Here is a 57671-nt window from a genome sequence, read left to right on the forward strand (position 1 = left end):
ACAGACGGCTTTCTGATTTTAAAGTTTATGTTTGACGACCATAGCGAGTTGGTCCCACGCCTTCCCATCCCGAACAGGACCGTGAAACGACTTAGCGCCGATGATAGTGTGGATTACCCATGTGAAAGTAGGTCATCGTCAAACGCCCCATTCTAAAGCCCTGATGCAAACGCATCAGGGCTTTATTCATTCTTAAAGATAGCTTTAAATATAATACACATTCATATAAACAAGCGTCCTGTAAACTTTACAGGACGCTTGTTGGTTTATCGAATGCTTCCAAGCAATTTTAAACAGGATGTTATTACAGATTAAAACGGATTCAGATATTCAAATTAAGCTGCTGATAATAAATCTACCATGGCTTCTTCGCCTAAGGTATTCACTGCAATAATAAAAGTATTTAGATATTTCAAACGGTATTCAGGCTCTAAGGACATGATAGATTCTAAACATTCTGCTTTATTTTTGGTTGTGAAATTGGCGATTAAAATTTCGATACGTTGTTCGATTAATCCAGCCTTTTGAGAAGCATGCAGTTTCATGATGTTAGTCCTTAGAATCAAATTGTTTGGAAGTTATTTGATATAGAGCAAACTTCATGCCAATTTTATCGATAGCATCACATAATAAATTTTTGATAAAAAAGCGTCCTGTAAATATTTACAGGACGCTTTCAATGACAATATATTGATTAATTTTGCAAAATGGCTACTGCTGGCAATTCTTTACCTTCTAAAAATTCTAAGAATGCACCGCCGCCAGTTGAAATATAACTGATTTGGTCGGTGACGCCAAATTTGGCAATCGCTGCCAAAGTGTCACCGCCACCTGCGATAGAAAAAGCATCGCTTTGAGCAATGGCTTGTGCCAAAGATTGGCTGCCTGAGGCAAATTGGTCAAATTCAAAGACGCCAACTGGACCATTCCAAACCACAGTACCCGCTTGAGCAATGATGTTTGCCAAAACTTTTTGTGAGTTGGGACCAATATCCAAAATCATGTCGTCGTCTTCTACGTCATTGATGTCCTTAGTGATGGCTTCGGCATCGGTGCTGAAAGATTTTGCTACAATCACATCGCTAGGCAATGGTACTGAACCGCCTTTGGCTTCAATCGCTGCGATAATTTTTTTTGCTTCTTCTATCAAATCGGTTTCTACTAAAGATTTACCAATATTGTGACCTTGAGCCAATAAGAAAGTATTGGCAATGCCGCCACCGACGATCAATTGGTCTACTTTTTGGCTTAAGCTTTCCAAAATAGTCAATTTGGTGGATACTTTGCTGCCACCGACAATCGCTACCACAGGTGCTTTCGGGCTTTCAATGGCTTGGCTTAATGCATCCAATTCTGCCGATAACAACAAGCCTGCACAAGCAATCGGTGCAAATTGAGAAACGGCATGAGTAGAGGCTTGGGCGCGGTGAGCAGCACCAAAAGCATCGAACACAAACACATCACACAAAGCCGCATACGCTTTGCCCAATTCTGGGTCGTTGGCTTTTTCACCGACATTGACACGGACGTTTTGCAGCATGATGACTTGACCTGATTTTGGTTCAGGTTTAGCATCGCGCCAGTTTTCAGCAATTTGAATGTCTTGATTGAGTAATTTGCTTAGGCGTTTGGCAATAGGCAAAACATTGTCTTCGGGCTTCAAAATACCTTCTTTTGGGCGACCCAAATGCACCATTAAAATCACACCTGCACCACGCTCTAAGCAGTATTCAATGCTTGGTAAAGATGCACGAATGCGAGTGTCATCAGTGATGACACCATCGTTCAATGGGACATTCATGTCCACACGAATCAAAACAGTTTTATTGGTTACATCAATATTCTTTAAGCTAGCGTAATTCATGGACTTTGTAGTTTATGGTTGTGTATAAAGGCGGAATTATCCTATATCAAACAGGGTTTAGCCAAGTTGTTACATCAAATCCAGCCCATTAATTCATTTGAAATCATAGAGCAAAGTGTCTCTATCCATGCCGATTCGGTATTCAAACAGGGTACGTAAGTATATTCAGTGCCGCCAGCAGCTTCAAACTGTGCTTTACCTGCAATGGCAATTTCTTCCAAAGTTTCTAAACAATCGGCGCTGAAACCTGGACAAAAAACGGCAATTTTTTTAACGCCTTGCTTGGGTAAAGTATCAAGCAAATTTTGCGTGGATGGTTCTACCCATTTGGCACGTCCAAAACGACTTTGAAATGCTGTTATACAATGTTCATTGTCTAAGCCCAGATGCTGAGCGAGCAATTGAGATGTTTGTAAACACTCTGCTTGATAAGGGTCGCCTGCATCAATGTGATTTTGTGGCACGCCATGGTAACTGAATACAATGCGGTCATAAGTGTGCAATTGAGGCAAATGTTGGCGCAAATGTTGCGACATCGCACTGATATAACCTGCATGTTCACCATAGCTGCGTAGCGTGCGTATCGATGGCATATTGCGCTGTTTCATCAAGTCTGCATACAGTTTGTCTAAAGCTGCACCTGTGGCGGAGCCTGAGTATTGCGGATACAAAGGCAAGATGAAAATTCGTCCTATGCCTTGTTGTTTAAAATGCTCGATTTGTGTGGCAATGCTGGGTTGACCATATGTCATGGCATAGTCAACGGTGACATCTAATTTTTTGGCTTGAAAATAAGTTTGTATAGCGGCAGTTTGTGCTTGCAAAATCACAGCCAACGGAGAGCCTTGTTCTGTCCACACTTTTTGATAGTTTTCTGCACTGGCTTTCGGGCGTCTGGTTAAAATAGCACCACGCAAAATAGGTTGCCACACAGCAGCAGGCAATTCAACCACGCGTGTATCAGATAAAAATTCTTTTAAAAATGGTTTGACGGACGCAGCTTCAGGACGCTCAGGTGTGCCCAAATTCATCAGCAAAACCCCTACTTTTTGAGTGAGGGTACGCTGAGGTTCTTTTTTGAATAAAGCCATATTCACTCCAACGTTCGTTTGGCTAAAATTTGGCGGCTGCCACCCAGTTCTGGAGCAGACACAATACCAGCACGCTCCAATTCTTCCATCAAATTGGCGGCGCGATTGTAGCCGATGCGCAAATGGCGTTGTAAAGATGAAATCGAGGTTTTACGAGTATTCAAAATGAATTCAACTGCTTGATCAAACAGTTCATCGTGTTTCTCCGCGCCGCCTGCGCTGCCGCTGCCTGCTTCCAGTGCCAAGCCTGCTTCACCGCTGAGCAAGCCTTCTACATATTGGGCAGGGGCTTGTGATTTCAGGAAATTGACCACTTGATGCACATCTTCATCACGCACAAAACCGGCATGCAAGCGGGTTGGCTCGGCAGTGCCCGGTGGCAAGAACAACATGTCGCCTTTGCCAAGCAAATTTTCTGCACCGCCTTGATCTAAAATGGTGCGAGAATCAATTTTGCTAGACACTTGAAAGGCAATGCGTGTTGGAATATTGGCTTTGATTAAACCTGTAATCACATCGACCGATGGACGTTGGGTCGCCAAAATCAAATGAATGCCTGCAGCACGGGCTTTTTGTGCCAAACGGGCAATTTGTTGCTCAACTTTTTTGCCTTCCACCATCATTAAGTCTGCCAATTCATCGATGATGACGACAATATGCGGCAGCGCTTCCAAAGGTTCAGGCTCATCAGGTGTGAGGCTAAATGGGTTAAACAACGGTTTTTGATTGGCAATAGCGGCCTGAATTTTCTCGTTATAGCTGCTCAATTGACGCACACCGATATGAGCCAGCAAACGATAACGGCGTTCCATCTCTGCCACACACCAATTTAAAGCATTGCTTGCATGTTTCATATCGGTGACCACAGGTGCCAATAGATGTGGAATGTCTTCATAAACCGACAACTCCAACATTTTTGGGTCCACCATAATAAAACGCACTTCGGCAGGTGTGGCTTTGTAGAGCATGGACAAAATCATCGTATTGATTGCCACAGATTTGCCTGAGCCAGTTGTCCCTGCGACCAAAACATGCGGCATTTTCGCCAAATCAGCGACCACAGGCACACCTGCAATGTCTTTGCCCATGGCCAAAGTCAGTTTGGATGGCGCTTGGTCAAAAACCGCAGCATTGAGCAACTCTCGAAATGAAACATCTTGGCGGAAGCTGTTGGGCAATTCTATGCCCATGGTTTTTTTACCCGCGATGGTTTCGACCACACGCACGCTTTGTAAGGCTAAAGCGCGCGCCAAATCTTTGGCCAAATTGACGATTTGGCTGCCTTTGATACCTGAGGCAGGTTCAATTTCATAACGGGTAATGACGGGTCCTGTGGTGGCGCTCACCACTTGTACACTCACGCCAAATTCTGCCAATTTGGTTTCAATCAATTGTGCTGTGGCTTGTAATTGTTCAGGATTGAGCGCAGCTGTGGGAGTAGAAGCGGCCTGTAACAGATCCAATGAGGGCAAATCGGTACGCAAATGGGCTGCTTGTTGTTTGCCCTTGGTATTATTGTTTTCAAACAAAGAAGTTTGTACGGGAATGGCTGTTTTAGGGCTGTTTTGAGCATGAGCCTCATTTGTTGAAGTCGATTCTGAGGCTGTTTTATTGGTTGTGGAGGTATTTTTTTTGCGATTGCTGTTAGCACCTGTTGGTGCCTCCACAGGAATGGCGGTGATGTCTTCTACCGCTTCGACTGTTTGGCGCATGGTTTTGGGTTGAGGCAATTCACGGATAAGTTTGCTAGGGCGTTTGACCAAATGAAACCACAACCATTGGCTATTGGTTTTGATTTTGTCACCCATTTCTTGCCATGTCATTTGCAACATCAATGACAAACCAAGCAACATTAATAAGACACTAATGGCGATACCACTAGAACGACCAATACCATAGTCTAGCATTGGCGTGATGGTTTGCCCCCATAGGCCGCCTGTACCAATCGGTAATGAGCTGTTCCAAGTGATAGGCAATAGCCAATGTTCTAATAAGCTGCTACCTGCAATCATGATGCTGGTACCCAGAATACTTAAACCTAAATGATGGTGGTCATCGATTTTTTTGGCGACCAATAACGGTTTAAAGGCGCGAAACAATAAAATACATGCTTCAATAATCACCCACCAAATGGACAAGCCAAACAAATAATAGGCAATATCGGCAATATAAGCACCGACCACGCCGCCAATATTTTGAATGTTATCGCTATCGGCACTGCGAGTGAAAGCAGGGTCGCTCATATCAAAGCTGAACAAAGCCGCACCCAAAAATAAGGTTGCCAACAAAGCTACCAACCAAATGGCATCATTAAAGGCTGTGAAAATTTGAAAGCCCAAATCTTTTTGTTGCGCCAATTGTTTGTTACTGACCACGCCACGCTTGGGCGGGTTGAGTGAGGATTTACGTGAGGTGGTTTTTTTTCTCATACACAACATCTATATTTTTTAAAATCAAGCCAAATAAACCGCGCCCAAACAGCGAGGTCCTTTTGCTCCTGTGACGGTAGCGGCATTGCTTGGTAAACCTAGAAGACGACGAGCCGCCAACCAAGCAAATGCTGCAGCTTCCATCCATTGTGGATGTAAATTCAAAGCTTCGGTACTATGCCATGAAGCTTGGGGTAATAATGCTCGTAAGCGTTGCATTAGCAAAGGATTGTAAACACCACCGCCGCAGACATATACTTCATGCGGATTGAATAGTGCAATGTCTTGACTCAAGCTGACCGCTGTCAGTTCAAGCAAAGTGCGCAAAACATTTACAGGACGCTCATTGCCGCTTAAATAAGTTTCTAACCATGCCAAATCGAATAAATCACGTCCTGTTGATTTGGGATAAGGCGTGTGAAAATAAGGATGCGCTAACCAAGTTTGTAACAATTCAGGCAAAACCTCACCTTGTTGGGCATGGTTGCTGTTGTCATCGTAAGCGATGCCAAAATGGCGTTGCACCCAAGCATCCATTAACATGTTTCCCGGACCTGTATCAAAACCCAGTGGTGCTTGTTCAGGACGCAACACGCTGATGTTGGCAATGCCACCGATATTGGCCAATACACGCGTGTGTGGCGTGTTGCCAAACAAAGCAGCATGAAAAGCGGGCACCAATGGAGCTCCTTGACCGCCTGCGGCCAAATCACGGCTGCGAAAATCACCGACCACATCAATGCCTGTCAATTCAGCGAGCAAAGACCAATCGGCAATTTGCAAACTGTAAGCTTGTTCAGGCACATGGCGTATGGTTTGACCGTGACAACCAATAGCGGCAATGTCACCCGCGTTTAAATGTTCTGCTTGTAATAATTGAGCGACCGCTTGTGCATACAATTTGCTTAATTGTTGCGCCAAAATGGCGGTTTGATGCAATTCGTTAGCGCCTTGTTGTTGCAAAGCCAAAACTTGGGTTTTGATAGATTCAGGATAAGGCACATAACTGTGTGCCAACGCACCTTGCCATGTTGCGCCTTGCATGCCAATTAAAACCGCATCAACGCCATCCAAGCTGGTGCCAGACATCAAACCAATATAATAAGTCATGGATTCTTCTTTACAAGCTCAATCAAAAATATGTTACAAAAGCCTGTTTATCATACTACAAAATGCTCTGATTGCGCCGATTGATGCGGTGTTGCTGCCATATTGCCTGACTTGTATCAGGCTTTTTTCGCCGTCAACTATTGAAATGCCAAACTGATGTTGGGCAAGGGGAGAAAATCAAGAATTTTTGAAGATTAAGCGTCCTGAAAACTTTGCTAAAAGCCAAAATTTCAGGTAGGATAAGCCTCCTTTTTATGCACCCATAGCTCAGTTGGAAGAGCGTCAGTTTCCGAAGCTGGAGGCCACAGGTTCGATCCCTGTTGGGTGCGCCAATGAATGTTCAAGCATTGCTTTGAAGCGATGCCAATTTTGGCATTTGATTTGCCACAAATGATGGAAAACTAAAAAAGACAAGCGCTAATCCTTTGACAAGGTCGGCGCTTTTTTTGTGAGAGCAACATTTTCAGGCGATGACCAAATTGGCTGGCAAATGGTCCAAAGTATGGGTTTTGTGCCATTTTAATTGATGCAAACCTTGCAGTACTATGTGGTGATTTTGTTGTGTGTCTGAATTAGGGTACTCTTTTAGTCGGTGCAAACCACGCGTTTCCAAGCGTTGTGAAGCGGCTAAAAAGACCATGCGAGCATCCAAAAGCAAAACCGCACTTTCACGCGCGCTGACCCATTCAGATGCGTTGCGTCCACCCAAATAACCACCTTGCTCTTGCCACAAGGCATCCAATTGTTGCTGTGATGTGTTCACTTGAGCTGTGGTGCGAAACACATTGCGTTCAATCGGTAAAATATGTTTTTGTACTTCAGCAATCACTTCCTGTCCTGAAACGCTGATAGCATGTTCTGGTCGCAAACCTGTTTTACCCAATCCTTCAATATTGTCATGGTGCTCAGGCGTGTGGGTTTGGGCCTAAGTGGCGGCATGTTTGCCTGCTTTTTTGGCCGAAACCAAACACCATGCAATGGCAGGACCTGCGCCACTCATGGCGGCGCCTGTCATTTTGGAGCGTTCCGTGACATCGCCAACGGCATACAAACCGGGTATGCCTGTTTGAGCGTGCTCATCCACGACAATACCACCGACTGACCTTACCAAGCCTTCGTAACGCAATTCAATGGGAAATTTTTCGGTGTATGGGTCAATGCCCAAGTTTTGGAAATGGTGGTAAATGCTGGGGACATTTTTGGCATAAATTTTCAAACCTTCATTGGCTTTGTTCATCGATGCAAACGCACCGCCAGTGTCCAAAATGGCTTGGCCTATGGTGTGGACTGATTCCCAGCCATTGCCTTGCAATTCTTGTCCATTGGCATCGTAAAATGAAGCACTTGAAAGCCAAAAGCCTTTGGTGGTGGTGCTGCCTAATGGTGAAATGCCATAGTGACCGCTGAATTCCATGCCTGAAAATTGCGCCCCAGCTTCCGCTGCAAACAAATGGCCATCACCTGTGGTGTCGTGTGTGCCCATGGCTCCTGAGCGAAAGGCATTGCCGCCCGTTGCCAAAATCACTGCGCCTGCTAAAACCGACCATGTTTTTTCAGTTGTTTTGTGCACGCCATTGGCACCGACAATGTTGCCGTCTTGGTGCCGCAACAATTCCAAAGCTGGACTTTCATCCAAAATGGTCACGCCAGCACTCAACAATAGTTGGCGAAAAAAACCAAGCGCTTCGTGCCCATCAAATGCCAATAAGTTACTGCGTACACCATTGATGTCAGGCCGATTGACGGGGGAGACAAAACCCAATTTTTGTAGTTCCAGTGCAATTTTGTAGCTTTCACCAAAAACGTATCGGACAAAATCCAAGTTGTCCATGCCTTCGGCAGCGAGGTGGCGTGAGTGAACCAACTTTTCATTGTATTCATCCGCCCCTGGGATCAAATAAGCTGCGCTGCCACTGGCTTGCGCCACCACACCTGCAACACCGACTCGTGATTTGTCACACACCACCACACGCTCAGCGCCATTTTGTCTAGCCACCATTGCTGCCCAACAGCCTGCAATGCTGCCACCAATAACCAAAACATCGGCTTGAATGCGATGATCGACTTTTTGTTCGCTTGCTTTTATTGCTTGGAAGGCAAATGCCATTTTGGTCCCCTTGATTGGAATTTATATATTCTATTTTGTATAAAATATACTTTTCAAATAATTTTTTAGAATATAAATAGAAGCAAAATATCTTTTTGTTTTTGAATTTTTATTTTTAATATGTATTGGTTATATAAGATGATGGAAAAATAAAATGAGGCAATGGTAAAACAAACAAAAATGGCAGCAATGGCTGGGTTTGGTAATGGGTGTGTTGGCTTTGGCAGCGTGCCAACCACAAAAAGCGGCTGTGGATGCCAAGCAAAGCCAAGCCATTGCCAATGAAGAGTTGCGCATCGGTTACATCGGTCCTAGTAAAACCGCAGGTGGTGCTGTTGGTTGGGCATTGCACCAAGGGTCTTTGCAAAAAGCGGTGGCACCGATTGGTTTTGGTAGTGTGAAAGAGTATGTGTTTGCCAATGGACCAGATTTGAGTGAGGCTTTGTTGAGCAATAAATTGGATGTGGGCATTTTTGGTGACACGCCTGCTTTGACCGCCCAAGCCAATCGTGGTGGCAGTACCTTGATTGGTTTCAATGCAGTAGGGCACGATGTGTGGCTGATGGGACGCGAAGGCATTGAAACCTTGGCGGATTTGGAAGGTAAAAATGTCGGTGTGCCTAATGGTTCTTACATGCACCGCTACGTCAGTGGTTTGATTTCACAAGGCTTGCTTAAAAATGTGACGCTCAACTATTTGTTGCCCCGCGATGCACAATCGGCGTTAAGTCGCGGTGACATCGATGCTTTTGCCGCGCCAATTCAATTGGGACCGCAATTGCAAGCGTTGAATTACAACACCGTTGATTTGGCGAGCAAACATGGTTTAGAGGGCAACAGTGTGATTGTGGTGACGGATGAATTTTTAAGCAGAAATCCACAATTTTTCAAAACCTTCGATTCAGTGCGTCGCCAAGCGGTCAAAGAGTTGCAAGCGCAACCGGATGCGTATTATCAATATTATTTGAAATACACCGATTACAAAGAACCCATCATTCGGGCATCTTTTCCGATGAGCACTTATTTGGAAGACACTTTCCCTGAAAAAGGCATGGCTTTGCTAGCAGGCACCAAAAGCTTTTTGTTGCAGCAAAAAATTGTCCAAAAAGATGTGAATGTGGACAAATGGTTGATCAATACCAATTGAGTTTTGGTATTTTGTATTCAAGCGTCCTGTAAGGTTACAGGACGCTTGAATTGAGATATTTTGAAAATGTTGGGGGTGGTCAAATGCAATCACGCAAACGGTAATACATTTTGCCCAAAGCTTCTAAAGGTGCGGCAAAACGGTCATTGCCAATGAAATTGGGATTGTGCAATTCTTGGTAGCGTTGGAGGCGAGTGGTATTGCCTAAAATCGCTTCCGAAACCGCGCGAGCCGCCGCTAGCGTGGGCAAAATACCGTGTCCTGAAAAGCCTTGTAGCCAATAGACATCGTTGTGTTGACCCACATCAGGCGTACGCCGCACCGTACAATCCAAATGTCCGCCCCATGCATAATCTATTTTAACGTGTTTCAATTGTGGAAAAAACCGTGTCATCATCGGTTGCATGAATGCGGCAATGTCTTTAGGCAAGCCACCCATATACGTACAACCACCGCCAAACAACAAACGTTTGTCTGCGCTCAAGCGAAAATAATCCAAAATAAATTGGTTGTCGGTAACGCAAACATTGGTTGGCAATAAAGATTGCCACAAAGCTTCATCCAAAACTTCAGTCGCCACTTGCAAACAGCCGACAGGCAAAATGCGTTTTTTCAAGGTCGCATCCAAATCATCAATATACGCATTGCATGCTAAAACCAAACGTTGGCAACGAATTTGACCTTGGGGCGTATTGACCAAAAAACCGTTTTTTTGGCGTTGGTAATTCAAAGCAGGTGTTTGTTCAAAAATCGGAACATGATGGCGTTGCAAAGTATCGGCTATGCCATAACACAATTTCATTGGGTGTAAGTGCCCACCGTTGTTATCTAGCAAACCCGCTTGATAGCGATTGGACGCAATGTATTGGGGCAAATCTTGTTTGGCAATGAATTGCAAACCTTCATAATGCCATTTGTTGGCTGCGTCTTCTTGCCACTTTTTCAAACTATCCACACGTGAAGGTTTGACTGCACACCACAAATGTCCCACTTGATAATCCACTTCAAAACCATGTCGCAATGGCAAATCTCGAATTTCTTGTCCCGCCCATTCCATGTCTTGCCACAACGCCAAAGCATCGCCATAGCCCAAATCATGTTCCAGCGGTTCCATATCGCAAGACCAGCCTAAAATCGCTTGTCCACCATTGCGTCCTGAAGCTGCCCAAGCAATGCGGCTCGCTTCAATGATGGCCACATCGGTGTGCCCGTTTTCTATTAGTTTTAATGCCGTATGCAAACCACTGAAGCCTGCGCCCACAATCAAAACATCACATTCTAAAGCGTCCTGTAATGGTGGAAAAGTAGTCCAATTTTGGCTCTGAGCATAATAAGAATTGATGTGTTGCTGTGCAGATTGAAACATGACATATCCTTAAATTGGCTGTTTGATTCCAATATCAGTGTAGCGATAAGGCTTGTTTATGCACAACAAATATTGATTTGAAATTTAAAAATGACTAAAACATAAATTTATTTGATGTTAATATTTAGATGATTGGCATCAAAATAAAGTCAAGCCAAATCAAATCCATACTACAAAGGAAGAAAATGACAGCTTATTATCAATTGATTCATCGTGAACACCATGACCATGGTCAAGTCGTTGCCCAATACCAACCTTTACAGGCCGCTCAAGGTGCTTGGAACGAGCATGAGCAACACATGGCGGCGGCTACAGGGATTATTTGTGCCGAGTTGGAGCAGTTTCAGCCACGCAGCGATGTGCGCATTGGAAAAGTCAATTTGGATATTTGGGGCATGATTCCGCTGAAGCCATTTAGCATTACCACTCAAGTGATTCGGGCAGGGCGCACAATTGAATTGTTGGAAGCGACCATGGCTGTTGGTGGCAGAGCGTGCATCGTGGCGCGTGCGTGGCGAATGCAAACGAGTGATACGAGTGCGATTGCGGGTACAGAAGACCGTGGTATAGTGAATTTTGATGCCTTGCCTGATTGGGATGGCATGAATGTTTGGGGCGGTGGTTTTATTCAGAGTTTGCGTTTTAAAGCCGATAGTGAACGCCGTGCTGGGGCAGGTATTGTATGGCTGAGCAATGATTTGGATATGATTGAAGGACAAACCACGCCTGATTGGGTGCGTTTGATGGGCATGGTCGATACCGCCAATGGCATCGTCACTCGCGCCCAACCGCATGAATGGGCATTTCCGAATTTGGATTTGAACATTGATTTGCTGCGTCTGCCACAAGGCAAATGGCTGGGTTTGGATACGGTACAGCAATATGGCAGCGATGGTATTGGCTTAACGAGCTCGGTTTTGCACGATGAGTTAGGTGTCTTCGGCCGCAGCGAACAGATTCTGACTTTGCGCCAAATGTGATTGGAAGATATCAATAAAAGGCGTCCTGTAAAACTTACAGGACGCCTTTTAGAATATTTATATTGAATTGATAATTTAATTATTTGGAATAAATATATCTTTCATTCATAATATGCCTCGTTTTATTTTAAATAAATGATTGCAGAGTGTGGTATGTCTTATCATCTAGTGGCTATTGTGGTAATTACCCTGGTCAGTCTTATATTTGTCATCTTGACTTTCAAGACTCAAAAAATTTTCAAAGAAGCACCAAGCTTTTTAATTACTTTAGGGATTGCGTTCACATTTTATGGCATTGCCAGTGGTTTGAAGGATTTTGATATTAATGATCCTAGCACCAGTTTAAGTACGTTGATTGATGGTATTAAAACAGTGTTTTGGGGTTCATTTGCGGGCGTTGTTGCAGCATTGCTAATGAGAATTAGCAATGCTGTATTCAAGCAATATCTACCTAAAAAAATGACTAAAGAAGATGAAGCCACGCAAAGATATTTGTTAGAGCATTCTGCTAGTGCCAAATTACAAAAACAAAATCATGATTTATTCATAGTGATGAATAAGACTTTGGAGCAAAATAACCAGCATTTGGTTGATGGATTAGGTCAGTTGGGTGCGAGTTTTTCTGCAAATGCCAAAAATAATTTACAAGATACACTTGGACAAATTTTACCGATTTTGCAGCGTTTAGAGGATTCACAAAACAAATCCCATACAGCTTTGGTAGTGGAAGAATTGCGTATTCTAAAGCAACACATGCAAGGACAGATATTACCAACTTTAGAGCGTTTGGAAGTTTCTCAAAACCAATCACATACCACATTCTTGAATCAGGAAATGGCAAAGTTGCGTTTGTCGTTTGATGAGTTTGCCAAACAGCAAGCCGAGCAAAATGCACAATTGTTTATTCAAGCTTTGGAGCAAGCCATCAAAGATTTCAATGAGCAATTGGCAACTCAATTGGGTGAGAATTTCCGAGAGTTGAATCAGGCAGTCTTTAAGTTGACCAATTGGCAAGAAAATTATGCCCAGCATGTTGAGCATCAAACTGAGGCTTATGAACAAATGGTCGGCTATGTGGAAACCACTAAAGATCAATTTAATCATTTTGCGCATCGAGCACAGAGCTTTTCCAAAGTGGCAGATGCTTTGGATGGTGCATTGGGTACATTGGCACAACGCCAAGAGGCGATTGAGCGGCACTTGAACACGTTCTATCAAGAAATGCAGACTAAAGCATACGATGTGGAACAGTTGCGTCAGCATTTACAAGACTCATTTGATAATATCAAATCTATGCACCAAGAACATCAGCAGCAAATATTAGATTTGACTAACAGTAGCGTACAATATTTCACGCAAATGACGCAAAAACAAGGTGATTTTGCGCAGCGCACCAGTAGAGAAGTGGAGCAATTACAGCAAAAAATTAACCAAGAATTCAGCAGTGCCCAAACCCATTTGCTGGAGCAAATGAGCATGATGCAAAAACAACATGAAAATGCGCTCAATACCTCTTTGCAAGGCTTGGCACGCCAATTGGCATCGTTGTCAGCACAATTTACCAATGATTACGGTCCGATTACGAATAATTTGAAAGAAATTGTCAGAATGAATGTGAGAGCGTGATATGTTGATGCTCAAGCATAACCAAAATCAAGATAGCGCAGATGCAGAACACTGGATCAGTTTGAGCGATTTGATGACAGCGCTGATGATGTTATTTTTACTCATTAGTGTGGTGTATATGATTAAAGTGCAGGATTCAGTTGATATTCCTCGTATTTTTAAAGCCGACCAACAGCAAATGCATGCGCAAATGCATGAGCAATTTAAAGATAAGTTGAATAAATGGGGAGCGGTGTTAAACCCTGATTTGACGGTGCGATTCAATCATCAAGATATTCAATTTGCTACTGGCTCACAGCAGTTACGTCCTGAATTTCAGCGTGCATTGGATGAGTTTTTTCCGCAATATTTGCATATTTTAATGCAAGAAGAGTATCGAGATAAAATCAAAGAGATTCGTATTGAGGGACATACTTCGTCTTTGTGGGTAGAGGGAATGTCAGAAGATGAGGCATACATTAAAAATATGAATTTGTCTCAAGGACGAGCGCAAGAAACTTTGATTTATCTGCTCACACATCCTAGTTTGAATCTAGAAGAACGGCAATGGCTCAAACAAAAATTCCGCGCTATTGGTTTTTCTTCTTCGCAATTACTCAATTCAAAAGGCTTAGATTTACAGGTAAATGAACAAGAAGACACCAAGCAATCGCAACGGGTCGAATTTCGTGTAGTGACCAATACCGAAGACAAAATTCGTGAAATGGTTGGGGATAAATAGCGTTTATGCATATTTTTGATTTTTTACAGGACGATGAATTCAATCAATTGCGTGAGCAAATGAATGCACCGTTGTTGGAAACGACCAATGCTTTTGTGAACGTGGCGGGATTGACACAGCAAGAATGGGTGGCATTGCGTAATGGCGGTTTGGAAATTGACTCCAAACTCATCAAACAAGGCAAAGACGGTACTTTGTCTTACAAAGACGTGCGTGTGACTTTGAACATTCGTGACATCAATGCCAATACTTCACGTGAATTGTCTTTGCCAAAAATTCACATTGGCTATTGTAAAACTTTGGATGAAATGCAAAGAAATGCACGTTTTGAGCGCTACATTGTGTCGATGGAAAAACATATGAATCGGCAAATCAATGTGGTCAAAGACAATCAAACCGTCAATTCAGATGAGCATGAATTGGATGTGTGTCGCAATTGCTTGGGGCTTTTGAGCTGGAAAAGATATCATGGAGGTATGACGTTGGCAGCGAAAAATCAAATTGTGGCAGAATTCAGTTTGGTGGAATTTTTTGAAAAATACCCACAAACCTTGAAATTAGAAGAGTATGAGCAACTGCATACTGAGCAATCGCAACCGAGTAATGTGTATCATAAAAACTGGGCAGAGATTTCGTTGAAAGTGCGTGAGCGCATGAATTGGCAATGTGAAGAGTGTGATGGTGATTTTCGGCACAACAAGCGCCAATTGCACGTTCATCATGTCAATGGTTTGAAGTATGACAATTCTTCAAAAAATTTGCGTGCGTTGTGCCATGATTGCCATGCAAAACAACCTTATCATGGTCATATGTTGGCAAAATCTTAATAGGTATGTCGATTTAAAAAAGCGGCCTGTAAACTTTACAGGACGCTTTAAACATATAAAATCCAAAACTTTACGCTTCGGTTTCCATGCGCATTTCGGCAGCGCGAGCATGCGCGGTTAAGCCTTCGCCGTGTGCCAAGATGCTGGCGATGCTGCCCAATTTTTGTGCGCCTGCTTGAGACACTTGAATGAGGCTAGAGCGTTTTTGGAAGTCGTACACGCCCAAAGGAGAGGCAAAGCGGGCAGTGCGGCTCGTTGGCAAAACGTGGTTGGGGCCTGCGCAATAGTCGCCCAAGCTTTCGCTGGTATACGCACCCATGAAAATCGCGCCTGCGTGGCGGATTTTCGGTGCCCATTGTTCGGCATTTTCAACCGACAATTCCAAATGTTCAGGTGCCAAATAATTTGCCACTTCGCACGCTTCGTCCAAATCTTTCACGAGTACAATTGCGCCGCGGTTGTTTAAGGACGCTTCGATGATGTCACGACGCGGCATGGTTTCAATCAAGCGGCTCATCGCTTCTTGTACTTGTGCTGCATATGTTGCCGAAGTGGAAATCAAAATCGATTGAGCGATTTCGTCGTGTTCGGCTTGGCTGAACAAGTCCATCGCCACCCAGTCAGCTGGCGTTGAACCGTCGGCAATCACTAAAATTTCGCTCGGACCTGCGACCATGTCGATGCCGACAATACCGAATACACGGCGTTTGGCAGCGGCGACAAAAGCGTTACCTGGGCCTGTGATTTTGTCGACTTGTGGAATGGTTTCAGTGCCGTAAGCCAAAGCTGCTACCGCTTGAGCGCCGCCTACAGTGAAAATTTGCGTCACGCCTGCGACATAAGCGGCAGCCAACACGATGTCATTGCGCTCGCCTTTGGGTGTTGGCACAACCATGATGATTTCTTTGACGCCAGCAACGTGAGCAGGCATGGCATTCATCATCACCGAGCTTGGATAAGAGGCTTTGCCACCCGGAACATAAATGCCCACACGATCAAGTGCAGTGATTTGTTGACCTAAAACTGTACCGTCTTCATCGGTGTATTGCCAAGAAGCTTGTTTTTGATGTTGGTGATAAGACTCGATGCGTTTGGCAGCGGTGGTCAAGGCGTTTTGTACATCGCTTGAGCAACGCTCGAAAGCGGCCTGTAAATCGGCTTGGCTCAACGTCAAATCCGCCATGGATTGTGCGTTCATACCATCAAAGCGGTTGGTATATTCAATCACCGCTGCATCGCCACGGTTTTGTACATCATGACAAATATCCGCCACGATTTGATCGATTTTAGGGTCTTGTGCCGTTTCAAAAGCTTGTAAATCTTTGAGTTGTTGCCAAAAATCAGTAGAAGCAGAATTCAGTTGTTTCATGGTGTGTCCAAAATGATGAGAGTCCAATCATGCGCCACAATATACAGCCGCTTTAGTGGCATAAACATTGTATTTTGCTTGATTATACCGTTAATTTTGCCATGATGATTTTGAAAACTTGTCGTTGGACTGATAGAAATGAACAATCATTGCGGATATTGGTTTGGATGAGGATGAATATTTGGCAGAAGATTGAGGATGACTTAGAGATGATTGAAGATATCTAAGATGTTGATAGCCGCTGTAAGTCGGAGCATTTTATAAGGTGTTTTTGTTGCAGTGCAACTTTTTTTTTCAAAGTGATACTTAATGTTAAAACTATGCATTTTTTTGATACCACATCTAGTGTTAGCTAAGATTGAACTCATATTCATTCATAAGTTATAAAAATAATTATTGTAAATTTTAATCAAACATCATTATTTATTTTGTATAATTTTTAAACTTTATAGGCAATTAGCTATGAGTAAAGTATAAGATTTCATTGTAAATATTGATTTATCAAGCTGATTCGATGGTTTAAAATATGCGATTGTGGAGAGAAAAATGACAATACCAGAATTAGATAATGTGCCATTAGAATACGCTAATCAGATGTTTGAGGCGGTACGCAATGGTAATGCTGATGGCGTATTAAAATGCATTCAGCAAGTAGATTTAATAAATTTGATTCATACCGATGGCCAGAGCTTGTTGACGCTGGCGTGTGAGCTTGCTCATGAAGATGTGGTGCGTGTGTTATTGGAAAAAGGGGCTGATGTCCAAGCTGCCAATGGTTTGGGTCAAACCCCATTAATGATTGCAGCGGCAAACGGTCAGGCAACAATGGCTAAATTATTATTAGACCATGGCGCAGCGGTTGATGTACAAGATGCATCTGGTCGTACGCCACTCATCTTGGCGGCAATGTCTAATCATACCGATGTGATGGAAGTTTTGCTTAGCGATGGTGCCAATATTCATCATGCCGATGCTGAAGGCCGCAATGCGATGGACGCTGCGAAAATTTTGAATGCAGAGGAATCTTTGGCGTGGTTGGAATTGTATTTGGCTGGCGAGAAAAACATTTGACGCAAGTCGATGGATGATTAAATTTTGACAAAAAAGCACTCTAAATCAATGTGGAGTGCTTTTTTATTACCAATATTGGCTATAAGATGGTGGGTGTGTTGTTGGTAATGTGACTGGAAATATTGGGCGTTTATCTTTTGGGATTTCAATAAGATGGGAAATCAAATGGAACAAGAAGCAATCAAGGTTTTTGTAGGGTGTGATCCGAATAATTGTGATTTAGAGCAAATGATGGTGCTCGATTACAGTATTCGCAAGCATACAAAACACGATGTTGAGATTGTGTGGATGCAGTTGAGCCATGATGAAAACAGTGCTTGGTTTTCCAATCCCAAACAGCAACAAGGTTGGCATACTGAAAAGTGGGCAACGCCATTTTCTGGATTTCGTTGGGCAATTCCTGAGTATTGCGGTTTTAAAGGTCGTGCCATTTATATGGATGCAGATGTATTGGTCTTGTGTGATTTGGCTGAGCTTTGGAATCATCCAATGGCAGCAGGCACGATGGTGGTGGGTAAAGGCGGCGGACAAGTAGCGCGTTTGTGTACTTGTGTGTGGGATTGCCAAGAGGCGAAAAATCATTTGCCGCCATTGGCGCAGATGAAGCAAGACCCTGATGCGCATCAAAAAATGATGCAAGTTTTGCAAAAAAATCCGCAATGGGTTCATTACTATCAAGATACATACAATTGTGTGGATGGCGAAGGTTTGGATATTAAGCAAATCAAAATCTTACATTATTCGGATATGGGTACGCAATTTAGCCATGCGTATTCTTTGCCACGACTGCGTGATGCTGGTATGTCACATTGGTTTGATGGTGATATTTTGCCTCATCCTCGCCAAGATTTGAGCGCGTTGTTTGATGAATATTACCAAGCAGCTGTGGATGCGGGTTATCGTCCTGAAAACTATGCAGTGCGTCCATTTGGCGTATTTCCTAAGGCTTCGCAAGTGGGTTATACGGGTAATGGGGTGACGCGGCAACAGCAAGAAGAAGGCTCTTCAAAATCTTGGCTATCTCGCAGTTGGAAAAAAATGAAAAGCGGCCTGAAAGGTTCGAAAGATGATTTTTCATTAGATCGTTAAAGATGGAGGTGACTCCGTGATGATTTTGCTCAAATCATCTGATTGGTGAGCGCGCCGCTTTGAAAAACCATTCTGTGTAGGAGTGATTTTGGGGCGGTTAAAATCGAATGTTGGTGAAGTTTGCCAACACTGATGGACCATAGGAAACATTTTGTGGTGAGTCATGCCAATAAGGACTGTATGATGGTTTGGAATCATTGTTTTAAAAGAGATTGGACCTCATGAATCACGCTTCCCCGTTTCGCTCTTTGATTAAGCAAGTTTACCGTTATAGTCGTGCTCGTACTTACCGCCATAGTGAAAAAATTTGGCCGTATGTCAAAATCAAACGCCATGAAAATGGCAGTTTGCAAGAAGTTTCGATTCATGGAAAACCGTTGCCGATTGCTCATATCGATCGTTTTAAAAATCCTGTGTGCAAAGATTTATTGATTTTGGCCAGCGGACCATCTATCAATCAAACGAATTTGAGTGAATTGAATGAAGTACATTGGTGTGCAGTCAATGGGGCGGTGAATGCCTTGCCTAGATATGCAGATAAGTCATTGAATTATTATGTGGTGGTTGATCAAGGCTTTGTGCTCAATCGCATTGAAATGGTGGCAGAGGTTTTAAAAAATCCTGATGTGGTGGTATTTACCAATGTCTTTTGCATGCATTTGATAGTGGGCTTATTGGCATTGGAAAATATTAAAGCACAATTGGTCTTGCTAGAAGACAGGCAATTGCCTGTATATGGTTGCAAAATGTCAGCCGCGCAAATGAGGTTGCAGAGCCAGCAAGTTGATGCCGCATTGCATTGGCATGAAACACTAGACGTGGGTTTTAGTTTGGATTTGAAGCGTGGTTATATTAGTGGTGGGACGGTGGTGTATATCGCTTTGCAAATTGCCTGTTATTTGGGCTATCAAAAAGTGTATTTGGCTGGCGTAGACATGAAAAATTTCCAGCAGCCACGTTTTTACGAAACCGCCGCCACTCGGCTTGATACCAAATTGGATTTGGAGTTTGAAACATTCGTTTATCCTTCTTTTGCATTGGCTGCGGATATTTACCGTCAAAACAATATAGAAGGTTATAATTTGTGTTTGGACAGCGGTTTGGATGATGCTATTTTTCCACGTACTGTTTGTCATCACATTCCTTCTTTGTGAGTTTAATCCCGTTTTATGACCTCTTCTTCAAATCCATTGCATTTGGTACACATTGTTGATTTGCGTGTGATTGGTGGCGTGGAGCGTATGACTGAGGCTTTTGTCTTGTCTTTGCCGCAATACCAACACAGTTTGATTGTTTTTGATCGTGTGTTACATCCCACTTTGCAAGCTTCTTTGCAACATCTACCCAATGTCCGTATTTACAGCAGCAAACACTGGGGCAGTTTGCGTCTACCTAAATCTTGGCGCACATGGCGACGCAATCAAATTGTGGCGCAATTACAGCCCGATGCTGTCATTAATTGGAGCCAAATCGTTGATGTTGGCGGTATCAAGCAGCCTGTCGTGTTTTATGAACATGGTAGTGCTTGGGAAGTCTTTTCGCAGGCACAATTAAGTGCTTGTTATGATTCTGTCCATCATTGTGTGGCGGTGTCTCATGCGGCTAAGCGCATGTTGCAATTGCATCATGGCGTGACCAAGCCGATTACCATTGTGACCAATACTGCTTTAGAACAACCTGCGGTTCAAACTGAGGCTCGTGCTTTTCCTGCTCAGCGTCGTTTGATTTTGGGTGCGGCAGGACGTTTGGTATCACGCAAAAATTTGATGGTGTTGATTGCAGCTGTGGCTGCTTTGAAGCAGCAAGGTATCGAAGTGGGTTTGGATATTGCTGGCAATGGTCCACAAAAAGAAGTGTTACAGCAATTAATTGAACAATGGGGCGTACAAGAACAAGTACGCTTATTGGATTATGTGCAAGACATGAAGCGGTTTTATGCGCAAATAGATTTGTTTGTTTGTCCATCGATTTGGGAAAGCTATGGCTTGGTGGCGATTGAAGCATTTGCCCATGGTTTGCCTGTGATTGGTGCGGCAAGTGACGGTTTGGTGGAGGTGGTGACACATGGTGTGAATGGTTTGGTGATTGAGCCGACTTGGGATGAGCAAACTTATGCACAATATATGCACAAACCTGTTTCTTTTGATGCCACTGTTTCTTATCGACCTGCGCAAGACCAAATCGATGCCGCCAAATCAGTCAGCGTCGATGGATTGGTGCAAGCAATTAAGTTGCTGCAACAAGATGCCGTATTGTATGAAAGCATGAGCCAAGCGGCCTTAAAAACAGCTTGGGACATCAAGCCATTTGCTACTTTGGTGGCGCAAGTGATGGACAGCGTGAAAGAGGCAATCCATGATTAAGCAGCGTTTTGTTTTTATTGCCAAAAGTTTAAGCGGTGGCGGTGCTGAAAAGGTTTTGCTGGAAACAGCGTCTTTGTTGCAGCGTCGTGGTCATGCGGTATTGATTTTGACTTTAAGTGGAACGGTAGAGCATTTATTGCCTGACAATGTGACGGTTCAAAATCTGAATGTGTTGGGTAAAGTTGCCAAAGCTTTGGGACGCAATACATGGGTCAATCGTTGGCAAGCCAAACAAGTCAATGCGGCGATTGATGTTTTTCAGGCCGATGTGGTGATTTCTTGTAATGCAGAATATGTGAGCCGATTTGTCCCACATCCTAATTTATACCATTGGGTTCATGGTGTGATTACAGGCAGCAAGCCGCGCGTGTTACAAGATTTGTGTCGGCTGTATGAAAATGCACGTTTAATTTGTGTGGCACAAGCGATTGCAGACGATATTAAGGCGCTGGGCATTCGACCTTTGCGTTGTGAGGTGATTTACAACCCATTTGATACGCAAAAAATCCAGCATTTGGCACAAGCTTATCAGCCTCAAATTCCACCACCATTTTTATTACACGTTGGCAGTTTCAATCCGCGTAAACGTCATGACCGTTTGTTGCGAGCTTATCAACAAAGTGGTGTGAATATGCCTTTGGTTTTGATGGGACAAGGTGCGCATCAAGCAGAAATTGAGCAGCAAATCAAACAATTGGGTTTAAGCAATCAAGTGATTTTGCATCCATTTGAAGCCAATCCCTATCCTTATATTCAGGCCGCTTGTGCTTTGTTACTCAGTTCCGATCAAGAGGGTTTACCAACCGTTTTGATTGAAGCTTTGATTTGTCACACACCGATTGTGAGTGTGGATTGTCCTTCGGGACCAGCTGAGATTTTGACAGGCGATTTACAAGAATTTTTGGTTCCTGTTCAAGATGAATCGGCTTTGGCGCAAGCCATTGTCAAGGTGGTCAATACCAAACCCATGATTGAGTTAAAACACTATGAGCGTTTTGCAGTAGAAAGTGTTTTACCTAAATTTGAAACATTGGCTTAATTGAAAAAAGCTTCAAATTGTAATTGGCATAAGCTGATATAATTACGCCAAACTTTGCTTTTTTCACTTTAGTTTCTGTCTAGGAGATACATATGGCACTGGTGTCAATGCGCCAATTACTCGACCACGCGGCCGAGAACAGTTATGGTTTACCTGCTTTTAACGTCAATAATTTGGAACAAATGCGCGCCATTATGGAAGCGGCAGACCAAGTGAATGCTCCTGTAATTGTGCAAGCCAGTGCAGGCGCGCGCAAATACGCAGGTGCGCCATTCTTGCGTCATTTGATTTTGGCAGCGATTGAAGAGTTTCCACACATTCCAGTGGTCATGCACCAAGACCATGGTACGAGTCCCGCTGTGTGTCAACGCTCAATCCAATTGGGTTTTAGCTCAGTGATGATGGACGGTTCTTTGGGTGAAGATGGCAAAACCCCAACGTCTTATGAATACAACGTGGACGTGACGCGTCGCGTGGTGGAAATGGCGCATGCTTGTGGCGTTTCAGTAGAAGGCGAAATCGGTTGCTTGGGCAATTTGGAAACAGGTTTGGCAGGTGAAGAAGACGGTATTGGAGCGGAAGGCGTTTTGGACCACAGCCAATTGTTAACGAGCGTAGACGAAGCGGTTTCTTTTGTCAAAGACACCGATGTGGATGCTTTGGCCATTGCTATTGGTACCAGCCACGGCGCATACAAATTCAGCCGCAAACCTGATGGCGATGTATTGCGCATTGATCGCATCAAAGAAATTCACGAACGTTTGCCAAACACGCATTTGGTGATGCATGGCTCAAGCTCTGTGCCACAAGAATGGTTGCAAATCATCAACCAATACGGTGGTGAAATTGGCGAAACTTACGGTGTGCCAGTAGAAGAAATTGTTGAAGGCATCAAAAATGGTGTGCGCAAAGTGAATATCGACACCGATTTGCGTTTGGCCTCTACTGGTGCGATTCGCCGTTATTTGGCTGAAAATCCATCAGAGTTTGACCCACGTAAATACTTCAAAGCGTCAGTTGATGCGATGAAACAAATCGTGATTGACCGTTACTTGGCATTCGGTTGCGAAGGTCAAGCGAGCAAAATCAAGCCAATTTCTTTGGAAAAAATGGCTGAAGCCTATGCCAAAGGTCAATTGACGCAAATCGTGCGTTAATTGAAACAAGCTTAAAACAAAGCGTCCTGTAAATGTTTTACAGGACGCTTTTAAAATTTATTACGAAGCATTTGCTTCGTGTGCTTGTTTTGGGTCGTGAATTTGCGTTAACAAAGTCAGTAGTTCATTCAATTCTTGCATTTTTTCGGTAGTCATCAATTCTTCAATGACATCGTATTGCTCATCAATTTTGCGGCGTACATCGGTGTACAATTGTTCGCCTTCTTTGGTGAGTTTCAAAAACACGCGACGTTGATCATTGGTTGGTTTGAGGCGAACCACGTAATCAATTTTTTCTAAGCGAGTTAAAATACCAGTCAAGCTTGGACGCAAGATACAGGCTTTATTGGCCAAATCTTGAAAGTCCAAAGTACCATTTTCAGCCAATAAACGAACAATACGCCATTGCTGCTCGGTAATGTTGTGTTGGTTAAAAATGGGACGGAAGAAAGCCATCATAGATTCACGAGCTTGAATTAAGGCGATATTGATGGAATTGTGTCGTTTGGTAGTCATCATTTTTTTCCTGTGATTTGAGTTGCGTTTACCCAAGTACATATCTTGTTAAATACTATCAGCATACAATTGCTTTCGCAGTGTTTAAGTATGAACAAAAAGACTTTGTCATAAATTGAAATGGCGACAGTTAAAGTTTCATTCAGTGAAATAAATTTCTTTGTATGATTTATCTATTTGCATCATCACATTCTGTATTGAGTTCGTCAATATGACCACAATCATATCAGACAAATAGAATTTTATAGTATTTACTCGTTTCATTTAAATGACAATTGAATATTATGATTTATGTATTTTAAATAATATGTTAATTGTAATTATCGCTTATATAATAAAATCTTCGATTTGATTATTATTTTTATATTAATGAGATAGCGAGGCTTTGCAGTTATAAGTCTTAAATTATTAATAAATATAACCAAACAGATAATAATTTTGAATGTCGATTGTAAATAAATATTAATGAGAAGAAACTGGATTTAAAGAAAAGCGATGATGGAAAAAGACTTAAAGTTAATTTTGCTATGCAGCAAAAAACTTGAAATGCTTTATGATAATGTAATTTATTGAGCCATTTCCCCAATGTGATATTTTTTGTATGGGCGGAATGGCTCAATGTTTATTGGATTTAAGATAATGAAAATATTAAGAGAATTATTTTCAATATTGCGGTGAATTTACAACATTAGTGCACTTTTATTTGATTTTATCAAAAACAATGGCTTTAAAAGCAGCTTATATTTTTAATGTTAATGTCATTTAATCAATTTCTAAATTAGCAATACTGTTGGTATAACCATAAACTTAAAGGGTGTTTTGAATCAATTAAACCTTTGTTTAATAAGCCATTTATGGTAATTAAGGCCGCATCATGCATAAAACGTTGGTCTAAAATGGCTTGCACAACCTCGTCTATGCCCATTAATTGAAAGGCGGCAACTTCGCCATCTTGGTTTTCAGGTTGAATGTGCGCGGGAACATCCAAATCGTAGCAAAATAAATGTTCACGATGTAAGCCACGCTCAACCAGACGTTGGCTTAAAATACGCTTGGGCGCGGCTAAGGTTTGCATGATGTTGCTGCCTAAACCAGCTTCTTCAAAACCTTCACGCAGGCAAGCTTCGGTAAGGCATTCACCACTGCCGACACCACCACCAACCAAATTGTCTAATTTGTCAGGATCGACTGCTTTGAAAGGACTGCGTGTGCCTATCCACATTAAGGTTTCGCCATCGCGCTCGGTAAAGCCATTGATATGTACGGCTTTGCTGAGCAAGCCCAATGGTCGAAACAAAGAGCGTTCGAGTGAGAATAAAGCTTCGTCACCGTCTACCACATCGAAAGCTTCGTTGCGCCATCCTTCAAATAAGCCTAAGTCATACCAATCTCGTCCTAAATTTTGCAATACGTCTGCACAATGTAACCAATCGCGGCATTCTAAGTGAAAACCTTGTTCGGTCATTTGGAGTAAATTGGGCAAATCCAATTGTAATTGTTGTTGCCAACGAGGATTAAGCGAGCCTAATAAACGCCCATTGAGCGATAAATTTTGCCAATTTGTGAAATCTACGGCAAAAGAGCGCGTTAAGTAATCTAATAAGTCATTGTGTTGTTGCGCAGAAACCATGGCGGTCAATTGAGTCACAGTGTTTCCTTAGAAAAAGCGTCCTGTAATTTTTGTGGGATATAAGCATCAAAACGGGTCGATTTGCCGCTGTATTGGTAATCAGGATTTTGGGCGGCTAAAAATTCGCCTAAGCGTGGGCGTTTGACCACCACACGTTTTTCAGCCAAGCGTGCTGCTTGTTGCATCAAGCCCAAATCATCATCGCTTTCGCCGACCAAATCATGAAAATAAGCCATTTCTTTTTTAACTGCTGCAGATTTTTGGCGTTGTGGATACATAGGGTCTAAATACACCACTTGCACTTTGTCATCTAAAGCGGCCTGTAAAAAAGACATGGGCATCAATGTCATGCGCGCGGCGATGTCGTGGGTTTCTGTGTGATTTAACGCGCGTTGCAAACCATCAGCAAGCAAAGCGGCGACTGTCGGGTGACGTTCAAACATGCGCACATGGCAGCCTTGAGAAGCCAAAATGAATGAGTCACGTCCCAAGCCTGCGGTCGCATCAATAATCGATTGGTGGGCTTTGGTATTGACGGCTTTAGCAATCAATTCGCCACCGCCTTTTTGACGGCGATAATCCAAGCGTCCTGAAACAAAATCCACGCAAACCGAGCCTTTGCTGCCTGCTTGAAACAAGCTTAAGCGTTGCTCAGCGTCAAATTGCAAGTACAAACCTTGTTCGGGGATAGTGTGGACAATGCTCAATTGAAACTGTTGTTGGTAAGCATCCAACACAGCGGTGTCCAAACCATGAGAAGAGGGGAGGTATAAAGAGGTGTTACCAACTGCCATGGCGTTTTAATTCTAAATATTGGTTGATCAAAGCCGTGCTCATTTGCTGCGGCGTGACGTTTAAGTGTAACACACGTTGTGCTGAGAGCTGTTTTAACAATTGTTGCTCTTGCATGTCATAAATTTGTGCACCCAAATAAGTATGAGCGTTCTGTAAATTTTGCAATGGCTCTTGGGCAATATGGCTGCGTTCGGTTTGTTTTAAGCTGGCAATCAAGACGGCGCAACGTTTTTTCAGGCGTTGTAATTGGGCCAATAAATGCTCATTGTTTTCTTGGTCTAGCTGGGTTAGCACGATGACCAAAGCCCGCCTTTGCTGGCGTTGCAGCAATTGGTTGATGGCAGTTTCATAGTCTGCTGCCATTTGAGTTGGTTCGATATCATAAACACAGTTAATCAAACGTTGCAGATGATTTGTACCTTTGTGTGGCGGCATGTAACGCATTTGTGGGTGGTTGAATGTCATTAAACCAACAGCATCACCGTGTTTCAAAGCGGTATAACTTAGTAACAACATCGCATTCAAAGCATGATCAAAATGACTCAAATCACCACTCATGCTGCGCATATTACGCCCACAATCGAGCAAGAAAATCAATTGTTGATCACGCTCTTCTTGATAAGTACGGATGATGGGTTTTTGCATTTTTGATGTGGCTTTCCAGTCCATATTGCGCACATCATCGCCTTCGGCATAATCACGCAATTGGTGGAAATCTTGCCCTTGTCCATGTCTACGAATGCGTTTGGCACCCATCAACTCTAACCATTTTTGCATGCCCAATAAATTGGCGCCTAAGATTTTTGAAAAATCAGGCAACACTTTGACTGTTGTTTCAGCTTGGATGCGGCGGTGGTTTTCCCACAATCCCAAAGGACTGAAAGTGCTGTATTGAATATCACCAAAAATGGCATCACCACGTTGCAAAGGTGTGGCTTGGTATGAGGTTTTCAGGCCGCGTTGTGGTAAAACATCGACATGCAAAGCCGTTTGATCGACTTGCCAATGAGGTGGGTAGTAATCGTGCAATATGGCTTTGATGGGTTTTTTGGTTTTTTTAGGTGGAACAAGGCTTAAAGTAATGGCGTGGGCTTTGCCGACTGAGAAATGTTCAGGTAAATGGCGCTCTATACTTAAAATGGGTGTCTTTTTTGTCAAAATGGCATCGATGAGGACACATACAACCAATATCGACATGGCAACCCAGATTAAAAAATCCAAGCTGTTTTTAAAATTTTCGTCTTGTGAAGCAAGCAGCTGCAGCGCCAAAATCAAAATGGCGCTGCCAAGCAACACAATCAGCAAACGGGCGCTTGGTCTCATAAGCGCGGCGCATCGGTATGGTTGGCAATGTCTTTTAATACATCGTCTACGGATTGGCCTTCCATTTCCATTTCAGTAGACAAACGCACACGGTGGCGCAAAACGGGCAACCACAATTGGCGTATGTGGTCAGGCGTTACAAACCCATTGCCTTGTAATAAAGCTTGAGCGCGAGCGCTGCTAATCAAAGCGATGCTGGCACGAGGACCCGCACCGACTGACAATCCGTGCCATTGGCGAGTGCTATTAACCAAGCGCACGGCATAATCAATGATTTGTGGATCAACCGTGATTTGTTGGGTCACTTTTTGCAAACTGATGATTTGTTGGCTGCTTAACAATGAGCTGTTTTGATTTTGATTTTGCAGCAAATCATTGTTAGGGCTGCTCGTTACCGCTTGGACCATGCGTTTTTCGTCTTGAATGTTGGGGTATTGCATCATGATTTTGAACATAAAGCGGTCCAACTGTGCTTCAGGCAATGGATAAGTGCCTTCTTGTTCAATCGGGTTTTGTGTCGCTAATACCATGAATGGTGCATTCAATGTATGGGTTTTGCCATCTAAAGTGACGGCTTGTTCTTGCATTACTTCTAATAATGCCGCTTGAGTTTTGGCTGGTGCCCGGTTGATTTCGTCTGCAAGCAATAAATTGGTGAACACAGGTCCTTCACGCAAAACAAATTGTTTGTTGTGGTCAAACATATAATGTCCTGTGACATCGCTAGGCATCAAATCAGGGGTAAATTGTAAGCGTTTGAAATGGCCTCCAAAAGTTTGTGCCAATGTGCGTACCAATAGGGTTTTACCAACGCCGGGTACACCTTCTAACAAAACATGACCGCCTGCCAATAATGCAGTAATGACTTGGTCTATGACGTCTTCTTGTCCAATCACCACAGAGCGCAAACGTTGCTGTAAATATTGCACAGCTTTGGCTGCTTGTTGAATGGCAGGATTTTGGCTGGTGTGGACGGGAATGTTTAAATCAAATTCGCTCATAAGGCATTCCTAATATTTTGATGCGCTTGTAAATAATGTCGCCATTGTTGTGCGGTCAATTGTGTGGGAATCGGATGCAACCACAACATCAAATCAGTCTGCTCGACAGGATAAATGCGACTTAAAGCTTGTAATTGGGCATTTTTGTCCATCAAACTTAAGCCTGGTATACGTCGCTGCCATTGTTGCCATAATTGTTGCTGCAATGGGCTTAAAGCGTGTTGGTGTTGTTTGCGTTGCCATAAAAACTCACCTTGCGCGCGGAAAAAATGGCTTAATTGACGCTGTTGATGGGTGTTAGGTATTTGAATGCTGCCCAAACGGTAAGCATGTCGCCAAACAAACAGGCTGAAAATACTGATAATCAATAGGCTTAATAAGGGTGAAAACTGCCATGCTTTTTGCCATAGTGGCGTGTTTTCGGTTTGATGTTTATAGGTACTGTTTTGGATAAACCAAACATGGCTTTTGCCTTGTGCCAAATAAGTGGCCAAATAAGCATGGTCAAGACGGTTTAAGTCACTACTGAAACTGCGAGGGTCTGTCGGAGTGCTAAAAGCACTCATGGAAGTGGTTACTGTCAAGCTGCCTTTGCCATGGGCAAAGTGGGCAATATGGCTGCCATTGATACCTTTGCCTTGCCACAACAAGTTTTTATTTGGTTTGATGACAAAACCACGGTCTACATCGCGCCAACCACTGTTGGTATCGGACCAATAAGTGAGGCTCTTGCCTTCGGGCAAAGCAATGTCATTGATGTTTTGATAGCATTTGGCCAACATTTTCTGTGAGTATTCTGCTGGTATCTTATATTGGGCATCTAAACTGACAGAAGCGTCCTGTATGTTTTGAATGAGACGTTGGCAGGCTGTATTGGATGGGGTTGTTCGTTGGTCTAAATTTTTTTGAGGTATGAAACTGATGCCCGCCCATTGCGCAATGTTTGCTGCTTGAAAAGAAGACTCTGCATCGTTGTCAAAATCATGGTTTTGATGGATGGCCGATGGTTCGGTTTGAGAGGGCGAAACCGTCATCACAAGATGATTGCCTTTGGCTGTCCACGTTAACAATTTTTCAAACTGAGATTGGTCTAGCGCCGTGTTTTGCAAAAATAATAAATGTTGGGTTTGGTTGCCCAATTTTGGTTCTATATCGGTTAAATGACGCCATGCTTGTTGCTCCATAGATGGAAATTGTTTTTGATAAAACTGATGCAAAGCGTATAGGTCGCCATAAGCACTGAAACGCCATTGTGAGTCTTGTTGCTTCCATGCCGATTTGCTTTCGCTGGTCATGCCCAAAGCCAAAATCACCGCAATGGCAATAACGATGCTCAATACTACCCATAAGGTTTTTTTGGGTTTGTGATGGGTGCGTTGAATCGGTTTCATGACGATTTTCCCACCTCAAAATGTTGCGCATATTGCTGACATAGATTGTGTATATCTTGTGTACTTGCATTATGATGGCCATAAGCGGTATACAGCCATGCTTGTGTTAGGGCTTGGAAAAAAGCATTGAGCAGTGGCAATCGCTGTTTGACCAATTGTAAAACTTGGCTTTCTGTGTGGTGTTCTTGGATGGGTAAATTTTGTTTTAACAGCTGTGCGAGGCTGGCGCGATAAAGCACACTCAAAGCTGCACGCGGGTCGGTGGCGGCTAAACTCAATACATGTTGCGACACATTTTTAGGCAAGGTTTCTTGGCGCAAATCCAAACCAAACAAGTGGCTTGGCGTATCCATCTCATTGCGAGCGCGTGCATTGGCCAGAAGATTGAGTCGCCATTGGTGCAGACCCCATACTGCTGCTGCAATCAAAGCCAATAATAAAGCGTATCCTAAAAACTGGATCAAGGTGTCGCCGCTCGTTGTGGCACTGGGCATCACAGCGGGTGAGTTTTGCGCTACGGAGTCGTCATCACAACTGAGCCAACACCATTTTTTTTCTTCTTGTATGTGAAAATAAGGCGAATTTTCTAAAACTTCTTGGCGGTTTTGTTCCACTTGCGCTGCGTCTGGCAAAGATTGTGCATAAGCGATGTCTGTGGGATGGAGTGTTAAAAACAAAGCCAATACCCATGCAAAATGCCATCTCACGCCACCACGCAAGCGTTCACGCAATTGTTGCCAAATCAGGCGAATGTCCCATGCTTCGGTTTGCACCCGTGCATTCAAATATAAGGTAAAACCACTGGCAACATAAAATGGTCCCCAAAATGACAAAGTTACAAAATAAGCCAAAGCCGTATAATTCAAAAAATCATTGGCTTTGCCATCATGCCAACTGCTGAATATTTGGATGAATAAATGCTGCAATTGATCCATTTGGCTCGGTTGTACCAAACCTTGTTCAATGAAATTGCCATATAAAAACCAATACGCCAAAATCATAATGGCATACATCCATGTGTTTTCTAAGGCATTACCAAAAATGGTTAAGGTCGAGGCGGTGGTATTGCCGTAGCGGCCTAATTCACGTTGGCGCTGGCGGTATTCTTTGCCTGATAATTGTTCCAATTGTTGAATAGGAAGATGAAAACTGCGTGTTAAGCGCCAACGTCGCCAAGTCAAATCACCTATGATTTGGCGTTTGAACATCAAAGCAAAACCATTTTTTAAAGCGGTTTTCCAAGGTGGCAATGTGTCAAAAGCATGAATGGACAAAACCGACAAAATGCCGTATTCCGCCAAAGGTTTTAACCACCACAACCACACAGACAGCCAAAATAAATCACCCCAAAACAGTAATACACCTATGAGTAATATCGGCAATGTCAGTGCAGCGTACAAGCCAGTGTAATAACCCAAGTGTTCGTTGATGAGACGTCGACCCAAATCAGCCGCTTCCCAAGGTGTGCGTTGTCTGAATTTTAAACGAGATTGAGATAAATTCATTCAGGCCGCCTTTGGATAGATTGGGCAGCTTGGTACCAAAATAAATAGGCATACACACCCAACCACAATATCAATGCCACACTGTATTTGAGCCACAAAGGCAAAACGGTGATGGGTGACCAAAAGCCTTCGATGAGGGCGGCGATAAACAAAAACAAAAATGCGCCACAAATCAATGTTGCTGCAGGTTTTCCTTCTATGCTGAGCGCATCACGACGAGAATAATTGCCTGGATGGATTAAGGTGTAACCTATTTTCAGGCCGCCTGCTACAGACAACACAATGCCTGTTAATTCAAATGAACCATGTGCGCCGACAAACGAGAAAAATACAGGACCAGCAGGGTGGCTGCTCATATAGCCAAACGCAGCGCCAATGACAGCACCATTGAATACCGCCACATAAATGGCGCCCAAACCCAATACCAAACCACCAACAAAGCTTTGAAAACCAATGCTGATATTATTCATGATGTAAAAGCCAAACATCATCCAGTTTTGTCCCCAAGGACGACTTTTTTGAGCGGCCTGTAATGCTGCCATCTCGCTGTAAGCATCGCCTATTTGAGCGCCTGCATTCGGTCCTGCCAGTTGATCAAAAAAATCAGGGTTGCCCAATGTTAAGAGATAGCACAATAAAAATGGCACGTAAAACAGCAAATGCCCCCACAACATCACTGTTTTTTGTTGGCGAACGGTTTGAGGCAGTGTGGTTTGAATGAATTCTAAAAATTGATTCCAAAAAGAAACTTTGCTTTGATACAGTTGTTTGTGGGCTCTATCGACCAGTTTTTGTAATTTTTGACATAAGCCCGCTGAATAATTGCGACTGTTGGCCAAAGCCAGATGATGGCAAATGGTGCGATAATGTTGACCAAATTGTTGATTGGCATTTTGAGGTAGATTTTTTTTGCGTTCTAATAAAGTCAGCATGGCATCAAAGCGTTGCCAAAAATCTTGATGGGCAGACTCAAACAGATGTTGTCTCATAAGTCCTCTTTTTTCTGCCCAAGATAATATTTACCCATGCCCAATACGGTTTGAATCGGTTGCTCGGATACCAAGCCCAAGTCATAACACAATTGCTCAGCCAATTCTTGTTGGCGGGCGCGAGAAATATGCAAATGACGCTCGGTAAAGGACACAATCGAATATTGCTCTTCACGGGTCAAAGCCACAGGTGGCGTGATGACTTCAATGTTTTTCAAGCCGGTGAGCCAGTCTTTTTGTCGACGTTCTACTTGTTCATCGACCACGATGCTGGATGAAAACAAATCGCCAAAGCGTTGTCCTTTGTCTGTCAGTAATATGGAAACAATGCCAATTGCGTAGCCAAATGGCAGACTGTCAAACGCACGCAATAAATTGCGTATCATTGAAGCAGACCAACCAATAGGACTGCCATCGTCATGTAAAACCCGAATATGGGCGACCATTTTGCCGGGTGTGCGCCCTTTATTGAATACTTCAAACAAGACAAAATACAGCCAAGTGGTGACAAATAAATTAATCAGCATCAAGCCTACAATCACCGACCAGAAATTATTATCGTCAGCAATGATAGACAGACTGTCGGCAAGCATGATGAGGGCAATGGTGCTCAATACAAACCAAACAGTACGAATGAGTAAGTCTAGGCTAAAAGCAGTGATGCGCTGATACAAGCTCGCTGGACGCAATTGAATGTCAATGGCTTCGGGCGTTTCCACTTGAATCAAAGTGTCTAGTTTAGAGGTGCTCACATGCAATCTTTCAGGACGCTTGAATGGTTTGTTGGCTGAAATAAAACCGCAGTGCAAATATTATCACAGCTGTCAGAAGGCATAAATTAAAGGCATCTATTATTTGATAATAGATGCCAAAAGTATATTGCTTGTTGTCATCAATTCATTTCTAAACGTTCTAGACGGTGGCGCAGAGAACGGAAACTGATGCCTAATAATTTGGACGCTTGAGTACGATTTTGATGGGTTGCACACAAAGCCTGCATCAAAATAGTGCGTTCAACATTGTCTAGATAATCTTGTAACATGGTTTGGTTAAACGTAAATTGATGGGTCAAAGCTTCTATTGCCAAAGGATTGATGGGCTCGAAAGCAGCATCTGCATCATCGTCTTCTTCATATTGTAATTCAGAAGCGTTGATTTGTAAGTCTTCAGGCTCAATTACATTGTCGTTTGCTAGGGCGATAGCGCGTTCTAAAATGTTTTCTAATTCGCGAAAATTGCCCGGGTAGTTGTAATGTAACAATTGTTTTTGTGCAGCTGGTGACAAAGACATGCCTGCACTCATTGGGTTTTTGGTCAATAAAAGCTCTATCAACATAGGCAAATCATCTCGCAATTCACGCAAAGATGGCATGGTGATGGAAACCACATTTAAGCGGTAATACAAGTCTTGGCGGAAACGACCTGCTTCGACTTCTTTGGCCAAATCTTTGTGTGTGGCGCTGACAATGCGAATATCGACAGGTGTTTCTTTGCTTTCGCCAATGCGACGAACAGCGCGCTCTTGAATGGCACGCAATAATTTCACTTGCATCGCCAAAGGCAAGTCGGCCACTTCATCTAGGAAAATGGTGCCGCCATGAGCGCTCTGAAAAAAGCCGACACGGTCTGAATCAGCACCTGTAAACGAGCCTTTTTTATAACCAAAAAAATTCGCTTTCCATGAGGTTTTCAGGAATGGCACCACAGTTTACGGCAACAAAAGCACCATCACGCCGAGGTGATAACTCGTGTATCGAGCGTGCAGCTTGCTCTTTACCTGTACCTGATTCACCTGTGATGTGTACGGGCACCATGCCTTTTGCCAATTTGGCAATCATGCGTTTAACATCTTGTAGCTGTATCGCATTGCCACTTAGACGCGGAAATGAAGGTAAAGAGGCTGAAGTGGTAGGGTTATTATCGGCAATGGTTTCAGTGTTAGGGCTTGGTGTACTGGAATGTGTATTGGTAGTCGGAGTATCAGTATTTTCATGGACTTTTAAAGCCGATTTCACTAAGCTGCGCAATTGTGCCAAAGTGACTGGCTTTTGAATGTAGTCAAATGCGCCAGCTTTCAATGCCATTACCGCTTGATCAGCATTGCCATAAGCGGTGATGATGGCAATCGGAATATCCAAATTTTTCTCTTGTAAATATTCCACGACTTCCAAACCAGAGCCATCAGGCATACGCATATCGGTTAAAACCAGTGCATAGTTTTGCTGATTTAATTTTTTTTTGGCCGCAATGACGCCATCCGCAGTTTCGACTGTTAAGCCCATTTTACTGAGGGTCATTTCAATCAAATCACGCAAATCTTCTTCATCGTCAACGACGAGTACAGGGGCATTAAGAGGTGTATTCATGATGATTTTGTATCGGTAAGGTGAGTTCAAAAGCTTTGGTTGTGGTGGTGTAGTTCAAATCACCACGATTGGCTTGGGCTAAGGTGCGAGCGACATACAAACCGAGACCTGTGCCGCGGGCTTCGGTGGTGAAAAACGGTTCAAAAATTTTATCGGTATTTTCTGCGGCAATCCCACTGCCATTGTCTAAAACTTGTAAGGACAATAAACCTTCGCGCACATGTGGTTTTAGGCTGATTTGTATGGCCATATCATTTTTTAAACTGTGTCGCCACGCATTGCTCATCAAATTCCACAAAATTTGCTGCAAATGGGTGGCATCAAAAATCACAATAGTTTGTCGCTTGTGGCTGTGTACTTGGACACATCCTTTGGCTTCGGGATGAATTTGTAAAAAATCTTGCATGAATTCATCAATAAAAACATTTAAATTTAAGCGTTCAGGCCGCAAGTGGTCGCGCTGATTTAAAGTCAAAACTTCTTCTACCATTTGATCAATGCGTTGTACATTGGACTCAATCATTGAGCCTAGCTTTTGCATCGGTCGGGTTTCGTAACTTTCGCTCAGTAATTCATTGGCATGGCGAATGGCAGACAAAGGATTGCGAATTTCGTGGGCAATATTGGCTGTGAGTTGACCTAATGATGCCAATTTATTGGATTGCGCCTCGGCAGCAATTTCTTGCTGCGGTCGCATGAATAAAATCAATAAGTGTGGCGTTTGGTTTAACAAAGGCTTGGCGCGAATTTGTAAGTCTTCATCTAATAATGTGTATTCGACATCAAAAGCTTGTTGTGGTGCTGCTTGCCAAATATTGATGAGCGGCGCAAATAAATTACCATCGTTGGTGATGGCCAAATTGGGGAAATACAAACTGGCTTGACTGTTGTATAACCAAACGGTGTTTTTTGTATCCACCACCACCACAGCTTCTTGTAAACGGTTTAAAACCAAATCGCTTAAATGGTTTAAACGCACAATTTCTTCGGCATGAGTATGGACGCTTGGATGGATGCGTTTGATATTGATGCTAATAAAAGAGGTCAGGGCGGCCACTAAAAAACAGCAAATAGACAATAGACCTGCGGAAAACAAATCATGCTTGGCAGTACTGTCTGTAAACCAGTGATTAAAATCAACAGATTGTAAAGAAATGGTGCTGATAAAAGTCAAGATGCTGGCGAAGCTGGCATATAAAACAGCATGTCTGCCCTCGCTGAGTAAACATGCCGTGGCAACAAAAGGCAGTAATAAAATGCCAAAACCATTGTTCACACCATCGGTTAAATGCATTAAGCAGACTATCATGAAAATATCAAATAAATCTGATGCAGCGGGATAGCGTGTGGATGACATACCCCAGCGTGGTGAAAACAATGAAAAGACAATGGCCGAGCCATAGACGATGGCCCAGACAATAAATGGCACTCGTGCCAAATTAATTAAGCCATGTTCTGTTTCTCGAAACATGAAAAAAATGGTGAGCAACGAAATCAGAATGGCCAAACGAGTGGCGTTGACCATCAGCGGAATGCGGCTGATGGCTTGGTCAAATTCTGAGGTAGAAATCGCCGCTTGCATATTAATCGCTGTCTATTGAGAGGATGGTTAATTGGTTGTCAGCAAAAAGCTTGCCTTTATGTCCACGTCTGTAAGAAATCATGCTCACTGCAATATTGTCTTGGTGCATGCCGCCGCGTTTGCCTTGTGAGCACAGTGATATTTTATCGGCATTGCTTAAATGGCAATGCTGCAAAGCATCTCCTGCTTCTAAGGCAATCAATTGTAAACCACGTCCTTTGGACATTACTTTGATGTCGTTGCTTGGGAAAGCCAATAAACGGCTATTTTCGGTAGCCAAAACCAAAGTATTTTGTTGTTGGTATAACAGTGCTGGCAATGGTTTTTCATCGTCATGTAAGCTCAAGCAGGCTTTGCCACCACGTCCACGGCTGGTTAAATCTTTCAGGACGCTTATAAAACCATAGCCGCCGCTATGAGCCATTAAATATTGGCTGTCAGGCGTGTTACTCAAAATACAAATTGCTGTGGCACCATTTTGTAAGTCAACCAATGAACCTAATGGCACGCCATCGCCCCGTCCGCTAGGCAATTCGGCCGAGTCAATGGTATACACCCGACCTTGATTGTCTAGCAGTAAAATCGGCCAAATGGTGCGGGTTTCAATGATTTGCGCCAAGGCATCGCCTTCTTTGAATGAGGTTTGCGTCAAATCCAAATGATGACCACTACGGGCTCGTATCCAGCCTTTTTCAGACACAATCAAAGTGATGGCTTCATCCGCAACAGTTTGAGTCAAAGCCGCGCGAGAGGCGGCCTGAATCATGGTGCGGCGCTCATCACCAAATGTTTTTGCATCGGCTTGCATCTCTTTGATAATGAGTTTGCGCTTAGCGGTTTCATTGTCCAATAAGTGTTGGAATTCTTCTTGTTCTTGTTGTAATTTGGCCAGTTCTTGTTCTAATTTAATGCCTTCCAAGCGAGCCAATTGACGCAAGCGAATTTCTAATATGTCATCTGCTTGAATGTCAGTCAGCTGAAATTTAGACATTAATTCCGTTTTTGGTTCATCTGATTCACGAATCACTGCAATGACGGCATCTATGTTTAAAAAGACCACCAAACGACCATCTAAAATATGAATGCGCTTTTGGACTTGATTTAAACGGTGGCTGAGGCGACGAGTCACGGTTTGGGTGCGAAATTGCAGCCATTCACTCAAAATATCGAGCAAGTTCTTTTGTGCAGGCCGCCCATCCATGCCCATCATCACCAAATTGATTGGTACGTTGATTTCTAAGCTGGTTTGCGCAAGCAATGTATTCATCAAATCTTCGCTGTCGATGCGGCTGGATTTGGGTTCGAATACCAAACGTACAGGGGCATCGCCATCAGATTCGTCGCGTACAAATTCCAATTTTTCCAACAACAATTCTTTTTGATTGACTTGGTCTTGAGTCAATTTTTTCTTGCCTGCTTTGATTTTAGGATTGGTTTGCTCTTCAATTTCAGACAAGATTTTTTGCGCGCCGACTCCTGGCGGCAATTGTGACACAATGGCACGCCACTGACCGCGCGCTAATTTCTCAATCTCATAACGAGCACGCACACGCACACTGCCTTTGCCTGTGGTGTAAATATTTTCAATTTCTTCAGTGCTAGAAATAATGTGTGCACCACCAGCAAAATCAGGGCCTTGGATGTATTGCATTAAATCTTTGATGCCCAGTGAAGGTTGTTTGAGCAAGGCGATGGCTGCTTGTGTGACTTCGTTCAAATTGTGTGATGGAATTTCTGTGGCCATGCCAACAGCAATGCCTGATGCACCATTGAGTAAAACCATAGGCAAACGTGCGGGTAAGTGAGTCGGCTCATCAAATGCACCATCGTAATTGGGAATAAAATCAGCAGTGCCTTGGTTTAGTTCTGACAATAATAAGCTTGCCAATGGTGTTAAGCGAGCCTCGGTATAACGCATGGCTGCCGCGCCATCGCCATCGCGTGAACCAAAATTGCCAATGCCATCGATTAACGGATAGCGTAAAGTAAAATCTTGTGCCATGCGCACCATGGCTTCGTAGGCAGAAGAGTCACCATGTGGATGGTATTTACCAAGAATTTCACCAACCACGCGTGCGGATTTAACTGGTTTGGCGCCAGCAACCAAGCCCATATCATGCATGGCAAACAAAATGCGGCGTTGGACAGGCTTTTGGCCGTCGGAAACTTCGGGCAGAGCGCGACCTTTGACCACACTCATAGCGTATTCTAAATAAGCTTTCTCAGCGTATTGTCCTAAATTTAAACTATCGTCATCATAGCTGTGGGTGGGGGTCAAAGACATGGGCAGTACACTATCTATCAATCATTGCAATGAGACCATTGTAATGTATCTATTGAAAATTGTGTCAGTTGTGGCCATTCAAATAAAAACCCACTGCATGGCAGTGGGCTGAGTGAACATTATTCGTGTGATTTAGGCGGTACTCGCAAAGACACCAAAATCGAGGCAATGATGGCACTGAATACGATGGCCAATGACAAGGCAATTGGAATATGCACATCGAAGAACAACAACAACATTTTGATACCAATAAAGCACAACACACCTGCTAAACCATATTGCAAATAGGTAAAGCGGTCAGCCATGTCTGCTAATAAGAAATACATGGCACGCAAGCCCAAAATGGCAAAGATGTTAGATGTTAATACGATGAATGGGTCGGTAGTCACAGCAAAAATGGCTGGAATGCTGTCTACGGCAAAAATCACATCTGACAATTCAATGACAATCACAACTAATAACAAAGGTGTTGCGATGCGTTTGCCATTTTCAATGGTGAAAAATTTCTCACCATCGAAGTTTTGGCTGACTTTGATGTGTTTGGTTAGCCATTTAAACCAAGCGCTATGGGTAATGTCATCGTCTTCGCCTTCTTTTTCAGGCAGCATCATTTTGATACCTGTGAACAACAAGAATGCGCCGAACACATACAAAATCCATTCAAAGCGAGAGACCAAAGCGGCGCCAATTACAATCATGATGGTGCGCAAAATAATGGCACCAAATACACCGTATAACAGCACGCGATGTTGGTATTGTGGCTCTACTTTGAAAGCGGCAAAAATCATTAAGAAGACAAAAATATTGTCGACTGCCAATGATTTTTCCAAAATATAACCTGTGAAAAATTCCATGGTTTTTTCAACTGCAATGGCATGACCATATTCTGGATGGGTATTTAAATACCAATACAGCCATCCTGCAAAAGCACATGAAACCATCACCCAAATGATGGACCAAGTTAAGGCTTCTTTGATGCTGACTTTATGAGCACCATTTTTTTTCAATGCCAATAAGTCTATCGTAATCATGATGGCGACGACGATGGCAAACACACCGTAAAACAGTGGCGTGCCTATGGCTGGGTATTGATCAGGATTCACTGAAGTTCCTATCCGTTTAAATGTTAAAAACACAATGACCGCTGATAGACATCAAGACTCCATAGCGGTGGCTTTCAAGCTTAGCAGAAGAATATGTCAATATTATGAAGTTATGTAGTAAAAATACAAAATACAGTTGTTGTGAAAAATGTTTTGAATAAAAAAGCGTCCTGAAAGTTTCAGGACGCTTGAGGGTGTTACAGGACGCTTACAATGCCAAAGCTGCCGCTGGGTAATCCAACACACTGTCCGCACTGCGAATCACTTGTTGATGTAAGCCCAACACTTGCGGCAAGACCAAGTCAAAATAAGCACGAACCGTATGTTGTTTGTGGCGGTAGAAGTCTTCGCCTAAAACTTGTTCGCTTTCGTTTTCTAAGGCTTGGCCTGCTGCCAAATAAGCACGTGCCATTTCGATAGCGCCCAAAGTGAAGCCAAATTGCATCAAATAAGCCAAGCTGCCTGCTGCTGCATTGTTAGGTGTATTGGCTGCAAATTGTGCCAATACGTATTGCACCGATTCAGCTGCCAAATCCAAAGCTTGGTTCAATTGTGTGACCAAAGGCGAATCGCTAGGCAATTTCGCTGCCAAAGCACGACCTTCGTCTAATAAGTATTGCGCCACTGCACCGCCATTGGCTGCGGTTTTACGACCAATGAAGTCCAAAGCTTGAATGCCATTGGTGCCTTCATAAATGGCAGTAATGCGTACATCACGCACATATTGCGCTGCGCCTGTTTCTTCGATAAAGCCCATGCCACCGAATACTTGCATGCCCAAATTGGTCAAAGTGGTGCCGTTTTCAGTGCTCCAACCTTTGACAATCGGGATTAAGAAATCTAATAAGGCTTGTGCTTGTTTTTGTACATCAGGGACAGGATGACTTTCAGCCACATCCAAAGCCGCAGCGGCTTTCAAGTAAACTGCACGCTGTGCTTCTAAAGTTGCTTTTTGTTGCAACAACATGCGACACACATCAGGATGCTCGATGATGGCAACAGGTGCAATGCTGTCGCTTTGAATGGCACGGCTTTGCACGCGTTCATGTGCGTAAGCCAAAGCGTGTTGGTAAGCACGTTCTGCTACGGCATGACCTTCAATACCCACACCCAAACGTGCATGGTTCATCATTGTGAACATACAATTCAAACCGCGACCCGCTTCACCGACCAAATAGCCACGTGATTCTTCAAACGACATCACGCAAGTAGGGCTGGCGTGGATGCCCAATTTGTGTTCCAAAGACACCGCTTGTGCGTGGTTGAATGCGCCTAAGCTGCCATCTTCTTCTACCCAGTATTTTGGTACGGCAAACAACGAAATGCCTTTCACGCCCGCTGGCGCGTCTGGCAAACGTGCCAATACCAAATGCACGATGTTGTCGACCAATTCATGATCGCCCCAAGTGATGAAGATTTTCTGACCTGTGATGGCGTAAGTGTCGTCGCCCAAAGGTTTGGCTTTGGCGGCCACTTGTGCCAAATCAGAACCTGCTTGTGGCTCGGTCAAGTTCATTGTGCCTGACCATTCACCGTTGGCCATTTTAGCCATGAATTTTTGCTGTACTGCTTCGCTGGCATGGTGATGCAAAGCTTCGAATGCGCCCAAAGTCAACATCGGTAACAAAGAAAATGCTAAGTTGGCAGAACACCACATCTCTTCACACGCTGCCGCCACAGTCATTGGCAAACCTTGACCGTCAAAATCAGGCGAAGCGCGCAAGCCTACCCAGCCTGCATCACGAAATTCATTAAATGCATTGGCAATCACTGGATCACAAACGACTTTGCCATTGACCAATTTAGCGCCGTTTAAATCACCTTGGCGGTTGGTTTCAGCCAATAAGGTTTCGGCGAATTTAGCTGCCTCGTCTAAGATGGCATTGACAGTTTCATCGTCTAAGCCTGCAGATTTTGGCAAAGCCAAAATTTGTGGCAATTGCGCATGGGTGTGTAAGGCAAAACGTAAATCATTTAATGGTGCTTTGTACGTCATGGTTTCTCCTTCTTGGAATCTACTTTGTTTTTGTGAGGTATTACGGTATGTCAGTCTATCGTTTACATCGTTATAACCGAACTATATTGTCATAAAAATGGGTTATTTTGCAAGATTAAGAAGCCATACAAGAATAAAGCTCTAAACACATATTTGTCACTGAATTTGTTAGAATGAAACCTCGATTTTTATGTAGAGATAAGAAATGCTTTGGAAGCAAGGTTGGTATGAGCAAGCTGTGCCGTGTCCATCACCTAATTTTGGTGTGCGAACGCGTACACCTGATTTGATTGTCATCCACAATATTTCTTTACCGCCATTTGAATATGGTTCACACAGCGCGCAAACTTTGTTTCAAAATCAAATTGATCGCAACGCCCATCCTTTTTTCAGTGTGATTGAGCATTTGCGAGTGTCCAGCCATTTTGTGATTGAGCGCGATGGTTGTGTGTATCAATGCGTCAGTTGTGACGATGCCGCTTACCATGCGGGCGTGTCTTCTTTTCACAATGAGGCGGCCTGTAATGGTTTTTCTATTGGGATAGAACTAGAAGGTTGTGATTTTGAGCCATTTGAATGGGCGCAATACGACAGCTTGCTAAAGTTAATTGTGCAATTGCAGCAACAGTATCCTATTCGAGCGGTCACAGGGCATCAGCATATTGCACCAAGTCGGAAAACCGATCCGGGACACTTTTTTGATTGGAAGCGCTTGCAAGAGGTCGGGATTGAAGTGGATTTTAATGAAACAGTCATCATACATGGCTGAAAAATACCGCTATTTGGGCTATACTTCTGAGCGCAAAAGCCGATTCATTAGGCTGGTTTTGATTACTTAAGGATGATTCATCATTTATGAGCGACACCATTTTTTATTATATTGTTGGCGGTTTAGCAGTCATCTTGGCGGTCTTGTTGTTTAATGCTTATAAAGAAAAGCGTTATCGAGATGAAGTCAGACGTCAATTTGGCCATGCAGACCAAGACGCATTGTTGGACACGGCTCGCCATGAAGTGCGTGACGGACAAGGTGTTTTGAACTCAGGTGTGATGAATCATGCGTTGCATCCGACAGGTGCAGCCAAAGTCGCTGCCACTGATATGGCGCAAAAAGAATTATTGGCAACTGCTGATACAGGTAGCCATACCGCAGCGGCACCCATATTCCAAATTGTAGACGAGGAACCTGTGGCGACAGCCGCCCCGCGAAGCATCAAGGATTTGGACATCCCCAATGTGAAGTCGGCGTTGAATCCTGTGAAGCCTGAAGACAGTTTGTTATTGGACTTGCAAGACTTAACGCAAATGGAATTGCCTTGGTTTGACAGTCGTATTGATTACATGGCGTATGTGTCTTTGCGTGAGCCTGCTGAATTGCAAGCCATTCCGCGCCTGAGCAATCGCCATCAAGTGCGTGTAGCGGGTTGTACTTTGGATGGCTGTTTTCAGTTGGCAGAGCCGATTCCGAGTGTGTATTACCAAGGTTTTGTGATTGGTTTGCAATGTATCAGCCGCCAAGGTTTGGCACAGCGTGAAGAGTTGATACAGTTTGCTGAGCAAGTGCGTTTGTTTGCTTCGCAAATGGGTGGTGGCGTAGCGGTGGCGAATGTCGATGCGTTTATGCAAGTGGCCGAACCCATGGATGAATTGTGCATGCGTGTGGATCAAACCATTGCGATTCATTTGGTGTCGCGAGAGACCATCAGTGGGCGAGAGATTAAAGCGGCATTGGAAAGCTTGCATTTTGAGTTGGATGCGGGTGTTTTTTGGTTTAGTGATGAACATGGCAAGAACCTGTTCAATGCTGTGAATTTAGACAGCACGCCATTTATCAGCACGGCTTTAGAAAACCATGCATATCGTGGCTTTAGCATGTTGTATGATTTGACCAAAGTGCCTGTGGGTGAAAAAACATTCAATCATTTTATGGATTTGGTGGTGAAGTTGTCCAGTATGCTAGGTTTGGATTTGGTGGACGATCAGTTGAATGAATTGTCCACGCAATGGCTCAAAGACATCCGTACTTATGTGGTCAGTCGCCAAGAAGAGATGCTCAGTGTGGAAATTGAGCCGGGCAGCGAATTGGCGGAACGATTGTTTTCTTGATGTAAAGGTGTATTGATGAATCATGAATCAATTCAACAGCAGATGGATGAGTTGATTCATTTGCTAGAGCGTTACAATCGCGAGTATTACGAGCAAGACAATCCCAGTGTCAGCGATGCCGATTACGATGCGATATTTTTGCAATTACAAGCTTTAGAAGCGGCGTATCCTGAATTTATGCGTCCTGAAAGCCCCACGCAACGTGTGGGCGGTCAAGCTTTGAGTCAATTTGACAGTGTGGTGCACCAAGTGCCGATGTTGAGCTTGAACAATGCTTTTTCTCCCATAGACAGCCAAGGCGTGTATGACCACAGTCAGATGCAAGCATTTGATGAGCGGGTCAAAAGCGGCCTGAATCTGGCTGCTTCTCCTGATTATTTGATTGAGCCTAAATTCGATGGTTTGGCTTTAAGCTTGATTTACGAAAACGGTATTTTGGTACAGGCCGCCACGCGTGGCGATGGCTTGAGTGGCGAAAATGTCACGCAAAATGTCAAAACCATCCGCAGCATTCCTTTAAAACTCACGACGGATACGCCGCCTAGATTGTTGGAAGTGCGTGGCGAAGTATTGATGTTCAAAGCCGATTTCGATGCTTTGAATGAGCGTCAAGCGGCTGAAGGTGGCAAATTGTTTGCCAATCCACGCAATGCGGCTGCAGGCAGTTTGCGGCAATTGGATGCGAAAATTGCCGCACAACGACCGTTGGATTTTTTTGCTTACAGCATTGCTCAGTTAGACGAGGCAATACAGCCTTTAGGTCACCAGCAAGAATTGATGTTTTTAGAGCGTTTGGGTATTCCGACGCCACCATCAGATTGCTGTTTGCTCAGCGATAATATGGCTGATATCAATGCATTTTATGCACAAATGGCACTCAAGCGTCCTGAATTGCCTTTTGATATTGATGGCATGGTGATTAAAGTCAATAGTTTGGCTTTGCAGCAGCGTTTGGGCTTTGTGTCGCGTGCGCCACGTTTTGCCATTGCTCACAAATTTCCCGCAGAAGAAGCGCCGACTTTGGTGGAAGCCATTGATGTGCAAATTGGTCGTACCGGCGCTGTGACGCCTGTGGCACGTTTGGTGCCTGTGCGTGTCGGTGGTGTGACGGTGACCAATGCGACCTTGCACAATGAAGGTGAAGCGCAACGCAAAGACGTGCGTGTGGGCGATACAGTGATGGTGCGTCGTGCGGGTGATGTGATTCCTGAAGTGGTGCGAGTGGTGTTTGAAAAGCGTCCAATGCAAGATGCGCCTAGTCAAACAGATTTGTTTGCTACCGAATCTTTGCCACAATCGCCACGTTACCAATTACCCACGGTTTGTCCTGTGTGTGGCAGCGACATTGTCAAAGAAGGCGATGAGGCCGTAGCACGTTGTACAGGTGGGATGTTGTGCCAAGCGCAACGTGCGCAAGCGTTGATTCATTTTGCATCACGCACCGCGATGGACATTGAAGGTCTGGGCTCGCGTCAAATTGAGCAATTGGTGGAATTGGATTTGGTGCATGAATTTGCCGATTTGTACCGTTTGGACATTCCCACTTTACAGCGCTTAAAACAAATCGATGATGAAGCTGAAAACAATAAGCGTGAAACGCCGATTAAATGGGCACAGAATATTTTGCTAGGTTTAGAAGCCAGTCGACAACCTTTATTGTCACGTTTGATTTTTGCGCTAGGCATACGCCATGTAGGTGAACGAACGGCCAAGACATTAGCGCAATATTTCGGTCAGTTGGCATTGATACGTTCTATGCCTGCGCCTTTATTGGCATGTTTGCCTGATATTGGGGAAGTGGTTGCCAAGAGCATTGCGCAATACTTTGCTAATGCTAAAAATCAGCAACAGATAGATGATTTGTTAAATGTCGGTGTGTTGCCACAAGAAAATGCGCCGCATGTGCAATTGTTGCAAGTATTGAGCATGTCAGAATGGTTGATGCATTTGCCTGATTTGCGCATGAGTGCCAAAAAAGTGGCGCAATTATTGTCAGAAGCGGCGACATTTCATGCTTTGCGTGAGCAAGAGGTCAGTGATGTAGCATGGCTGACATGGCGCTCTAAAGCGGAAAATCTACAACTTCTACAAGACATTGAAAACGCATTACAAGCTTGTCAGGTGCAAACAGAGACATTGTTACAGGATGCTTCTACGGATATGGCGGCGCAGGCTGTTAATGAAGCGGTAGCGGGCAAGACTTTTGTATTGACAGGTACTTTGCAGCACAAGCGTGACGAAGTACAAGCGTGGTTAGAGGCTGCGGGTGCGAAAGTCAGTGGCAGTGTGTCTAAGAAAACCGATTTTGTTGTGGCGGGCGAAGCTGCTGGCAGTAAACTGGATAAGGCAAACGCGCTGGGCGTGGCCGTTTTAAATGAACAACAATTGTTAATTTTATTAGGTAAAAGTGATGAGAAAAATTAAAAAAGCCATCTTTCCTGTGGCTGGTATGGGTACCCGTTTTTTACCTGCAACCAAAGCAAGCCCTAAAGAGATGTTGCCGATTGTCGATAAGCCTTTGATTCAATATGCAGTCGAAGAGGCTATTGCGGCAGGTTGTACCGATATTATTTTCATTACAGGCCGCAATAAACGCAGCATTGAAGACCATTTTGATAAAGCATATGAATTAGAAGCTGAATTAGAACGCAAACAAAAAGAAGCATTGTTGAAAGTGACGCAAAATATTTTGCCTGAAGGCGTGAACTTAATGTACATCCGTCAGACCGAAGCTTTAGGTTTAGGACATGCGGTTTTGTGTGCACATCCTGCAGTGGGTGATGAGCCATTTGCGGTGATTTTGGCAGATGATTTGATTGATGCACCTAAAGGCGCTTTGGCGCAAATGCTGGATGTTTACAATGCCACAGGCAGCAGTGTCTTGGGCGTGGAGGTGGTTGATCCTAGCCAAACAGGTTCATACGGTATTGTAGAAACTGATGGCAGTGAAGCATCGCCACGAGTGACCAGCATCGTAGAAAAACCAAAACCTGAAGATGCACCATCGAACTTGGCTGTGGTGGGACGTTATATTTTGACGCCTGCTATTTTTCAATTGTTGCGTGAAACTCAAGCTGGTGCAGGTGGCGAAATTCAGTTGACCGATGCCATTGCTAAGCTATTGGATAAAGAAGTGGTTTTAGCGCATGCATTTGAAGGTCAGCGTTATGATTGCGGTAGCAAATTGGGTTATTTACAGGCCACTTTGGCTTATGGTTGTAAGCATCCTGAAGTCGGCGAGGCATTTACGGAAATGGTGGCACAATTTCAAATCAATGCAGCACAATAATCAGAAAATAGGAGCGTAATGGGACTATTAAACAAGTTATGGCAGCAATGGCATCATGCGAAAAATGATGAAGTCAATGAGCCATTGATAGTGAATGGGCAGTCATTTAATTATGCCCCTCATTTTATCAATGGTGAGCGATTGGTGATTGATGCCAAGCGTCATTTGGATGTCAAAAATCCTTGCACTGGACAGTTGGAGCGACGCATCAGCGTGGCTGAAGATACCACTGTGGCCAATGCGGTGAGGATTGCCAAAGACAGCTTGTTTTTATGGTCAGGTACGCCTTATATAGAGCGTTTGCGTGTGATTGAGCATTTTAAAAATGCGTTCGCTTTACAAAGACAGGCTTTGAGTGAGGTTTTGCAGCAAGAAAGTGGCTTGAGTGAGGCGGAAGTCAAAGTTGAAATGGAAGTGACCAATGAAGCCATCATTTATGCTCTGACTGCCTCGCAATTTAAAAGCAATGCCAATTCCAATTGGGGCGATGCCGATGCTTGGATTCAGCACTCGATAGGTCCTGTGGGCGTGGTGACGGTGGTCTGTGATGAGCGCCAAACCATGAAATCCTTGGTCAGCGAGGTGGTGGTGGCGTTGTTGTGTGGCAACACCTTATTGATTAAATCGCATCCGTGTCAGCCTTTATTGCCGGTGTTGTTGGGTGATTGGTTGGCGCAATCTGGTTTGCCTAACGGGGCTTATAATGTGCTGCAAGGTGATGACGCAGTCACGCATATTTTGCACCATCATCCCGATGTGGATGCCATCAGTTATGTCTTTATTGAGCCTGTGACCAAACAAGCACATTTGCGTCAGCGTCAAACAGTATTGGCGCAAAACTTCATTGTATTAGACAACAATGTCGATATGGACAAAGTTTGGAGCCAATTTGTGGCAGGTCCTAGTGTGCGTTTGAACATGCCTATTTGGATGGTGGTCGGTGATGAGGCAGATGTATTGCTTGAAAAATGGCAACATTATTTGCAACATCAAAAAGCGGTGGTTTTGTCTGGTGAAGATGGCTTGAAATGTTGTAGCAGCTTGTTACAGCAAGCTGCCGAAGTTGGTGCGGATATTGTGATTGATGGCAGCCAAATGCCTTTGCCTGAACAAGGTTGGTATATGGGCAAAAGCTTGATTGGCAACATTACGCCTGAGGTGGGTTTGCATCAAGTGGCATCCAATCGTTTGGCGGTGATGGTGATGCGTGTACCGGATTTGAATGCGGCGATAGATGTCATCAACCAAACCCATAATGTGGGTGGTGTGAGTTTGTTTTCGAGCAATATCACATCTATGTGGCATTTCAAGCAAAGTCTGCGCCAAGCAGAAGTGATTAGTTTTAATCGGATGGAATTGGTGCCGAGTTTGAATTTACCACGGGGCGACATTACCCATGTTTTGGCGGTCGGTGGGCAACATGCAGCCAGATGGCAGTTTTATGCACGCCATCAATTGATTGTGGGCAGCATACATTAAATGACATCATCCAAATAAAAGCGTCCTGTAAATTTTACAGGACGCTTTTTAATACAGCATTCATATACTTAATAACGCGGTACGCTGGCATCAATTTGGGTAGACCAAGCTTCGATGCCGCCATTTAAATTGTACAAGTCTTCAAATCCCGCATGCTCTAAGAACATGGCCACTTGCATGCTGCGCATACCGTGATGGCAATACACTACAATGGGCAAATCATCAGGCAATTCATTGTGGCGCAAAGTGACCAAATTCATTGGAATGTGTGTATGACCTTGAATATGGGCATAAGCCACTTCATTGTCTTCACGCACATCCAATAATACCAATGCTTTACCAGACTCTCGCCAAGCTTGTAAGTCTTGTACAGATAAGCTTTTAACGCCCATGATTAAAATTCAAACACAGGTTTAGCAGCTTGCGCCACGGTTAATGCAGGCGTTGCTGTTTCAAACAAAGCCACTTGTTGGAATGAATTGCCTTGGCGTGTGACTAAAGTGGCAAACATCAAAGAACCAGTGCCCACTACGGCAACCAAGCGACCTTTGTCATTCAATGCATTGAACAATTCAGCAGGAATGCTTTCGATAGAACCGCCCACATAAATGATGTCAAACTGACCCAAATTGCTGATGTCGGTCAAACCATCACGCATGTCCAATTGTACATTTTGTACTTGGGCTTTTAACAAAGCATCACGAGCAAATTCCAATTGTTTGATATCGGTATCCAAGCTTAAAACCGAATCTGCCAAGCCTGCCAAGATTGCAGCGGCGTAACCTGAACCAGTGCCAATGTCCAATACGCGTTCGGTTTTTTGGATGTCCAAAGCTTGTACCATTTTGGCAATGATGCGTGGCTCGGGCATGAATTGACCGTTGATTAATGGCAAAGATTCGTCAACATACGCCAATGCTTGGTGTTCAGGCAGCACAAAATATTCACGTGGAATTTCAGACAAAACATCCAATAATTCAAAATTCAAGATGTCCCAAGGACGAATTTGTTGTTCCACCATATTGTATCTGGCGTGCGCGAAATCCATAGCTACTCCGTAAAATAAGCCGTCATTGCGGCAAGTTTAAACAATGCTTGCGATTATCCCATAAAAGGCAAGTACTTGCATAAATGGATAACAATAAAAAAGCGTCCTGTAAGTTACAGGACGCTTTTGAAGTATCAAATTGGCTTAACCCCAACGATAACCAATACCAGCACCCACACCAAACTTCTCTTGTGAGTTGGCAGTACCTGCGGCACGTACCACCCATTTGCCACCCTCAGAGACGCTTGAGTAGCCAATGGCATAGCCTTGTTCACCGTCAAAATCAGCTGCTGCAACGCCTAACATGCTTGAACCTGAGTCGAAAGCTTGTGGCAACATGGCTGTAGCCATGGCAGAAGCTGCACCTGCATTGGCTCGATCACCGACTTCACCAATTTTGCCTTCTACTTCTTTCAATTGTGAAACGTTGACCGCATCCGTGCCGTTTTTACCTGCTGCGACATTGGTCAAAGTCACAGGTTTGTCTGCATCCTTACCCACAAGCGTTGCTGTATTGGTTGGTGTGCCGCCATTCGGTGTGGTTGGTTTGCTAGGATCTGCGTATTGCACCACGCCTGCACCACCATTAGAAATTTTCTCGAGGGCTTGGTTGGTGGCATACAATTGACTACCATTGACCGCATCGGTACTGCTAGCATTTAACTGACCTGCGGCGACATTGGTAATCGTACGTTCATTGTCTTTAGAACCTACGCTGACAGTGCCGACAGGCTTCGCACCCGCAAAATTATATGTGTCACCGCGAATGGTTGTGCTGGCTGTACCAATTGGCGTATCTGCTACTGAACCATTGCCCAAAGCCAAAGAGTTTTTCGCATTGATGGCATAATCTTTACCCAAACCAATACCATCGGTCACACCTGCAGCAATCGTGCCTTGACCGACTTGCAAATTACCACCTGCGCTGGTGATTTTGGTCTCTCCAACAGTAATGGAATCTACGCCAATATCTTTAGCCAAACCAACTTTAATACCATTGCCTGAGTCAGCTTTGCTGATGGTGATATTGTCGTAATCTTGACCATTGATGCTTGACTTATCAGAGGCAAAGTCAAAATTTGAGTCTGCTTTAACTTGACCACCACTGTTCGCTTTGCCATCAACCGTATACATCCAACCTGCAGAAGCTGATGTTGTCTTATTATTTAGGGATTGAATAGCATCGTGAATGGTTGTTTCACCAGTGCCACCAATACCACCATAAGTATCGCCATCTGACTTAATATCATTCCATGCAATATCACCGTCTTTGGTGATATAAGTACCACCACCAATGATGTCACCAATAGATGAACCAACAGAATACAATTGGCTACCATTAATAGCATCTTTGCTGGTTGGGTTAACTTGACCCTTGTCAACATTGGTTAATTTGACCGCAGCATCTGTTTTGCCATCTTTGTCCATTAAAGACACAATATTGTCTGTTGGTGCAAATTGGTCAGCTGCCACTGCGCCTTTGCTATCCACATATTGCAATGGTGAAGATGTGGAAATATTCAAGGTATCGGTACCGCTTGCATCTTTGCTAATTTCAACTTTGGTTGATGCATTGCCACCCTTGATGGCCAATGGAGTGTCTTTGTTAATTGTGGTAGTGGTAGATGCGCCAGCTGTATTGTTAGCAATCAAGTCCCAAGAGCCGCCACCTGTGCCAATTAGGTCATATATTTGGCCACCATTCACAGCATCTTTGCTATCTTTAGCGATTGTACCATTTGCTACATTGGTGATTTTTTTACCACCACTGTTAAGACCATTTTCACTGATAATAATAGGACCATTGCCATTAATAGCAATAGGGCCATTGCCGATTTGTACTGATTTAAATGTTACATTATCAGCAGTTGCAATCGTTAATGCGTTGGCATTTGCTGGGTCTTGAGTGACTTTGATATTTTGTCCCTCTCTGAAGTTGACTGTGTTATCAGCCGCCACAGAGGTTGCGTTGCCATCATTGACTTGGATTTTCCAAGTTTGGCTTTCCAAATTGGTCACTCTGTTTTTGGTTGTGTTGACAATTGTATTGGTAGCATACAATTGAGAGCCATTCACCGCATCTTTGCTGATATCGCTCAACGTAGCTTCTGCAACATTGGTTAATTTCACCGCAGCATCTGTTTTACCACCTTTGTCCATTAAAGACACAATATTGTCAGTTGGCGCAAATTGGTCAGCTGCTGCTGCACCTTTGCTATCCACATATTGTAATGGTGAAGATGTTGAAATGTTCAAAGTATTGTTACCGTCTGTATCTTGGCTGATTTCAACTTTGGTTGATGCATTGCCAGCTTTGATAGCCAGTGGTGTATCTTTGTCAATTGTGGTGGTAGTGGATGTGCCAGTGGTATTGTTAGCAATCAAGTCCCAAGAAGAGTCCCCTGTACCAATCAAATCATATATTTGACTACCATTCACAGCATCTTGGCTATCTTTGGTAATTGCACCATTTGCTACATTGGTAATTTTTTGGTTACCAGCATTGATGCCTTTAGAGTTAATGACAACAGAACCTACGCCAACGCTATTAAACAAAACATCGGCAGCAGTAGCAATGGTTAAAGTATTTGGGTTATTTGAATCTTGAGTGACTTTGATGTTTTGTCCCTCTCTGAAGTTGACTGTATTATCAGCCGCGACAGAGGTTGCTTTACCATCGTTGACTTGGATTTTCCAAGTTTGGCTTTCCAAATTAGTCACTCTGTTTTTGGTTGTGTTGACAATTGTATTGGTAGCATACAATTGAGAGCCATTCACCGCATCTTTGCTGATATCGCTCAATGTAGCTTCCGTTACATTGGTAATTTTTTTGTTACCAGCATTGATACCTTTAGAGTCAATGACAACAGAACCTACACCAACGCTGTTAAAGACAACATCGTCAGCAGTGGCAATGGTTAAAGCATTTGGGTTATTTGGGTCTTGAGTGACTTTGATATTTTGTCCCTCTCTGAAGTTGACTGTGTTATCAGCCGCGACAGGAGTTGCTTTACCATCATTGACTTGAATGTTCCAAGTTTGCTCAGATAAACCACCGATAGCTTCATACGCAGCATACAATTGAGAGCCATTGATGGCTTGCGTGCTAGAAGAGGTGACTTGACCTGCGCCCACATGCGTAATTACGCGCTCATTTTTTTCGCTACCAATGCTTAATGTATTGTGAATATTGGCAGCAGCAAAATCGTAATTTTTATCGTTTAAAGTAACACCAACACCTGATAGTTGATTGTTATTTAAATCGATAGCATTGCTATTGTTGCCAAGAGCAATATTGTTGGCTGTGGCAGAAGTGTTGTGACCTAATGCAAAAGCATTATCACCGATAGCTCTTGCAGAGTTGCCTAGAGAAATGGCATTGGCGCTAGCCATGCTAGAGTGACCGATGGCAAAAGCATTACCGCTATCTGGATTAGAGGCATTAAATCCAGCGCTAGCGTTTTTGCCGATAGCAATCGACTCTTTACCTGCTGATGCCATATTCGCGCCAGTACCAGTACCCATTGCAATACCATCATTGCCGCTGGTTTGTCCTGTTTGTAGTGCAGAGCCCGCACCACCAGTAGCAAGCAATGCACCTGGTGCAGAAGCACCACCATTGGTGGCACTTACCCAAGAGGCGTAAGTAATGGTAGTTGCCCCCAAGCCAATAGCTGATGCTACTAGAACTTTTGTGGCTTTAGATGCTTTTTTCCCTTTGGCAGGTGTGTCTTCTGCTACAGCGGTATAAGTTTGTGTCGTTTCATTGAAGATAACGCGGTAACGCTTATTCATGATAAATCCCCTCACCAGATTGTGATGTCTGTATGCGTGCTGAGATGTTGGTTTGAAAGGGAATTTTAGCCAAATGTAAAGTAATGCGAAGGCCGAAATTCTATGAATCTCAAAACAGAACATACTTCAGCAAGCAAATATTTTTCTAACTCGTTAGTTCAGTGTACTTTAATTTCGATTTAGATATTCAAAATGGTTTACATTTTGCCCATTAAATCAAATAAAAATGAAACTTTGATGCGCATCATTATAAGCATAGAATTTTTTTTTAACTTTGATTTGCCCATGCTACGACCTTATTTACTTGATTTTTTGCTATGAATACAACAAAAAAACAGAATAACGTCATAATGTGGCTATTTTACATCAGTTTTTCGATTTAGGTATTTGATTGCAATAAAAAAACAGCCATCAATGGATGGCTGTTTTTTTATTGCATAAAAAATAATGGCTTAGAATAGAGTACGAATGAGGAAAAACAACGCACCAGCCAACGACATTGCAACTGGAAAGGTAAATAACCATGCCAATAAAATATTGCGAATGGTTGACCATTGTAAGCCTGATTTATTGGCAACAGCAGTACCTGCGACAGCACTAGACAAAATCTGTGTTGTAGAGACCGGTAAGCCTAATAGGTTAGCACCTGCAATACCTAAGGCAGCAGTCAGTTGCGCACAAACGCCTTGGGCATAAGTCATGTGTGATTTACCAATACCTTCACCCACAGTGGTTACTACGCGTTTCCAACCAACCATTGTGCCAACACCCAATGACAAAGCCACAGCGACAATGACCCATAATGGTGCATATTCAACTGGTAAAGAAAAGTCATTGCGAATTTGTTGTAAGTATTGTTTGTCTTCAGCAGACAAATTAGGTAGGGTTGCCAATTGTTTGGCGGTGTTTTCTAAACACAATAAATTAGTACGTAAAGCCCAACGTTGATCGGTCGTAAATTGACTGATTTGGTGGCTACCTGACATCAATTGACGTACGTTTTGACCATAAGTCAGTGCGTCAGCAGGTTGGCAATGTACTTTGCCGGCTTCCACTGCTTTTGTTTCAGCAGGGAAATGTGCTTGAATGGTTGCTTGATTTTGTTCTACAAAAACTTCTAAGCGCTGCACTGATGCCAATGAGCGTTCTAAATCGTATTGGCTGATGTTGGAGTTCACCACAAAATGAGTTGGCAAAATACAAATCAAGGTCAACATGGCCAAGCCAATGCCTTTTTGCCCATCATTTGAGCCATGCGCAAAACTAACACCCATAGCCGACATAATCAATAAAAAACGTGTCCAAAATGGAGGATGTTTTTTACCGCGTACGCCATTGCGTAAATAAGGTGTTTGGTGAATTTTGCCAATAGGTACGACTTTGCGCAATACCGATAACATGATGAAAGCTAATAAGAAACCAGCCAATGGTGAGAATAACAATGAAGCGCCCACATCCATGGCTTTGCTCCAATTGACACCATCTGCAATCGATTGGCCGTCCATCAAAGCATTGGCAACGCCTACGCCCAAAATAGCACCGATTAATGTGTGTGAACTAGAAGCGGGTAAACCAAAATACCAAGTACCCAAATTCCATAAAATAGCGGCAATCAACAAAGAGAAAACCATAGCCAACAATACTTCGGTATTGCCTGAGGCTAATAAGTCAATGGGTAGTAAGTTTACAATTGCATAAGCAACAGCCAAACCACCTAAAACCACACCTAAGAAGTTGAAAATACCTGATGCGATTACCGCATGTACAGGCTTCATAGATTGTGTATAAATGACAGTAGCAACTGCATTGGCAGTGTCGTGGAAGCCGTTGATGAATTCAAAAAAGAAAACCAAACCAAGGGCTAAAAGTAATAATGCCACCATGGTAGGTGACAAGGTAGAAAAAATTTCTAACATAATAAAATTGGATGGACAGAATAATAAGATTGTCGGTCTTTTGTAGTATGACAGTCAAGGAGAAAATTGTAACATAACATATTAATTAAATTATTTTTATTAACGAAAACAAGCGACCTATGACTTCAGGCCGCTTGTAATATAAATTATTGGTTAATACTGTATCAATTAACCAAATTTGCCGGTAATGTAGTCTTCAGTTGCTTTTTCTTTTGGTTTGGTAAAAATCACTTTGGTATCGTCAAACTCGACCATTTCGCCCAAATACATATAAGCGGTGAAATCAGACACGCGAGCTGCTTGTTGCATGTTGTGTGTGACGATGGCAATGGTGTAATCGTTTTTCAATTCGGTGACCAATTCCTCGACCTTGGCTGTTGAAATCGGATCAAGGGCAGAAGTTGGCTCATCCAGTAGCAATACTTCAGGCTTGGTTGCAACGGCACGAGCGATACACAAACGTTGTTGCTGACCACCTGATAAAGAGTTACCAGATTGCTTTAACTTGTCTTTGACTTCTGTCCATAAAGCCGCTTTTTTCAGTGCCCATTCCACACGATCATCCAAATCGCTACGGCTGAGTTTTTCATACAATTTCACACCAAAAGTTACATTGTCATAAATTGACATCGGAAATGGGGTTGGTTTTTGGAATACCATGCCGACTTTGGCACGCAATAAATTCAAATCGACATCTTTACCTAAAATCGATTTGCCTTCTAAAGTCAAACCACCTTCAGCGCGCATGCCGGGATATAAGTCGTACATACGGTTGAATGTGCGCAATAAAGTCGATTTGCCGCAACCAGATGGGCCAATGAAGGCGGTGACTTTTTTCTCTTCAATATCCAAATTGATGTTTTTTAGAGCGTGAAAATCACCGTAGTAAAAGTTAAAGTCTTTTGCAGAAATCTTAGCAGTCATGAAATCAATTCCTAAATCTTAATGTTTGTTCGCACTTTGGCGGCTCAAAAAGCGCGCAGCGATGTTGGCAATCAAAACGGTCAAAGTAATCAACAAAGCTGCCGCCCAAGCCAAACGTTGCCAATCTTGGTAAGGACTCATGGCAAATTGGAAAATAGTGTTAGGCAAATTGGCAATCGGTGCATTCATGTCGGTACTGAAAAATTGGTTGTTCAATGCGGTGTAAAGCAATGGTGCGGTTTCGCCTGAAACCCGTGCAAAAGCCAATAACACACCAGTCAACACGCCTGCTTTGGCTGCACGCAAAGTCACCATTGTGACCAATTTCCATTTTGGCGTACCCAAAGCGTAAGCTGCTTCACGCAAGCTATTTGGTACCAAGCGCAACATGTTTTCGGTGGTGCGAATCACAACTGGAATCACCAGTAAAGACAAAGCCAAAGAACCTGCCCAGCCTGAAAAGTGACCCATAGGTACGACCATCAGACCGTAGATGAACAAACAAATCACGATAGAGGGTGCTGACAATAAAATGTCGTTCATAAAACGGGTAGCAGATGCCAACCATGATTTGCCACCGAACTCGGCCAAATAAATACCGGCCAAGATGCCAATTGGGGTGCCGATGAGCAAACCAAATAAAGTGACCAATAAGCTGCCGACAATGGCATTGCGTAAGCCGCCTTCCATGCCAGCAGGAGGCGTGTTCATGGTGTAGGTGTTGATGTCCAATAAGCCATCTAAACCATTACTGAATAAGGTAATCAAAATCCAAGCCAACCAAAACAAGCCAAAAGCCATGGTGCCCCACGCCATTGCAAGGTTGAATTTGTTGATGAACAGGCGGCGTTTGTATAAGGCGTTATTCATTGGTAATCTCCTAATTAACGACCTTCATGACGCTGCATGCGCAACAACATGACTTTAGAAATGCACAACACAACAAAGGTAATCAAGAACAAAATCAAGCCCAAAAATAACAATGAAGAAACATGTGCTTCATCGACGGCTTCGCCAAATTCATTGGCCAAAGCGGAGGTAATGGATACACCTGAGCTGAATAAGCTGCCTGTAATATTAAAAGTGTTACCGATGACAAAAGTGACGGCCATGGTTTCACCCAAAGCCCGACCCAGACCTAAAATAATGCCGCCAACCACACCCGCTTTGGTATAAGGCAAAACCACATGTCGCATCACTTCCCAAGTCGTGGAACCCAAGCCATAAGCAGATTCTTTTAAGAGGGTAGGGGTGACTTCAAACACATCACGCATCAC

At 43.5% G+C, this 57671-nt stretch carries 45 protein-coding genes, 1 tRNA gene, 1 rRNA gene and 1 pseudogene (1 of these 48 running past the window's edge); 18 read left to right on the forward strand and 30 right to left on the reverse strand.

Translation table 11 applies throughout. From position 1 onward, the window contains the following. The first annotated feature begins 30 nt into the window (after positions 1–30). Positions 31–144, forward strand: a 5S ribosomal RNA gene (gene rrf, locus H150_RS0104525). Between the two features lie 191 nt (positions 145–335). Here rrf and H150_RS0104530 read toward each other — a convergent pair. From H150_RS0104530 to H150_RS0104550, 5 genes are all read right to left on the reverse strand, one after another. Continuing rightward, positions 336–545: a hypothetical protein gene (locus H150_RS0104530; protein WP_019957866.1), complete on the reverse strand. Its 210-nt coding sequence runs from the start codon at positions 543–545 to the stop codon at positions 336–338. 149 nt (positions 546–694) lie between these two features. Then, a complete protein-coding gene (locus H150_RS0104535; RefSeq protein ID WP_019957867.1) occupies positions 695–1864 on the reverse strand; it encodes a phosphoglycerate kinase in 1170 nt (389 codons plus the stop codon). A gap of 74 nt (positions 1865–1938) precedes the next feature. Beyond that, the gene (gene hemH, locus H150_RS0104540) at positions 1939–2955 is read right to left on the reverse strand and encodes a ferrochelatase (protein WP_019957868.1); all 1017 of its coding nucleotides are present in this window, start codon (positions 2953–2955) and stop codon (positions 1939–1941) included. A 2-nt stretch (positions 2956–2957) separates the two neighbouring features. Beyond that, positions 2958–5384 (reverse strand): DNA translocase FtsK, encoded by a 2427-nt coding sequence (locus tag H150_RS0104545; protein WP_019957869.1) that lies wholly within the window; start codon positions 5382–5384, stop codon positions 2958–2960. A 24-nt stretch (positions 5385–5408) separates the two neighbouring features. Beyond that, a complete protein-coding gene (locus tag H150_RS0104550) occupies positions 5409–6494 on the reverse strand; it encodes an anhydro-N-acetylmuramic acid kinase (protein ID WP_019957870.1) in 1086 nt (361 codons plus the stop codon). A gap of 256 nt (positions 6495–6750) precedes the next feature. On the opposite strand from H150_RS0104550, the gene H150_RS0104555 reads away from it, so the two are divergent. Beyond that, positions 6751–6826: transfer RNA gene (locus H150_RS0104555), tRNA-Arg, on the forward strand. 131 nt (positions 6827–6957) lie between these two features. On the opposite strand, the gene H150_RS0104560 is transcribed toward H150_RS0104555, so the two are convergent. Both H150_RS0104560 and H150_RS0104565 read right to left on the reverse strand, forming a co-directional pair. Then, on the reverse strand, positions 6958–7362 hold the full coding sequence (locus H150_RS0104560; protein ID WP_169708867.1) for a hypothetical protein: 405 nt from the start codon (positions 7360–7362) through the stop codon (positions 6958–6960). 57 nt (positions 7363–7419) lie between these two features. Next, positions 7420–8601, reverse strand: coding sequence for an FAD-dependent oxidoreductase (locus tag H150_RS0104565; protein ID WP_019957872.1), 1182 nt, complete (start codon positions 8599–8601; stop codon positions 7420–7422). A gap of 205 nt (positions 8602–8806) precedes the next feature. On the opposite strand from H150_RS0104565, the gene H150_RS13745 reads away from it, so the two are divergent. Continuing rightward, positions 8807–9748: an ABC transporter substrate-binding protein gene (locus H150_RS13745; protein WP_019957873.1), complete on the forward strand. Its 942-nt coding sequence runs from the start codon at positions 8807–8809 to the stop codon at positions 9746–9748. Between the two features lie 79 nt (positions 9749–9827). Here the strand turns inward: H150_RS13745 and H150_RS0104575 are convergent, their stop codons facing one another. Continuing rightward, positions 9828–11114, reverse strand: coding sequence for an NAD(P)/FAD-dependent oxidoreductase (locus tag H150_RS0104575; protein ID WP_019957874.1), 1287 nt, complete (start codon positions 11112–11114; stop codon positions 9828–9830). Positions 11115–11299: 185 nt separating this feature from the next. Here H150_RS0104575 and H150_RS0104580 point away from each other — a divergent pair, with 185 nt between their 5' ends. The 4 genes from H150_RS0104580 (at position 11300) to H150_RS0104595 (ending at position 15268) form a co-directional block, all read left to right on the forward strand. Beyond that, positions 11300–12094 (forward strand): thioesterase family protein, encoded by a 795-nt coding sequence (locus H150_RS0104580; protein WP_019957875.1) that lies wholly within the window; start codon positions 11300–11302, stop codon positions 12092–12094. Between the two features lie 213 nt (positions 12095–12307). Then, a complete protein-coding gene (locus H150_RS0104585; RefSeq protein ID WP_155970415.1) occupies positions 12308–13720 on the forward strand; it encodes a hypothetical protein in 1413 nt (470 codons plus the stop codon). A 7-nt stretch (positions 13721–13727) separates the two neighbouring features. Beyond that, positions 13728–14441, forward strand: a complete 714-nt coding sequence (locus H150_RS0104590; protein ID WP_211206670.1) for an OmpA family protein — start codon at positions 13728–13730, stop codon at positions 14439–14441. Between the two features lie 5 nt (positions 14442–14446). Next, positions 14447–15268, forward strand: coding sequence for an HNH endonuclease (locus H150_RS0104595; RefSeq protein WP_019957878.1), 822 nt, complete (start codon positions 14447–14449; stop codon positions 15266–15268). 70 nt (positions 15269–15338) lie between these two features. On the opposite strand, the gene hisD is transcribed toward H150_RS0104595, so the two are convergent. Next, a complete protein-coding gene (gene hisD, locus H150_RS0104600) occupies positions 15339–16637 on the reverse strand; it encodes a histidinol dehydrogenase (protein ID WP_019957879.1) in 1299 nt (432 codons plus the stop codon). Between the two features lie 546 nt (positions 16638–17183). Here hisD and H150_RS0104605 point away from each other — a divergent pair. From H150_RS0104605 to fba, 6 genes are all read left to right on the forward strand, one after another. Continuing rightward, on the forward strand, positions 17184–17708 hold the full coding sequence (locus H150_RS0104605; RefSeq protein WP_019957880.1) for an ankyrin repeat domain-containing protein: 525 nt from the start codon (positions 17184–17186) through the stop codon (positions 17706–17708). A gap of 165 nt (positions 17709–17873) precedes the next feature. Further along, positions 17874–18797 (forward strand): glycosyltransferase family protein, encoded by a 924-nt coding sequence (locus tag H150_RS0104610; RefSeq protein ID WP_019957881.1) that lies wholly within the window; start codon positions 17874–17876, stop codon positions 18795–18797. A gap of 221 nt (positions 18798–19018) precedes the next feature. Beyond that, entirely contained in the window at positions 19019–19951 is a 933-nt protein-coding gene (locus H150_RS0104615) for a hypothetical protein (protein WP_019957882.1), read from the forward strand. Between the two features lie 15 nt (positions 19952–19966). After that, a complete protein-coding gene (locus H150_RS0104620; protein WP_019957883.1) occupies positions 19967–21160 on the forward strand; it encodes a glycosyltransferase family 4 protein in 1194 nt (397 codons plus the stop codon). Then, the gene (locus H150_RS0104625; protein ID WP_019957884.1) at positions 21153–22199 is read left to right on the forward strand and encodes a glycosyltransferase; all 1047 of its coding nucleotides are present in this window, start codon (positions 21153–21155) and stop codon (positions 22197–22199) included. Before H150_RS0104620 ends, H150_RS0104625 begins: the two co-directional genes overlap by 8 nt. Positions 22200–22291: 92 nt before the next feature. Beyond that, positions 22292–23356, forward strand: coding sequence for a class II fructose-bisphosphate aldolase (gene fba, locus H150_RS0104630; RefSeq protein WP_019957885.1), 1065 nt, complete (start codon positions 22292–22294; stop codon positions 23354–23356). A 60-nt stretch (positions 23357–23416) separates the two neighbouring features. Here the strand turns inward: fba and hpaR are convergent, their stop codons facing one another. From hpaR to H150_RS0104700, 14 genes and pseudogenes are all read right to left on the reverse strand, one after another. Continuing rightward, positions 23417–23875 (reverse strand): homoprotocatechuate degradation operon regulator HpaR, encoded by a 459-nt coding sequence (gene hpaR / locus H150_RS0104635; protein ID WP_026353474.1) that lies wholly within the window; start codon positions 23873–23875, stop codon positions 23417–23419. A gap of 775 nt (positions 23876–24650) precedes the next feature. Further along, positions 24651–25520 carry an NUDIX hydrolase gene (locus H150_RS0104640; RefSeq protein ID WP_019957887.1) on the reverse strand — a complete coding sequence of 290 codons (870 nt, stop codon included), beginning with the start codon at positions 25518–25520 and terminating at the stop codon, positions 24651–24653. Then, positions 25517–26296, reverse strand: coding sequence for a class I SAM-dependent methyltransferase (locus H150_RS0104645; protein ID WP_019957888.1), 780 nt, complete (start codon positions 26294–26296; stop codon positions 25517–25519). The genes H150_RS0104640 and H150_RS0104645 overlap by 4 nt, the downstream gene beginning before the upstream one ends. Further along, a complete protein-coding gene (locus H150_RS0104650) occupies positions 26283–27620 on the reverse strand; it encodes a DUF58 domain-containing protein (protein WP_019957889.1) in 1338 nt (445 codons plus the stop codon). The genes H150_RS0104645 and H150_RS0104650 overlap by 14 nt, the downstream gene beginning before the upstream one ends. Further along, on the reverse strand, positions 27617–28621 hold the full coding sequence (locus tag H150_RS0104655) for an AAA family ATPase (protein WP_019957890.1): 1005 nt from the start codon (positions 28619–28621) through the stop codon (positions 27617–27619). Before H150_RS0104655 ends, H150_RS0104650 begins: the two co-directional genes overlap by 4 nt. Further along, positions 28618–30012 carry a DUF4350 domain-containing protein gene (locus H150_RS0104660; protein ID WP_019957891.1) on the reverse strand — a complete coding sequence of 465 codons (1395 nt, stop codon included), beginning with the start codon at positions 30010–30012 and terminating at the stop codon, positions 28618–28620. The genes H150_RS0104655 and H150_RS0104660 overlap by 4 nt, the downstream gene beginning before the upstream one ends. Continuing rightward, complete coding sequence (locus H150_RS0104665; RefSeq protein ID WP_019957892.1) at positions 30009–31517, reverse strand: DUF4129 domain-containing protein; 1509 nt, start codon at positions 31515–31517, stop codon at positions 30009–30011. The genes H150_RS0104660 and H150_RS0104665 overlap by 4 nt, the downstream gene beginning before the upstream one ends. Continuing rightward, complete coding sequence (locus H150_RS0104670; RefSeq protein ID WP_019957893.1) at positions 31514–32506, reverse strand: stage II sporulation protein M; 993 nt, start codon at positions 32504–32506, stop codon at positions 31514–31516. The genes H150_RS0104665 and H150_RS0104670 overlap by 4 nt, the downstream gene beginning before the upstream one ends. After that, positions 32503–33258, reverse strand: coding sequence for an RDD family protein (locus H150_RS0104675; RefSeq protein ID WP_051082993.1), 756 nt, complete (start codon positions 33256–33258; stop codon positions 32503–32505). Before H150_RS0104675 ends, H150_RS0104670 begins: the two co-directional genes overlap by 4 nt. Positions 33259–33398: 140 nt before the next feature. Continuing rightward, positions 33399–34872 (reverse strand): annotated as a pseudogene (locus H150_RS13750) (sigma-54-dependent transcriptional regulator). Continuing rightward, positions 34856–36454, reverse strand: a complete 1599-nt coding sequence (locus tag H150_RS0104685; RefSeq protein WP_019957896.1) for a two-component system sensor histidine kinase NtrB — start codon at positions 36452–36454, stop codon at positions 34856–34858. The pseudogene H150_RS13750 and the gene H150_RS0104685 overlap by 17 nt, the downstream one beginning before the upstream one ends. Position 36455: 1 nt before the next feature. After that, positions 36456–38738 (reverse strand): DNA topoisomerase IV subunit A, encoded by a 2283-nt coding sequence (gene parC, locus H150_RS0104690; protein WP_019957897.1) that lies wholly within the window; start codon positions 38736–38738, stop codon positions 36456–36458. A gap of 119 nt (positions 38739–38857) precedes the next feature. Then, positions 38858–39841, reverse strand: a complete 984-nt coding sequence (locus tag H150_RS0104695) for a TerC family protein (protein WP_019957898.1) — start codon at positions 39839–39841, stop codon at positions 38858–38860. A gap of 208 nt (positions 39842–40049) precedes the next feature. Further along, positions 40050–41837 carry an acyl-CoA dehydrogenase family protein gene (locus H150_RS0104700; protein ID WP_019957899.1) on the reverse strand — a complete coding sequence of 596 codons (1788 nt, stop codon included), beginning with the start codon at positions 41835–41837 and terminating at the stop codon, positions 40050–40052. Between the two features lie 205 nt (positions 41838–42042). On the opposite strand from H150_RS0104700, the gene ampD reads away from it, so the two are divergent. From ampD to H150_RS13755, 5 genes are all read left to right on the forward strand, one after another. Further along, positions 42043–42606, forward strand: a complete 564-nt coding sequence (ampD, locus tag H150_RS0104705) for a 1,6-anhydro-N-acetylmuramyl-L-alanine amidase AmpD (protein WP_019957900.1) — start codon at positions 42043–42045, stop codon at positions 42604–42606. Positions 42607–42692: 86 nt separating this feature from the next. Further along, positions 42693–43943, forward strand: a complete 1251-nt coding sequence (locus H150_RS0104710) for a cell division protein ZipA C-terminal FtsZ-binding domain-containing protein (protein ID WP_019957901.1) — start codon at positions 42693–42695, stop codon at positions 43941–43943. 15 nt (positions 43944–43958) lie between these two features. Next, positions 43959–46367: an NAD-dependent DNA ligase LigA gene (gene ligA, locus H150_RS0104715; protein ID WP_026353479.1), complete on the forward strand. Its 2409-nt coding sequence runs from the start codon at positions 43959–43961 to the stop codon at positions 46365–46367. Continuing rightward, a complete protein-coding gene (gene galU, locus H150_RS0104720; RefSeq protein ID WP_019957903.1) occupies positions 46354–47232 on the forward strand; it encodes a UTP--glucose-1-phosphate uridylyltransferase GalU in 879 nt (292 codons plus the stop codon). The genes ligA and galU overlap by 14 nt, the downstream gene beginning before the upstream one ends. Before the next feature lie 18 nt (positions 47233–47250). Further along, positions 47251–48711, forward strand: a complete 1461-nt coding sequence (locus H150_RS13755) for an aldehyde dehydrogenase family protein (RefSeq protein ID WP_019957904.1) — start codon at positions 47251–47253, stop codon at positions 48709–48711. A 68-nt stretch (positions 48712–48779) separates the two neighbouring features. Here the strand turns inward: H150_RS13755 and H150_RS0104730 are convergent, their stop codons facing one another. The 7 genes from H150_RS0104730 to pstC all read right to left on the reverse strand — a co-directional run. Continuing rightward, entirely contained in the window at positions 48780–49103 is a 324-nt protein-coding gene (locus H150_RS0104730) for a rhodanese-like domain-containing protein (protein ID WP_019957905.1), read from the reverse strand. A 2-nt stretch (positions 49104–49105) separates the two neighbouring features. Next, positions 49106–49759 (reverse strand): protein-L-isoaspartate O-methyltransferase family protein, encoded by a 654-nt coding sequence (locus H150_RS0104735; protein ID WP_019957906.1) that lies wholly within the window; start codon positions 49757–49759, stop codon positions 49106–49108. A 144-nt stretch (positions 49760–49903) separates the two neighbouring features. Beyond that, positions 49904–53554, reverse strand: coding sequence for an ESPR-type extended signal peptide-containing protein (locus tag H150_RS0104740; protein ID WP_019957907.1), 3651 nt, complete (start codon positions 53552–53554; stop codon positions 49904–49906). Between the two features lie 452 nt (positions 53555–54006). Beyond that, entirely contained in the window at positions 54007–55470 is a 1464-nt protein-coding gene (locus H150_RS0104750) for an inorganic phosphate transporter (RefSeq protein ID WP_019957909.1), read from the reverse strand. Between the two features lie 168 nt (positions 55471–55638). Continuing rightward, entirely contained in the window at positions 55639–56394 is a 756-nt protein-coding gene (gene pstB, locus H150_RS15085; protein WP_019957910.1) for a phosphate ABC transporter ATP-binding protein PstB, read from the reverse strand. An 18-nt stretch (positions 56395–56412) separates the two neighbouring features. Further along, the gene (pstA, locus tag H150_RS15090) at positions 56413–57264 is read right to left on the reverse strand and encodes a phosphate ABC transporter permease PstA (protein WP_019957911.1); all 852 of its coding nucleotides are present in this window, start codon (positions 57262–57264) and stop codon (positions 56413–56415) included. Positions 57265–57278: 14 nt separating this feature from the next. Further along, positions 57279–57671: the 3' portion of a phosphate ABC transporter permease subunit PstC gene (gene pstC / locus H150_RS0104765; RefSeq protein ID WP_019957912.1), read on the reverse strand. 558 nt of this gene lie beyond the right edge of the window; 393 of the gene's 951 nt are visible here — the last part of the coding sequence; the start codon falls outside the window, past its right edge — the gene reads right to left on this strand; its stop codon occupies positions 57279–57281.

It is taken from the genome of Vitreoscilla stercoraria DSM 513, from assembly GCF_000382305.1.
GTDB lineage: Bacteria > Pseudomonadota > Gammaproteobacteria > Burkholderiales > Neisseriaceae > Vitreoscilla > Vitreoscilla stercoraria.

Bases quoted from the DNA above. Each gene is read 5' to 3' on its own strand.
- H150_RS0104530 (WP_019957866.1), bottom strand. From the start codon at position 545: ATGAAACTGCATGCTTCTCAAAAGGCTGGATTAATCGAACAACGTATC.
- H150_RS0104535 (WP_019957867.1), bottom strand. From the start codon at position 1,864: ATGAATTACGCTAGCTTAAAGAATATTGATGTAACCAATAAAACTGTT.
- hemH (WP_019957868.1), bottom strand. From the start codon at position 2,955: ATGGCTTTATTCAAAAAAGAACCTCAGCGTACCCTCACTCAAAAAGTA.
- H150_RS0104545 (WP_019957869.1), bottom strand. From the start codon at position 5,384: ATGAGAAAAAAAACCACCTCACGTAAATCCTCACTCAACCCGCCCAAG.
- H150_RS0104550 (WP_019957870.1), bottom strand. From the start codon at position 6,494: ATGACTTATTATATTGGTTTGATGTCTGGCACCAGCTTGGATGGCGTT.
- H150_RS0104565 (WP_019957872.1), bottom strand. From the start codon at position 8,601: ATGGCATTTGCCTTCCAAGCAATAAAAGCAAGCGAACAAAAAGTCGAT.
- H150_RS13745 (WP_019957873.1), top strand. From the start codon at position 8,807: ATGGGTGTGTTGGCTTTGGCAGCGTGCCAACCACAAAAAGCGGCTGTG.
- H150_RS0104575 (WP_019957874.1), bottom strand. From the start codon at position 11,114: ATGTTTCAATCTGCACAGCAACACATCAATTCTTATTATGCTCAGAGC.
- H150_RS0104580 (WP_019957875.1), top strand. From the start codon at position 11,300: ATGACAGCTTATTATCAATTGATTCATCGTGAACACCATGACCATGGT.
- H150_RS0104590 (WP_211206670.1), top strand. From the start codon at position 13,728: ATGCTCAAGCATAACCAAAATCAAGATAGCGCAGATGCAGAACACTGG.
- H150_RS0104595 (WP_019957878.1), top strand. From the start codon at position 14,447: ATGCATATTTTTGATTTTTTACAGGACGATGAATTCAATCAATTGCGT.
- hisD (WP_019957879.1), bottom strand. From the start codon at position 16,637: ATGAAACAACTGAATTCTGCTTCTACTGATTTTTGGCAACAACTCAAA.
- H150_RS0104605 (WP_019957880.1), top strand. From the start codon at position 17,184: ATGACAATACCAGAATTAGATAATGTGCCATTAGAATACGCTAATCAG.
- H150_RS0104610 (WP_019957881.1), top strand. From the start codon at position 17,874: ATGGAACAAGAAGCAATCAAGGTTTTTGTAGGGTGTGATCCGAATAAT.
- H150_RS0104615 (WP_019957882.1), top strand. From the start codon at position 19,019: ATGAATCACGCTTCCCCGTTTCGCTCTTTGATTAAGCAAGTTTACCGT.
- H150_RS0104620 (WP_019957883.1), top strand. From the start codon at position 19,967: ATGACCTCTTCTTCAAATCCATTGCATTTGGTACACATTGTTGATTTG.
- H150_RS0104625 (WP_019957884.1), top strand. From the start codon at position 21,153: ATGATTAAGCAGCGTTTTGTTTTTATTGCCAAAAGTTTAAGCGGTGGC.
- fba (WP_019957885.1), top strand. From the start codon at position 22,292: ATGGCACTGGTGTCAATGCGCCAATTACTCGACCACGCGGCCGAGAAC.
- hpaR (WP_026353474.1), bottom strand. From the start codon at position 23,875: ATGATGACTACCAAACGACACAATTCCATCAATATCGCCTTAATTCAA.
- H150_RS0104645 (WP_019957888.1), bottom strand. From the start codon at position 26,296: ATGGCAGTTGGTAACACCTCTTTATACCTCCCCTCTTCTCATGGTTTG.
- H150_RS0104650 (WP_019957889.1), bottom strand. From the start codon at position 27,620: ATGAGACCAAGCGCCCGTTTGCTGATTGTGTTGCTTGGCAGCGCCATT.
- H150_RS0104655 (WP_019957890.1), bottom strand. From the start codon at position 28,621: ATGAGCGAATTTGATTTAAACATTCCCGTCCACACCAGCCAAAATCCT.
- H150_RS0104660 (WP_019957891.1), bottom strand. From the start codon at position 30,012: ATGAAACCGATTCAACGCACCCATCACAAACCCAAAAAAACCTTATGG.
- H150_RS0104665 (WP_019957892.1), bottom strand. From the start codon at position 31,517: ATGAATTTATCTCAATCTCGTTTAAAATTCAGACAACGCACACCTTGG.
- H150_RS0104670 (WP_019957893.1), bottom strand. From the start codon at position 32,506: ATGAGACAACATCTGTTTGAGTCTGCCCATCAAGATTTTTGGCAACGC.
- H150_RS0104685 (WP_019957896.1), bottom strand. From the start codon at position 36,454: ATGCAAGCGGCGATTTCTACCTCAGAATTTGACCAAGCCATCAGCCGC.
- parC (WP_019957897.1), bottom strand. From the start codon at position 38,738: ATGTCTTTGACCCCCACCCACAGCTATGATGACGATAGTTTAAATTTA.
- H150_RS0104700 (WP_019957899.1), bottom strand. From the start codon at position 41,837: ATGACGTACAAAGCACCATTAAATGATTTACGTTTTGCCTTACACACC.
- ampD (WP_019957900.1), top strand. From the start codon at position 42,043: ATGCTTTGGAAGCAAGGTTGGTATGAGCAAGCTGTGCCGTGTCCATCA.
- H150_RS0104710 (WP_019957901.1), top strand. From the start codon at position 42,693: ATGAGCGACACCATTTTTTATTATATTGTTGGCGGTTTAGCAGTCATC.
- ligA (WP_026353479.1), top strand. From the start codon at position 43,959: ATGAATCATGAATCAATTCAACAGCAGATGGATGAGTTGATTCATTTG.
- galU (WP_019957903.1), top strand. From the start codon at position 46,354: ATGAGAAAAATTAAAAAAGCCATCTTTCCTGTGGCTGGTATGGGTACC.
- H150_RS13755 (WP_019957904.1), top strand. From the start codon at position 47,251: ATGGGACTATTAAACAAGTTATGGCAGCAATGGCATCATGCGAAAAAT.
- H150_RS0104730 (WP_019957905.1), bottom strand. From the start codon at position 49,103: ATGGGCGTTAAAAGCTTATCTGTACAAGACTTACAAGCTTGGCGAGAG.
- H150_RS0104735 (WP_019957906.1), bottom strand. From the start codon at position 49,759: ATGGATTTCGCGCACGCCAGATACAATATGGTGGAACAACAAATTCGT.
- H150_RS0104740 (WP_019957907.1), bottom strand. From the start codon at position 53,554: ATGAATAAGCGTTACCGCGTTATCTTCAATGAAACGACACAAACTTAT.
- H150_RS0104750 (WP_019957909.1), bottom strand. From the start codon at position 55,470: ATGTTAGAAATTTTTTCTACCTTGTCACCTACCATGGTGGCATTATTA.
- pstB (WP_019957910.1), bottom strand. From the start codon at position 56,394: ATGACTGCTAAGATTTCTGCAAAAGACTTTAACTTTTACTACGGTGAT.
- pstA (WP_019957911.1), bottom strand. From the start codon at position 57,264: ATGAATAACGCCTTATACAAACGCCGCCTGTTCATCAACAAATTCAAC.